40 protein-coding genes (1 of these 40 only partly in view) are annotated in these 43154 nt (G+C 69.7%); 21 read left to right on the top strand and 19 right to left on the bottom strand.

The genetic code is table 11. The features are described from left to right. The first annotated feature begins 33 nt into the window (after positions 1–33). Positions 34–2112, top strand: coding sequence for an ATP-binding cassette domain-containing protein (locus A5681_RS22345; protein WP_197498687.1), 2079 nt, complete (start codon positions 34–36; stop codon positions 2110–2112). Between the two features lies 1 nt (position 2113). Beyond that, positions 2114–4675, top strand: a complete 2562-nt coding sequence (locus tag A5681_RS22340) for an ATP-binding cassette domain-containing protein (protein WP_067280589.1) — start codon at positions 2114–2116, stop codon at positions 4673–4675. A gap of 2 nt (positions 4676–4677) precedes the next feature. Here A5681_RS22340 and A5681_RS22335 read toward each other — a convergent pair whose 3' ends face one another. From A5681_RS22335 to A5681_RS22310, 6 genes are all read right to left on the bottom strand, one after another. Beyond that, a complete protein-coding gene (locus A5681_RS22335) occupies positions 4678–5229 on the bottom strand; it encodes a pentapeptide repeat-containing protein (protein WP_067280586.1) in 552 nt (183 codons plus the stop codon). Next, entirely contained in the window at positions 5226–5819 is a 594-nt protein-coding gene (locus A5681_RS22330) for a GTP-binding protein (protein WP_067280584.1), read from the bottom strand. The genes A5681_RS22335 and A5681_RS22330 overlap by 4 nt, the downstream gene beginning before the upstream one ends. Further along, positions 5800–6186: a DUF742 domain-containing protein gene (locus tag A5681_RS22325; RefSeq protein WP_067280582.1), complete on the bottom strand. Its 387-nt coding sequence runs from the start codon at positions 6184–6186 to the stop codon at positions 5800–5802. Before A5681_RS22325 ends, A5681_RS22330 begins: the two co-directional genes overlap by 20 nt. 6 nt (positions 6187–6192) lie before the next feature. Beyond that, positions 6193–6591, bottom strand: a complete 399-nt coding sequence (locus tag A5681_RS22320) for a serine protease inhibitor (protein WP_067280579.1) — start codon at positions 6589–6591, stop codon at positions 6193–6195. Continuing rightward, entirely contained in the window at positions 6588–9389 is a 2802-nt protein-coding gene (locus A5681_RS22315) for a sensor histidine kinase (protein ID WP_067280628.1), read from the bottom strand. The genes A5681_RS22320 and A5681_RS22315 overlap by 4 nt, the downstream gene beginning before the upstream one ends. A 241-nt stretch (positions 9390–9630) precedes the next feature. Beyond that, a complete protein-coding gene (locus A5681_RS22310) occupies positions 9631–10236 on the bottom strand; it encodes a class I SAM-dependent methyltransferase (RefSeq protein ID WP_067280576.1) in 606 nt (201 codons plus the stop codon). 17 nt (positions 10237–10253) lie between these two features. On the opposite strand from A5681_RS22310, the gene A5681_RS22305 reads away from it, so the two are divergent. Both A5681_RS22305 and A5681_RS22300 read left to right on the top strand, forming a co-directional pair. Continuing rightward, positions 10254–10718 (top strand): tRNA (cytidine(34)-2'-O)-methyltransferase, encoded by a 465-nt coding sequence (locus A5681_RS22305; RefSeq protein ID WP_067280573.1) that lies wholly within the window; start codon positions 10254–10256, stop codon positions 10716–10718. 36 nt (positions 10719–10754) lie between these two features. After that, positions 10755–11081: a YciI family protein gene (locus A5681_RS22300; RefSeq protein ID WP_067280571.1), complete on the top strand. Its 327-nt coding sequence runs from the start codon at positions 10755–10757 to the stop codon at positions 11079–11081. On the opposite strand, the gene A5681_RS22295 is transcribed toward A5681_RS22300, so the two are convergent. Then, entirely contained in the window at positions 11082–11726 is a 645-nt protein-coding gene (locus A5681_RS22295) for a nitroreductase family protein (RefSeq protein ID WP_067280569.1), read from the bottom strand. A gap of 22 nt (positions 11727–11748) precedes the next feature. On the opposite strand from A5681_RS22295, the gene A5681_RS22290 reads away from it, so the two are divergent. After that, complete coding sequence (locus tag A5681_RS22290) at positions 11749–12159, top strand: TIGR03667 family PPOX class F420-dependent oxidoreductase (RefSeq protein WP_067280568.1); 411 nt, start codon at positions 11749–11751, stop codon at positions 12157–12159. 93 nt (positions 12160–12252) lie between these two features. On the opposite strand, the gene A5681_RS26795 is transcribed toward A5681_RS22290, so the two are convergent. Further along, positions 12253–12597, bottom strand: a complete 345-nt coding sequence (locus tag A5681_RS26795) for a hypothetical protein (RefSeq protein ID WP_082968494.1) — start codon at positions 12595–12597, stop codon at positions 12253–12255. 95 nt (positions 12598–12692) lie between these two features. Beyond that, positions 12693–15977 (bottom strand): error-prone DNA polymerase, encoded by a 3285-nt coding sequence (locus A5681_RS22285; RefSeq protein ID WP_067280566.1) that lies wholly within the window; start codon positions 15975–15977, stop codon positions 12693–12695. A 174-nt stretch (positions 15978–16151) separates the two neighbouring features. On the opposite strand from A5681_RS22285, the gene A5681_RS22280 reads away from it, so the two are divergent. Both A5681_RS22280 and otsB read left to right on the top strand, forming a co-directional pair. Then, positions 16152–17498, top strand: a complete 1347-nt coding sequence (locus A5681_RS22280) for a wax ester/triacylglycerol synthase domain-containing protein (protein WP_067280624.1) — start codon at positions 16152–16154, stop codon at positions 17496–17498. 41 nt (positions 17499–17539) lie between these two features. After that, a complete protein-coding gene (gene otsB / locus A5681_RS22275; protein WP_067280563.1) occupies positions 17540–18667 on the top strand; it encodes a trehalose-phosphatase in 1128 nt (375 codons plus the stop codon). Here otsB and A5681_RS22270 read toward each other — a convergent pair. Continuing rightward, positions 18664–19536, bottom strand: a complete 873-nt coding sequence (locus A5681_RS22270; RefSeq protein WP_067280560.1) for a MaoC family dehydratase — start codon at positions 19534–19536, stop codon at positions 18664–18666. The two genes, otsB and A5681_RS22270, sit on opposite strands and share 4 nt — an antisense overlap. A gap of 84 nt (positions 19537–19620) precedes the next feature. Between A5681_RS22270 and A5681_RS22265 the strand changes: the two genes are divergently transcribed. The 3 genes from A5681_RS22265 to A5681_RS22255 all read left to right on the top strand — a co-directional run bounded on the left by A5681_RS22265 (position 19621) and on the right by A5681_RS22255 (position 23275). Beyond that, the gene (locus tag A5681_RS22265; protein WP_067280557.1) at positions 19621–20334 is read left to right on the top strand and encodes a histidine phosphatase family protein; all 714 of its coding nucleotides are present in this window, start codon (positions 19621–19623) and stop codon (positions 20332–20334) included. A 154-nt stretch (positions 20335–20488) separates the two neighbouring features. Then, positions 20489–22489 (top strand): SDR family oxidoreductase, encoded by a 2001-nt coding sequence (locus A5681_RS22260; RefSeq protein WP_067280554.1) that lies wholly within the window; start codon positions 20489–20491, stop codon positions 22487–22489. Positions 22490–22531: 42 nt separating this feature from the next. After that, positions 22532–23275, top strand: coding sequence for a 2OG-Fe dioxygenase family protein (locus A5681_RS22255; RefSeq protein WP_067280551.1), 744 nt, complete (start codon positions 22532–22534; stop codon positions 23273–23275). Positions 23276–23302: 27 nt separating this feature from the next. Here the strand turns inward: A5681_RS22255 and cmaA1 are convergent, their stop codons facing one another. After that, entirely contained in the window at positions 23303–24181 is an 879-nt protein-coding gene (gene cmaA1 / locus A5681_RS22250; RefSeq protein ID WP_067280545.1) for a cyclopropane mycolic acid synthase CmaA1, read from the bottom strand. A gap of 39 nt (positions 24182–24220) precedes the next feature. Here cmaA1 and A5681_RS22245 point away from each other — a divergent pair, with 39 nt between their 5' ends. The 3 genes from A5681_RS22245 to A5681_RS22235 are packed head-to-tail and all read left to right on the top strand — an operon-like array spanning position 24221 to position 26904. Continuing rightward, positions 24221–25249: a nucleoside hydrolase gene (locus tag A5681_RS22245; protein ID WP_067280541.1), complete on the top strand. Its 1029-nt coding sequence runs from the start codon at positions 24221–24223 to the stop codon at positions 25247–25249. Further along, positions 25246–25704, top strand: coding sequence for a hypothetical protein (locus tag A5681_RS22240; RefSeq protein ID WP_067280539.1), 459 nt, complete (start codon positions 25246–25248; stop codon positions 25702–25704). Before A5681_RS22245 ends, A5681_RS22240 begins: the two co-directional genes overlap by 4 nt. Before the next feature lie 45 nt (positions 25705–25749). Beyond that, entirely contained in the window at positions 25750–26904 is a 1155-nt protein-coding gene (locus A5681_RS22235; protein ID WP_067280537.1) for an alpha-hydroxy-acid oxidizing protein, read from the top strand. 5 nt (positions 26905–26909) lie between these two features. Here the strand turns inward: A5681_RS22235 and A5681_RS22230 are convergent, their stop codons facing one another. Both A5681_RS22230 and A5681_RS22225 read right to left on the bottom strand, forming a co-directional pair. Continuing rightward, positions 26910–28439 carry a DNA polymerase Y family protein gene (locus A5681_RS22230; RefSeq protein ID WP_067280621.1) on the bottom strand — a complete coding sequence of 510 codons (1530 nt, stop codon included), beginning with the start codon at positions 28437–28439 and terminating at the stop codon, positions 26910–26912. Between the two features lie 36 nt (positions 28440–28475). Continuing rightward, positions 28476–29147 carry a hypothetical protein gene (locus tag A5681_RS22225; RefSeq protein WP_067280534.1) on the bottom strand — a complete coding sequence of 224 codons (672 nt, stop codon included), beginning with the start codon at positions 29145–29147 and terminating at the stop codon, positions 28476–28478. A gap of 94 nt (positions 29148–29241) precedes the next feature. Here A5681_RS22225 and A5681_RS22220 point away from each other — a divergent pair, with 94 nt between their 5' ends. Further along, complete coding sequence (locus tag A5681_RS22220; RefSeq protein WP_067280531.1) at positions 29242–29853, top strand: hypothetical protein; 612 nt, start codon at positions 29242–29244, stop codon at positions 29851–29853. Positions 29854–29856: 3 nt separating this feature from the next. Here A5681_RS22220 and guaA read toward each other — a convergent pair whose 3' ends face one another. From guaA to A5681_RS22200, 4 genes are read right to left on the bottom strand one after another with little or no spacing between them, the layout of a single operon-like run. Continuing rightward, entirely contained in the window at positions 29857–31440 is a 1584-nt protein-coding gene (gene guaA / locus A5681_RS22215) for a glutamine-hydrolyzing GMP synthase (RefSeq protein WP_082968493.1), read from the bottom strand. A gap of 47 nt (positions 31441–31487) precedes the next feature. After that, positions 31488–31871, bottom strand: a complete 384-nt coding sequence (locus A5681_RS22210) for an SRPBCC family protein (protein ID WP_067280525.1) — start codon at positions 31869–31871, stop codon at positions 31488–31490. Continuing rightward, a complete protein-coding gene (locus A5681_RS22205; protein ID WP_067280523.1) occupies positions 31868–34708 on the bottom strand; it encodes an RND family transporter in 2841 nt (946 codons plus the stop codon). Before A5681_RS22205 ends, A5681_RS22210 begins: the two co-directional genes overlap by 4 nt. Beyond that, the gene (locus tag A5681_RS22200; protein WP_067280520.1) at positions 34705–35133 is read right to left on the bottom strand and encodes an MmpS family transport accessory protein; all 429 of its coding nucleotides are present in this window, start codon (positions 35131–35133) and stop codon (positions 34705–34707) included. Before A5681_RS22200 ends, A5681_RS22205 begins: the two co-directional genes overlap by 4 nt. A gap of 182 nt (positions 35134–35315) precedes the next feature. Between A5681_RS22200 and A5681_RS22195 the strand changes: the two genes are divergently transcribed. Genes A5681_RS22195 through A5681_RS22185 form a run of 3 tightly spaced genes read left to right on the top strand, consistent with a single transcriptional unit; the run spans position 35316 to position 37537 of the window. Continuing rightward, positions 35316–36119 (top strand): SDR family NAD(P)-dependent oxidoreductase, encoded by an 804-nt coding sequence (locus tag A5681_RS22195; RefSeq protein WP_067280515.1) that lies wholly within the window; start codon positions 35316–35318, stop codon positions 36117–36119. A gap of 2 nt (positions 36120–36121) precedes the next feature. Continuing rightward, positions 36122–36958: an SDR family oxidoreductase gene (locus tag A5681_RS22190; protein ID WP_067280513.1), complete on the top strand. Its 837-nt coding sequence runs from the start codon at positions 36122–36124 to the stop codon at positions 36956–36958. A 12-nt stretch (positions 36959–36970) separates the two neighbouring features. Beyond that, positions 36971–37537, top strand: coding sequence for a TetR/AcrR family transcriptional regulator (locus A5681_RS22185; RefSeq protein ID WP_067280510.1), 567 nt, complete (start codon positions 36971–36973; stop codon positions 37535–37537). A gap of 27 nt (positions 37538–37564) precedes the next feature. Here the strand turns inward: A5681_RS22185 and A5681_RS22180 are convergent, their stop codons facing one another. Beyond that, positions 37565–38761: an acyl-CoA dehydrogenase family protein gene (locus A5681_RS22180; protein WP_067280508.1), complete on the bottom strand. Its 1197-nt coding sequence runs from the start codon at positions 38759–38761 to the stop codon at positions 37565–37567. Positions 38762–38822: 61 nt separating this feature from the next. On the opposite strand from A5681_RS22180, the gene A5681_RS22175 reads away from it, so the two are divergent. Then, complete coding sequence (locus A5681_RS22175; protein WP_067280505.1) at positions 38823–39470, top strand: TetR/AcrR family transcriptional regulator; 648 nt, start codon at positions 38823–38825, stop codon at positions 39468–39470. Positions 39471–39473: 3 nt separating this feature from the next. Here the strand turns inward: A5681_RS22175 and A5681_RS22170 are convergent, their stop codons facing one another. Next, positions 39474–40115 carry a winged helix-turn-helix transcriptional regulator gene (locus A5681_RS22170; RefSeq protein WP_067280503.1) on the bottom strand — a complete coding sequence of 214 codons (642 nt, stop codon included), beginning with the start codon at positions 40113–40115 and terminating at the stop codon, positions 39474–39476. Between the two features lie 80 nt (positions 40116–40195). On the opposite strand from A5681_RS22170, the gene A5681_RS22165 reads away from it, so the two are divergent. The 3 genes in view from A5681_RS22165 to A5681_RS22155 are tightly spaced (each overlapping or abutting the next) and all read left to right on the top strand, a layout consistent with a single transcriptional unit that may run on beyond the window. Continuing rightward, positions 40196–41713, top strand: coding sequence for an MFS transporter (locus A5681_RS22165; protein ID WP_067280499.1), 1518 nt, complete (start codon positions 40196–40198; stop codon positions 41711–41713). After that, positions 41710–42783, top strand: a complete 1074-nt coding sequence (locus tag A5681_RS22160; protein ID WP_067280496.1) for an NmrA family NAD(P)-binding protein — start codon at positions 41710–41712, stop codon at positions 42781–42783. Before A5681_RS22165 ends, A5681_RS22160 begins: the two co-directional genes overlap by 4 nt. Continuing rightward, a protein-coding gene (locus A5681_RS22155; protein ID WP_067280493.1) for a class I SAM-dependent methyltransferase crosses the window boundary here: on the top strand, positions 42780–43154 show its 5' end (the start). It continues 444 nt past the right edge of the window; only the first 375 of its 819 coding nucleotides appear in the window; its start codon is at positions 42780–42782; its stop codon lies off the right edge, out of view. The genes A5681_RS22160 and A5681_RS22155 overlap by 4 nt, the downstream gene beginning before the upstream one ends.

Here is a 43154-nt window from a genome sequence, read left to right as displayed (position 1 = left end):
CGCCACGTCGCCGCCTCCTGACGGCGGACCAGGATGCCGCCGGCCAACTTCCAGCCGCACCCCCAGCTGTCCGGGGTGGCGTCGCCGCAGACCGAGATGAGCCGCGCGTCCGCCAAGCCGCCCGAGGTCGCCAACCTCGCGACCAAGATGTTCCAGGCGCTCATGCCGTCGCGCTCGGGGGCGATGCAGAAACCCTCCGGCGCGCTGACGATCGGCCGGGCGACCGACAACGACGTCGTCATTCAGGACGTCCTGGCGTCCCGCCACCACGCGTTTTTGACTCAGACGCCGCTGGGCACCGAGATCCGCGACGCGCACAGCGTCAACGGCACCTTCGTCAACGGCGTGCGGGTCGGGTCCGCCGTGCTGACAGAGGGCGACGTGGTCACCATCGGCAACGTCGACCTGGTGTTCACCCGCGGCGAGCTGCTCCGGCGCACCGAGGCCGCGACCCGCAGCGGCGGCCTGGAGGTCAACTCCGTCTGCTACACCGTCGACCAGAACAAGCAACTGCTCGACCACATCTCGCTGACCGCGCGGCCCGGCACGCTGACGGCCATCATCGGCGGCTCGGGCGCCGGCAAGACCACGCTGTCGCGGGTGATCGTGGGTTACACCAGCCCCACCTCGGGCTCGGTGACCTTCGAGGGCCACGACATCCACGCCGAGTACGCGACCATGCGCAGCCGGATCGGGATGGTCCCGCAGGACGACGTCGTGCACCGCCAGCTGACCGTCAACCAGGCCCTGAACTACGCCGCCGAGCTGCGGCTGCCGCCCGACACCAGCAAGGCCGAGCGGGCGCAAATCGTCGCGCAGGTCCTCGAAGAACTGGACATGACCAAGCACGCCGAGACCCGGGTCGACAAGCTGTCCGGCGGCCAGCGCAAGCGCGCCTCGGTGGCGCTCGAACTGCTCACCCAGCCGTCGCTGCTGCTCCTCGACGAACCGACCTCCGGCCTGGACCCGGCGCTCGACCGTCAGGTCATGCTGATGCTGCGCCAGCTCGCCGACGCCGGCCGCACGGTATTGGTGGTGACCCACTCGGTCTCGTACCTGGACGTCTGCGACCAGATCCTGCTGATCGCGCCGGGCGGCAAGACCGCCTTCTGCGGCCCGCCCGACCAGGTCGAGGCGGCCATGGGCACCCGCAACTGGGCCGACATCTTCGCCAAGGTCGGCGCCGACCCCGACGAGGCCAACCGCCGATTCAAGGAACGCGATCAGCAGTCGTCGCGGCCGCCGACCCCGCAAAGCCCCGCCGACCTGGGTGAGCCGCCGAAGACGGACCTGTGGCGGCAGCTGTCCACGATCGCCCGCCGCCAGGTCCGCCTCGTCGTGTCCGACCGCGGCTACACCATCTTCCTGGCGATCCTGCCGTTCCTGATCGGGGCGTTGTCGCTGACGGTCAAGGGCCCCCATCCGGGCCTCGGCCCGGCCGACCCGCTCGGCCCCGCGCCCACGCAGCCGCAATACATCATGGTGCTGCTGAACATCGGCGCCGTCTTCATGGGCACCGCGCTGACCATCCGCGACCTGATCGGCGAGCGCCCGATCTTCCGACGCGAGCAGGCCGTCGGCCTGTCCACGACCGCCTACCTGCTGGCCAAGATCGCGGTGTTCTGCGTCTTCGCGACGCTGCAGGCGGCGATCGCGACCATCATCGTGCGGCTGGGCAAGGGCGCGCCGACGGCGCATCCGCCCTTCTTCGGCAACTCCACCTTCTCGCTGTTCGTCACCGTCGCCGGGACCTGTGTGGCCTCGGCGATGCTGGGCCTGCTGTTGTCGGCCTGCGCGCAGTCCAACGAACAGATCATGCCGCTACTCGTGGTGTCGATCATGTCGCAGCTGGTGTTCTCCAGCGGCATGATCCCCGTCTATCAGCGATTCGGCCTCGAAGAGCTCGCCTGGCTGACACCGGCACGCTGGGGCTACGCCGCCGGGGCGTCGTCGATCGACTTTCCGTCGCTGGTGAAGGTCAAACAGATCCCGACCAACGACCCGATCTGGCAGCACTCCAAGCACATCTTCGTGTTCGACATGGCGATGCTGGCGTTTCTGTCCATCGCCTACACCGGCTTCGTCCGGTGGCACATCCGCTTGAAACGCTGAGATGCCCCAAGCCGCCGAGCCCGTCCTGACCGTTCGATCGGACCGATCGAAGGGCAGCTTCGCGGCCGGCCGCGACGTGGTCGTCGGCAGCGACCTGCGGGCGGACTTGCGGGTGGCGCATCCGCTGGTCGCCCGCTCGCACCTGCTGCTGCGCTTCGATCGCGGCAAATGGGTGGCGCTGGACAACAATTCGCTGAACGGGGTGTACGTCAACGGCCAGCGGGTGCCGCTGGTCGACATCGAAGACGGCCAGTCCATCAACATCGGCAAGCCCGACGGCCCCCGGATCACCTTCGAGATCGGCCACCACACCGGCAGCGTCGGCATGCTTCCGCCCACCACGGAGTCGATCCCGGTGATCGCGCCGCCCAGCGACGCCCGGCCGGCGCCCGCGCCGTCGACCGGGCCCCGACCGCAGGCCCCGCCGCGGCAACCCGCGGCCCCGCCGCCGCGCCCGCGCCCCTGGGCGGGCCCGCAGCGCACCACCGCGGTCCCCATCGTCCGGCCGGACGCCGCGACCCGATCGGTGCCACAAACCGGCGGGCCCCCCGACGCGAGCCCGGCCACCCAGATCGGCGTCAGCGGCCAGGTGGCGGAGTTCCCCACCACCCGGGTGAAGAACCTGGGCCCGGACGCCGACCGCAGGACCGACCGGCCCGGCCGCCCCGCCTGGATCGGGCGGGCGCTCGACAACGACATCGTCATCCACGACGTGCTGGCGTCGCGCCATCACGCGTTCCTCACCCTCACCCCGGCGGGCCCCGAGATCCGCGACGCCAACAGCAGCAACGGCACCTTCGTCAACGGGGTCAAGGCCGCGTCCGCGGTGCTCTCCGAGGGCGACGTCGTGACGATCGGCAACGTCGACCTGGTGTTCTCCGGCGGCATCCTGGTCCGCCGTCAGGAGGCGGCGACGCGCACGGGCGGCCTGGAGGTGCACGGCGTCGACTTCAATGTCAACGGCAAGAATCTGCTCGAGCGGATCTCGCTCACGGCGCGCCCCGGCACGCTGACCGCCCTCATCGGCGGGTCCGGCGCGGGCAAGACCACGCTGTCGAGGCTGATCGCCGGCTACGCGACGCCGACCTCCGGCGTGGTCACGTTCGAGGGCCACAACATCCACACCGAGTACGCGTCGCTGCGCACCCGGATCGGGATGGTGCCGCAGGACGACGTGGTGCACCGCCAGCTCACGGTCAACCAGGCGCTGGGGTACGCGGCCGAGCTGCGGCTGCCGCCCGACACCAGCAAGGCCGACCGCGAAGAGGTCGTCGCGCAGGTGCTCGACGAGCTGGGGCTGACCCAGCACGCGGAGACCCGGGTCGACAAGCTGTCGGGCGGGCAGCGCAAGCGTGCCTCGGTGGCGCTGGAGCTGCTCACCGGGCCGTCGCTGCTGATCCTCGACGAGCCGACGTCGGGCCTGGACCCGGCGCTGGACCTGCAGGTCATGACGATGCTGCGCCAGCTGGCCGACGCCGGCCGGGTGGTGCTGGTGGTCACCCATTCCCTGACCTACCTCGACGTCTGCGACCAGGTGCTGCTGATGGCGCCCGGGGGTAAGACCGCGTTCCTTGGGCCGCCCGACCAGATCGGCGCGGCCATGGGGACCACCAACTGGGCGCAGATTTTCGCGAAGGTCGGCGCCGACCCGGACGAGGCCAATCGCCGCTTCCTGGCGCAGAACAAACCGCCGCCACCCGCCCAGACCGAGGCGCCCGCCGACCTCGGCGTCCCGCCGCGCACCAGCATGCGCCGCCAGTTCTCCACGATCGCCCGCCGCCAGGTCCGCCTGGTGGTCGCCGACCGCGCCTACTTCGTCTTCCTGGCGCTGCTGCCGTTCGTGATGGGTGCGCTGTCGCTGACCGTTCCCGGCCACACCGGTTTCGGCTACGCCGATCCGACCAGTGAATCGGCCGGTGAGGCCGGGACGATCCTGACCCTGCTCACCATGGCCGCGGCGTTCATGGGTACCGCGCTGACCATCCGCGACCTGATCGGCGAGCGCCCGATCTTCCGGCGCGAGCAGGCGGTCGGGCTGTCGACCAGCGCATACCTGCTGGCCAAGATCGCGGTGTTCTGCACGTTCGCGGTCGTCCAGGCGGCGGTCGCGACCGCGATCGTGGTGGTGGGCAAGGGCCCGCCGAAGCGGCCGGCCGTCCTGCTCGGCAACGCGACGCTCGAGCTGTTCGTCGCCGTCGCGGCGACGTGTGTGGCCGCGGCGATGCTGGGCCTGCTGCTGTCGGCGCTGGCGCGCTCCAACGAGCAGATCATGCCGCTGCTGGTGGTGTCGCTGATGATGCAGATGGTGCTGTCCGGCGGGATGGTGCCGGTCACCAACAGGATCTTCCTCGACCAACTGTCGTGGGCGGTGCCCTCGCGGTGGGGGTACGCCGCGCAGGCGTCGACGGTCGACCTGTGGGCCGTGGCGCCCGGCCCGCAGAGCCCGCGCGACAGCCACTTCCAGCACACGTCGGGAACCTGGCTGTTCGACATGGGCATGCTCGCGCTGCTGTCGGTCACCTACGCCGCCGTGGTGCGCTGGCGCATCCGGCTCAAGCAGTGACGTCAGCCGTCCAGGCGCAAGCCTTGCGCCGCCGCGAAGGCCACCGCCTGGCCGACGTCGACGCGGGCGCCCGTCAGCGAGGCGGTCCGCCACAGCGCGGGATCCACCGTGGCGCCGCGCAGGTCGGCGTCGTCCAGCCGGGCGCCCGTCGCCCGCGCACCGGACAGGTCGGCGCGGCGTAACGCCGCCTTGCGCAGGTCGGCCTCCACCAGGCTGGCCTCCCGCAGCCGGCAGCCGCTCAGGTCGACGCCGCGCAGGTCGTTACCGCCCAGCACCGCCAGCGTGAAGTCGACCTCGTCGAAGGAGATCGGCCGCATCCGGCACTGCACGAACACCGACCCCAGCATGCTGCACTGCGCGAAGGTGCTGTGCCACAACGAGGTTCGCCGGAAGGTGCAATTGCGGAACGCCGACCCGCGGTGCCGGGATTCGGCTAGGTTGGCCCCGCTGAAGTTGCACCCGTCGAACACGGCCCGCTCGGTGTCCAGCCGGGTCAGGTCCTCGTCGGTGAAGTCGTGGCCTTCGAAGTGGCGATCGGCCCACCGCTCGGTCAACTGGCCAGGCTGCTCAGCGCGTATTCACTGACGGCGATCAGCGCGTCGGTCGCCGACCGGCGGTCCCGGGCGTCGACCGTGATCACCGGGATGTGCGCGGGCAGGGTGAGCGCCTCACGGACCTCCGCGACCGGGTAGCGCGGGGCGCCGTCGAACTCGTTGACCGCGATCAGGAACGGCAGGTTGCGGTGCTCGAAGAAGTCGACCGCGGCGAAGCTGTCCTCCAGGCGCCGGCAGTCCACCAGCACGATCGCCCCGATGGCGCCGCGCACCAGGTCGTCCCACATGAACCAGAACCGGCGTTGACCCGGCGTCCCGAACAGGTAGAGCACCAGGTCCTCGTCCAGCGTGATCCGGCCGAAGTCCATCGCGACGGTGGTGGTCCGCTTGTCCGGGGTGGCCTCCAGCGCGTCGACGGCGGTCGAGGCGTCGGTCAGCATCGCCTCGGTGCGCAACGGCATGATCTCCGACACCGCGCCGACGAACGTCGTCTTGCCGGCACCGAATCCGCCGGCGATGACGATCTTCGTCGAGGCGTGGGCCGGATCGGAATACACCTCGGAGTGCGCCTCAGAGTGCCTTAAGGCCACGCAGCGTCCTTCCTATGAGTTCGTGGCGCTCATCTCTGGTCGAACGCTCGGACAACGTCTTATGCACCCGAAGGTAGCCGGACAAAACCAGATCGCCGACCAGGACGCGCGTGACGCCGAGCGGCAGATCCAGCCGGGCCGAGATCTCCGCGACCGACGGGCTGCCGACGCACAGTTGGATGATCTTGCCTTTCGCGTCGTCGGGCGGCCACCGGTGGGCCAGCCCGGCCTGCAACGTCTGGATCGGCGCTTCCACGGGAAGGTCGACGTCGGTGCCGGTCCGTCCGGACGTCAGGGTGTACGGGCGGACCAGGTTCCCTCGACGTGCGGTCGGCTCAGCAAGATGCCGGGGCTCGCGGTCGTCCATCGCGGCTCACGAGACGCCAGACCGGCGGGTGGACTGCACCACGCCCCCGACCCGCTCGACCAGAATGGCCATCTCGTAACCGATTTGACCGATGTCACACGACGTCGCGGCGAGCGTGGCCAAATGCGAGCCGTCGCCGACGCGCATCAGCAGCAGGTAGCCGTTCTGCATCTCCACCACCGACTGCAGCACCTGGCCGCCCTCGAACAGCTGCGCGGCGCCGGTCGCGAGGCTGGCCAGACCGGAGGCCACCGCGGCCAGCTGGTCGGCGCGCTCACGCGGCAGGTGCTCGCTGGCGGCGATGGGCAGCCCGTCCACGGAGACCAGCAGGGCGTGCGCCACGCCGGGCACCTCGCGGGCGAAGCGCGTCACCAGCCAGTCCAGGGAATTCGCGGGTGCGGTCATTCCTGATCGGGCCCCTGGGTGTCGCGGGCGTGCGTGCGGCCGGTGCGCACGCCGCCGAAGTGGCTACTGAACGACGCGCGCACCGCCTCGGGGTCGCGCGCGGCGGCGGCGTGCTGCGGTTCGCGGCCGGAGTGCGAGCCGCCGTTGGGTTCGTGGCCCTCGTCGTCCTCGGCGGGCCGGCCCGTGCCGTTGGCCGCGCCGGGCACCAGCCGCGCACCGGGCGTGCGGACCGGCAGACCGTGCTCGGCGGTGCGCGACTCGACGGGCTTGTCCTCGGCCGCCGCGGCGAGCGTCCAGCCGCGGTCCCACACCGACTGCCAGTCCAGGTCGGGGCTGTTGACGAGGTCGTGCGGATCGCCGAGCATCTCCGACAGCATCCGCCGGTAGATGACGTCGTCGTCGGCCGGGGTCGCGCTCGTCGGAGCGGCTGCGCTCTTCGGCGCGGCCGGGATCGACGGGCCGGGCGCGCTCGGCGCCGGGGTCGGGGTCGGCGGCGTTTCGGCCGGCTTGTCGGCCTCCCGTGCCCGCGCGGCGAAGAACGCCGAGGTGTCCGAGGCGCGGGCGGGTTTCGGCTGCGGTTCCGGCTCCGGGGCGCTCGGTGCGGCCGAGGTCCCGCTCTCCCACCACGGCGTGGGCAGTTCGCGGCGCTGCCGCTGCGGCAGCGGATCGGCGGGTTCGGCGGGCACCTCGGTGATGCCGCTGGAACCGGGATTGCGGCGCGGCAGCAACGTGACCGGCGGCGCCGAGTCCGCGGCGTGGGCCTGCCGGCCCGCCGGCTCGGGCCGGCGGTCCTCCTCGGGCGCGGCGACCGCGGCGGCGAGCTGCGCGCTGGGCGACGAAACCGCCCGGATCCGGGCGACTCGGGGGCCCTGCGGCGCCGAGCCCTCGAGAATCGTTGGCGGCAGGTAGATCTCCGCGGTGGTGCCGGAGCCGGCCTCGTTGGCCGCCGGGCCGCGCAGCCCCACCCGGATGCCGTGCCGGGCCGCGATCCGGCCGACCACGAACAGCCCCATGTGGCGGGCGTTGTCGGGGCTGACCTCGCCGCCGGCCTGCAACCGCATGTTGGCGATGCGCCGATCCGTGTCGTTCATGCCCAGGCCGGAGTCGGCGATCCGCACCACGACTCCCCCTTGCGGGTCGGAGCCGCCGCGGGAAGCCGAGACCCGCACGGTCGTCGCGGGCGGCGAGTAGCGCAGGGCGTTGTCGATCAGCTCGGCGAACAGGTGGATGGCGCCGCCGGCGGCCGCGCCGACCAGCGTGGCGTTCTCGGGCAGCCCGGCGATCTCGACGCGGCGGTAGTCCTCGACCTCGGACACCGCGGCGTTGAGCACCGTCGACAGCGGCACCGGGTCACGCTGGTCGCGGGCCAGCTGCGCACCGGCCAGCACCAGCAGGTTGGCGCTGTTGCGGCGCAGCCGGGCCGCGAGGTGGTCCAGCCGGAACAGGCTGTCCAGGCGATCGGGGTCCTCCTCGTTGCGCTCCAGCCGGTCGATGAGCGACAGCTGCTGGTCGACCAGCGAGCGGCTGCGCCGCGACATGGTTTCGAACATGTCGTTGACCAGCAGCCGCAACCGGGCCTCGTCGCCGGCGAGCAGCAGGGCCTGGGTGTGCAGTTCGTCGACCGCGTGGGCGACCTGGCCGATCTCCTCGGTGGTGTACACCGGCAGCGGCTCGGGCGTCGGCTCGGCGCCGCCGGCCTTCACCCGGGCGATCTCCTCCTCGAGATCGGTGTGGGCCACCTTGAGGGCGCCGTCGCGCAGGACGCGCAGCGGCCGGACCAGCGCGCGCGCCACCAGCAGCACGACGATCAGCGCGACCACGATGGCGGACAGCACCAGGACGGTGTCGAGGATGGCGGCGTTGCGCCGGTCGGCGGCCTGGGCGTGCACGGATTTGGTCACCGACGCGGTGGTGTCCTTGATGATCTGGTCGGCGATGTCGTCGGTGGTCTGTATCGAGCGCAGCAGGTCAGGGTTGTCGACGAGCACGCTGGCCGGGTCGGACATGATCGCCATCCGGTTGACCAGCTGCTGCTGCAGCGTCTTGGCTTCGGGCGAACCGGCGCCCAGGACCTCACTCATTCCGAACAGCGTCGACGGCTCGGTGCCGGCCAGGGTGATCATCGAGGTCCGCAGCTGCGGCTCGGGCAGGTCGGCGCCCCGGGTGACGAGGATCTTCTGCATGGTCATCTGCCCGCGGGCCCCGACCGCCCGGCTCAGACCCTGGGTCTGGGCGCGGATCTTCTCGTCGTCGACGCGGACCGACGCGTTGATGACGTCCTCGGCCGTCAACAGGATCGGCGCGTAGAGGGTCACCCGCTCCCGCAAACCGAGGTTGTTGTCGGCCACCTTGTTCACCAGCATCTGACCGCCGTCGAGCAGGTTGGTCACCCCCGACCGCACCTCGGGGGTCACGTCGGTGTCGCGCAGCCGCGTGTCCAGCTCGTATTTGCGCGCCTCGAAGTTCTTCTTGGCGCCCTCCACGTCGCGCCCGGTGCTGCCCGCCAGCAGGGCGACGTCCAGGGCCGACATGTACTTGGTGATCACGGGAACCAGGTCGGCGCGAGCGGCGGCCAGCCGCAGCCCGCCGGAGTTCGCCATCGCGCCCTGGATGCGCAGCCCCCCGAATACCGTCGCCAGCACCAGCGGGACCAGCACGATCGCCAGGACCTTCCACCGGACCGGCCAGTTGCTCAGCGACCAGGTCGGTGGGCGTTTGGCGGGCGCCGCCTCGGCGGCGCGGGGCTGCGGGGACTCGGACGGGACCGCCTCGGCAGGGGTGGCCGGGCGGGCGAACATGGTCACGTCGGCACGGCCGCGCGACCGGCCGCTGCGCTGATGCTCAGCGCTCGAGAAAACGAGAGGCTCATGAGACTTCCTGCTTTATCCACCCGTGCCACGCCAGATGGGCGCGAGCGCGTCAACGTGGCAATCCGACGAGTATGACAGCCCGCGGCCCAGGTCACCAGAATCCGTACTGAGCAGACAGGCCCCTCCAAGGTGGGCCCGCGCGCGGGCCGGCGATCCTGGCAAACCGCCGTCACGCGCGGCGCAGGACCGCGACGAGGAAATCCGAGTCATCGGCGAACGGGCGCAGGTCCCAGGTGGACAGCAGCAGATCGGGCTCGAGCCCGGCGGCGGCCGCGTCGTCGAGGAACTCGGCGAAGCCGTAGTCGCGGCCCGCGCCGAAGCCGATCGCCGCCCGGCCGTCCTCTTTGAGGTGGGCCCGCAGCCGGCCCAGCACCCGGCGCCGCGTGCTGGGCGCCAGGAACGTCATCACGTTGCCGGCCGACACGATCACGTCGAACGGCTCGGTGAGGCCGCGGGCGGGCAGGTCGAGCTCGGCGAGGTCGCCGACGAGCCAGCGCGGCCCGGGATGATCCTGCTCGGCCGCTTCGATCAGCGCCGGGTCGACGTCGACACCCACGACGCGGTGACCGGCGGCGGCCAGATACCCGCCCAGCCGGCCGGGCCCGCAGCCGGCGTCGAGGATGTGGGCGCCCCGCGGCGCCATCGCGTCCACGAAGCGCGCCTCGCCGGCCAGGTCGTCGCCGGCGCGGGCCATGGCGCGGAACCGCTCTATGTACCAGTGCGAATGTCCGGGATCGGCAGCGACTTTCTGCATCCAGAGGCTCTGCTCGACCATGCGACCATTATCGCGTTGTGTTCAAGCTGATGTTCTTCTCCCCGCGCATCGCCCCCAACACGGGCAACGCCATCCGCACGGCGGCGGCGACCGGGTGCGAATTGCACCTGGTCGAGCCGATGGGCTTCGACCTGTCGGAACCCAAGCTGCGGCGGGCCGGGCTGGACTATCACGACCTGGCGTCGGTCACGGTGCACCCGTCGCTCCCGGCCGCGTGGGAGGCACTGTCGCCGGAGCGGGTGATCGCGTTCACCTCGCACGCGCCCACCTCGTTCGCCGACGTCCGATACCGGCCGGACGACGTGTTGCTGTTCGGTCCCGAACCGACCGGTCTGGACGCGGCGACGCTGGCCGACGAGCACATCACCGAGCAGGTGCGCATTCCGATGCTGGCGGGCCGGCGCTCGCTGAACCTGTCCAACGCCGCCGCCGTCGCCGTCTATGAGGCCTGGCGGCAACACGGCTATCCCGGCGCCGTGTAGCGGTGAGTTTCAGGTTCGCCGAGAGTCAGCATCGGTATGCCTACCTTCATCACGATCGGTTACGGCGACGAGGCCGGCTACCACCGGCTGGCCGACGACCGCAAGCAAGCGGCGCACGCCCGTGACGACGAACTCAGCGCGGCCGGCGCGCTCGTCGGCCGGGCGGGCGACCCCGTCCAGGTGCGCAACCCGGACGGCGCGGGGGTGCGCACCGAGCCGGGCCCGTTCCTTCGGTCGCAGCTGCCGATCGCGGGGTTCGCCGTGTTCGAGGCCGAAGACCTGGACGCGGCGGTCGAGCGGGTGAGTCAGACGCCGTGCGCGGTCGCGCACGGCGTCGTCGAGGTTTGGCCCCTTCAGGCCTGATTACCAGGCGTTCCAGTGGGTGAGCTGCTCGGCGGGCAGCCGCTTGGCCGGACGAAAGTCGGTGCCCTTGGTGTAGGCGATGGGGAACAGCCCGCCCTGGCTGTACTTGTCGTACGGGATGCCCAGCACGTCGGCGACCTGTTTCTCGCCGTCGCCGAGCAGGTGCAGCGTCGTCCAGCACGACCCCAGCCCGCGGGACCGCAGCGCCAGGCAGAAGCTCCACACCGCAGGGAACAGCGACGCCCAGAATGACACGCCGCCCAGCGGCTGCTTCTCCTCGCGGCCAAAGATGCAGGGAATCAACAACACCGGCGCCTCGTGCATGTGCTCGGCGAGGTAGGTCGCGGAATCGCGCACCTTGTCCATCCGCTCCCCGCGGGTGTCCCCCTCGGCGTATTCGGGAGCGGGCGAGCTCAGGTGGGCCCGCGCGTTTTTCAGGTAGACGTCGCCGATCGCCTTCTTCTTGTCCGCGTCCTCGACGAACACCCACTGCCAGCCCTGCGAATTGGATCCGGTGGGCGCCTGCAGCGCCAGGTCGAGGCATTCCATCAGCACGTCGCGGCCGACCGGCTTCTCGAAGTCCAGGCGTTTGCGGACCGAGCGGGTGGTGGTGAGGACTTCGTCGACGGACAGATTGAGGGTCATGCTTGGAGACTACCGTTGCGCTATGAGCGTCGAACTGACACAAGAAGTTTCCGAGCGGCTGAAATCGGACTATTACGGCTGGCTGACCACGGTGGCCAAGGCCGGGCTGCCCGTGCCGCGGCTGATCTGGTTTCACTTTGACGGCGCCGGCCTGACGGTCTATTCCATGCCGCAGGCCGCCAAGGTCGCCCACATCAAGGCGCACCCCGAGGTGAGCCTGAACCTGGATTCCGACGGCAACGGCGGCGGAATCGTCGTCATCGGCGGCATCGCGGCGGTGGACGCGACGGACGTCGACTGTCGTGACGACGGCCCGTACTGGGCCAAGTACGAGGACCTCGCCGCGAAATTCGGCCTCACCGAGGCGATGGCGAGTTACAGCACCCGGCTGAGGATCACGCCGACGAAGGTGTGGACAACGCCGACCGCGTGACCCATCACCGAACGTGTTCTGATGGCGAAAATTCGGCCGATTTTTCGCCACCAGAGCACACTCGGCGCAATGGCCGGGACACCACCCGCCGGATCAGGCTGGGGGCGGGGCCGGCTGGTCGGGCGGAATTGCCCCGCCGCAGCCACCGGGCGGAGGCGGCCCCGGCAGGGGTTCGTCGCCGCCGACGCAGTCGTAATAAAACTGCGGGCCGACTATCCAGGTTTTCATCCACTGGTGCCAAAACGACCCGTCGGGATACTTCTCGCCGTCGCACACCGCCAAATTGCCGTAACCCCATCGACCACCCGGGCAGAAGCCCTTCGTCATATCCGGCTGGTGCGGGTCCGGCGGATCAGCGCTGGCGGTCGATGGTGAAAGAGCAAGCACCGCAACACAACCCAGTATCGCAGCGCCATGGCGAACGGGCCTAAAGTTCATTTCGACTCCCTTGACACTCGATCAAGCGATTTGTTCGAATAGCGTACGACGCGCCACATTTTGCTAGGTATGTTTTTGCGCAAACGCCGAGCGGCTCACCGGAAATCGCGCGACTTCGAGCCGACCGCCAGGGTGATGCGGCCCAGCCGCTCGGCGACGACGGTGACTGCGCCGGTGGCGTTTTGGACCTGGCCGCGCACCAGCATCGCCGGCGCGGAGTTGGCCAGCTTGCGGTGCCGTGCCCACACCGCCGGCGTGCACAACACGTTGACCATCCCGGTCTCGTCCTCGAGGTTGAGGAACGTCACCCCTTGGGCCGTGCCCGGCCGCTGCCGGTGGGTCACCGCGCCGGCGATCAGCACCCGGTCGCCGTCGGGCACGCTGAGCAGCTTGTCGGCGGGCACCACCCCCATCGCGTCCAGGTCCTCGCGCAGGAACTGCGTGGGATAGCTGTCGGGTGATACGCCGGTGGCCCACACGTCGGCGGCGGCCAGTTCCAGCTCGCTCATCCCGGGCAGCGCGGGCACGTGCGACGACGAGCCGACCCCGGGCAGGCGGTCGGGGCGTTGGGTGGCGGCCGCCCCGGCCGCCCACAGCGCCTCGCGCCGCGACATGGAAAAGCAGCCGAGCGCCCCGGCCGTCGCCAGCGCCTCGGTCTGCGGCACCGACAGCTGCAGCCGGGTGGTCAGGTCCAGCAGGGAGGTGAAGGGGCCGTTGGCTTTTCGTTCCTCGACCAGCCGCTCGGCGAGGTCGTCGCCGATGTGGCGCACGGCACCCAGACCGAGCCGGACCTCGGTGCCCGCGTTCTCGAGGGTGGCGTGGGCCAGGCTGGCGTTGACGTCCGGGCCGTGCACCGTCACACCGTGCCGGCGCGCGTCGGCCACCAGCGACTGGGGCGAATAGAAGCCCATCGGCTGCGCGCGCAGCAGCGCCGCGCAGAACGCCGCCGGGTGGTGCAGCTTGAACCACGACGAGTAGAACACCAGCGACGCGAAGGACAGCGCATGGCTTTCCGGGAAGCCGAAATTGGCGAACGCCTCCAGCTTTTCGTAGGCGCGGTCGATGACCTCGTCGGTGGCGCCGTGCAGCGTGCGCATGCCGTCGTAGAACCGGTCCCGCAGCCGCCGCATCCGCTCGGTGGACCGCTTGGAGCCCATCGCGCGGCGCAACTGGTCGGCCTCGGCGGCGGAGAAGCCGGCGCAGTCGACCGCGAGCTGCATCAGCTGTTCCTGAAACAGCGGCACCCCCAGCGTCTTTCGCAGCGCCGGCTCCATGGACGGGTGATCGTAGACGACCGGGTCCAGGCCGTTGCGCCGCCGGATGTAGGGGTGCACCGAGCCGCCCTGAATGGGCCCGGGGCGGATCAACGCGACCTCCACCACCAGGTCGTAGAAGATCCGCGGCTTGAGCCTGGGCAACGTGGCCATCTGGGCCCGCGACTCCACCTGGAACACGCCGACGGAATCGGCGCGCTGCAGCATCTCGTACACCGCGGGCTCGGAAAGGTCGAGCCGGGCCAGGTCCACCTCGATTCCCTTGTGCTCGGCCACCAGGTCGATGGCGTAGTGCAGTGCCGAGAGCATGCCCAGCCCGAGTAGGTCGAACTTCACCAAACCGATTGCCGCGCAGTCGTCCTTGTCCCACTGCAGCACGCTGCGGTTCTCCATGCGCGCCCACTCCACCGGGCACACGTCGGCGATCGGGCGGTCGCAGATCACCATGCCGCCGGAGTGGATGCCCATGTGCCGTGGCAGGTTCCGGATCTGGTTGGCCAGGTCGACCACCTGCTCGGGGATGCCATCTACGTCGGGCGAATCGGCGAGCCCGTTCCAGTGGCTGATCTGCTTGCTCCACGCGTCCTGCTGCCCCTGGGAGAAGCCCAGCGCGCGGGCCATGTCACGCACCGCGATCCGGCCCCGGTAGGTGATGACGTTGGCGACCTGGGCGGCGTAGTCCCGGCCGTATTTGTCGTAGACGTACTGAATGACCTTCTCGCGCTGATCGGACTCGATGTCCATGTCGATGTCGGGCGGCCCATCGCGGGCGGGCGACAAAAAGCGCTCGAACAGCAGCTCGTTGGCCACCGGGTCCACCGCGGTGACACCGAGGGCATAGCAGACCGCGGAGTTGGCCGCCGATCCCCTGCCCTGACACAGGATGTTGTTGCACCGGCAGAACCGGGCGATGTCGTGCACCACCAAGAAGTAGCCCGGAAACCTCAGCTGTTCAATGATTTTCAGCTCGTGCTCGATCTGCGCGTACGCACGCGGCGCGGCGTCGGCCGGCCCGTAGCGGTCGCGCGCCCCCACCATGGTCAGCTGCCGCAGCCAACTGTCCTCGGTATGCCCGGCGGGCACGTCGAAGGGCGGCAGCTGCGGGGCGATCAGCGCCAGCCCGAACGCGCATTGCTCGCCGAGCTCGGCGGCGGCGGTCACCGCGTCGGGCCGCTGCCCGAACAGCCGGGCCATCTCCTCACCGGACCGCAGGTGCGAACCGCCCAACGGGGCGAGCCATCCGGCGGCGGCGTCCAGGGACTGCCGCGCCCGAATGGCTCCCATGGCCATGGCCAACCGGCGCCGTGGTGGTCCCGCGAAATGCGCCCCGGTGGTGGCGACGACGCCGACGCCGAAACGCGGCGCCAACCCGGCCAGCACCGCGTTGCGTTCGTCGTCGAGCGGGTGGCCGTGGTGGGTCAGCTCGATGCTGACCCGGTCCGCACCGAACCGGTCCACCAGGTCGGCCAGCGCGCGCTCCGCGGCCTCCGGGCCTTGCGACAGCGCTTGGCGCACATGGCCTTTGCGGCACCCGGTCAGGATGTGCCAGTGCCCGCCCGCGGCCTCGGTCAGGGCATCGAAGTCATAGCGCGGCTTGCCCTTCTCCCCGCCGGCCAGGTGCGCCGCGGCCAGCTGCCGCGACAGCCGCCGGTAACCTTCCGGGCCGCGGGCCAGCACCAGCAGGTGCGGGCCGGGCGGATCCGGCGTCTCGGTGCGGGCCCCCGGACCCAAGGACAGTTCGGCGCCGAACACGGTGCGCAGTTCGAGCTCGGCGGCCGCCTCGGCAAACCGCACCGCCCCGTACAGGCCGTCGTGATCGGTGAGCGCCAGGGCACGCAGGCCCAGCCGGGAAGCCTCCTCGACCAGCTCCTCTGGCGTGCTGGCCCCGTCGAGGAAGCTGAACGCCGAATGTGCGTGCAGCTCGGCATAGGGAACGGACGAGCGGGCCGCCCGGGCGCCCTCCGGCGGCCGGTACGTTCCGCGCTTGGGCGACAGCGGGGCTTCCCCTTCCGGCCCCGCCACCACGCGGACGCCGGCATGACGCGGCTTGCTGTCGAGCACCCGCTCCATTTCCGCCCAGCTCGGCGGGCCATTAAACCAACTCATACCAGCCCACCACCGCAGTCTATCGAATGTCTGTTCGAATTGCCTCCGGTGCAGGACAACCGTTGTTAAACCGATCTTCAACTCCTAAACACGGTCTTAACGCCGCGGGCCTACCGCGCGCACAGGGATCGGCAGACACTGGTATAGGGCAGAAAAGTGACGGCGGGGGCGAGCATGGCGCAGGTGAGGGCACTGGATACGGCTTTCCTGAAAACTCACGACCCCGACCAGCACATCGGCCTGGCGATCGGTGCGGTGGCCATCGTCGAGGGCGGCGCACCCGACCGTCAGCGCCTCGAAGCCCTTCTAGCGGAACGCATTCGATCGATACCGCACTGCACGCAGTTGCTGCGGGCGCACCCGGCGCACGCGGGCTGGGTCGACTGCCCGCAATTCGACCTCGCCCAGCATGTGCGCCGGGTGGCGATCCCCCGGCCGGGTGAGGACACCGAACTGTCCCGCGCCATCGCCCACGCCCTCGAGCGGCCCCTGAGCCCGGACCGCCCCCCGTGGGAGTGCTGGGTGATCGAGGGTCTCAAGGGCAACCGGTGGGCGATCTTGATGAAGGCCCATCCCCGCCTGCTGGACGGCAACTCGCCCGCACACCTGCTCGCCAGGCTTTGCGACGACGCCGATGACACCGCCTTCGCCAATGCGACTGCGGCCAAACCGTTTTCGCCGCCGCCGGTCCGGCGGCCCGGCTGGGGCGGTGCGCTGTGGCGGGCGTCTTGGACCGCGACCGGCGCCGTCGTCGGCGCGGTCTGGCCCGGGCTGCAGGCAGACGACCGCTCCGCCACGCCGCGACGCTATGCCACCGTGCGGGTCCCGATCGCCGACGTGGACCGGGTCTGCCGCAGGTTCGGGGTCACCGTCAACGACGTCGCGTTGGCCGCCGCCACCGAGGGCTTCCGGACGGTGCTGCTCGGCCGCGGCGAGGAGCCGCGGCCGGACTCGCTGCCCGCGCTGGCGCCGACACCGGTCCGGTCGCCTTACCTGCCGGTCGAGCACGACGACCCGGTCCAGCGCTTGCGGACCGTGCAGACCCGATGGAGCGAAAAGACCACGGGTGCAGCACAATCCGGCGGTATCATCGAGTCGGCGCTCAACTCCTTGCCGACGGTCGTGCGTGACGGCGTCATTGCGCTGCTGTCGCGGCTCCCGCAGCGCGCCATCGTCATGCTGGCCACCAACGTGCCGGGACCGCGCCACCGGCTGCGCCTGATGGGAAAGACGATGGAGCGTTTGCTGCCCATCCCCCCGACCGCGATCCAGTCGAGCACCGGGGTCGCGGTGCTCAGTTACGGGGACGAACTGGTATTCGGCATCACCGCCGAACCCGGTGCCGCGTTCGACGTCAAGCACCTGGCCGCCGGGATCGAATTGGGCGTGGCGCGGCTCGTGGCGCTCAGCCAGGATTCGGTGTTGTTGTTCGGCGATCGCCGCCGCAAGCGGGCGCCGCGCGCCTTCCCCGGCCGCCCGCCGGGTGCCCGACCGCCCGCGCCGGGGCAAGCGCGGTACTGACCCACTCCCCGGCCGGCTGACCCCCGTGAGAAGGTGGGGTCGTGCCAGAGTCGGGATCGGTCGTCATCGACCCGCGCCGCCATGACGCGGTGCTGCTCCACGCGCCCGACCCCGCCCTGGAGGGCAGGCTGCGAGAGGCCGGGGTGCGCACCGCCGTCTACACCGAGGACCCACTGGACGCGGCCGGCCGGCTGCAGGTCCGGCCCGGCCGATGCGCGGTCGTCACCGCCGACGAAGCGGGCGTCGCGGCCGCGCGCGCCGGCGGATTCGCACTTGTCATCGGCCTCGACGCGGGGCGTGGCGACGCCCTGCGGGACGCCGGCGCCGACGCGGTGGTCGCCGACCTGGGCGAGGTCACCGTGCGCACCGGTGACCGCCGGATGTCGCAGCTGCCCGACGCGCTGACGGCCCTCGACGACCTGGCCGCGCGGCGGCCCGCGGTGTTCTTCGACTTCGACGGCACGCTGTCCGACATCGTCAACGATCCGGACGCGGCCGTGCCCGTCGAGGGCGCCACCGAGGCGCTGCGGCAGCTGGCGGCCAGGTGTCCGGTGGCGGTGCTGTCGGGTCGCGACCTGGCTGACGTGTCGAAACGTATTGGGGTAGAAGGAATTTGGTATGCCGGCAGCCACGGATTCGAACTGACCGCGCCGGACGGCGCACACCACCAGAACGAAGACGCCGCCGCGGCCATCCCGGTGTTGGAGGCCGCGGCCGGCGAGCTGCGCGAGCGACTCGGCCCCATCCCGGGGGTGGTGGTGGAGCACAAGCGCTTTGGGGTCGCCGTGCACTACCGCAACGCCGAGCGCGACCGCGTCGGCGAGGTGGCGGCCGCGGTGCGCGCGGCGGGCCGCCGCGACGGCCTGCGGGTGACCACCGGCCGGGAGGTCATCGAGCTGCGCCCGGACCTGGACTGGGACAAGGGCAAAACGCTGCGCTGGGTGCTCGATCACCTGACCGGGGCGGAGTCGGGCCCCCGGACGCCGGTCTATCTCGGCGACGACATCACCGATGAGGACGCGTTCGACGCCGTCCGCGACGGTGGTGTGCCAATCCTGGTGCGGCACAGCGACGACGGCGACCGCGCCACCGCGGCGCAGTTCGCGCTCGACAGCCCCGCACAGGCCAGCGAGTTCACCGCCCGCCTGGCGCGCCGGCTGTCGTCCTAGGCCTGCACGTATTCCACGGCGCCGTCGTCGAGCACCACCCGCGTGCCGGCGCCCTCCGCGCCCGAGGCCTCGGTGCGGAACACCGCCTTGCCCGGCTCGGTGCGCCAGATCAGCGTGGTGAGCGTCTCGCCGGGAAAAACCGGCGAGGTGAACCGCGACGCGATCGACGTGACGTTGGCCGCGACACCGCCGCCCAGCTGGGCGACCAGCGCGCGTCCCGCCACGCCGTAGCTGCACAACCCGTGCAGGATCGGCTTGGGGAACCCGGCGAGCTCGCGGGCGAACCACGGATCGCTGTGCAGTGGGTTGCGGTCACCGGAGAGCCGGTAGATCAGCGCCTGGTCCTCCCGGGTGGGCAGGGCGACCCGCGCGTCGGGCTCGCGGTCGGGGATCTCCGGGGCCACCGGGCGCTGGCCCGGCACGCCGCCGAAGCCGCCCTCGCCGCGGATCACCAGGGTGGTGAGCGTCTCGGCGATCAGCTTCTCCGAATCCGGGTCGGTGCCCCGGCCGCGCAACACCAGGATCGCGTTTTTGCCCTCGCCCTTGTCCTGGATGTCGGCGACCTCGGTCACCACCGACAGCTTTCCCGCGGGAGGCAGCGGCGCGTGCAGCCTAATTTCCTGCGAACCGTGTAACAGCATGGCCCAGTTGAACGTTCCGACCTTGCCGGCCGCCCCGAAGGCCGGGCAGCAGATCACCGCGTAGGTGGGCAGCACCTGCTGCTCGATGCCGTGGCTGTTCTCGGTGGTGAACGACAGGTCCTCGAGGCCGGCGCCGACGCCGAGCGCGTAGAGCAGCGTGTCGCGGTCGGTCCACTCGAACAGCATCGGTTCGGTCACCGCGCCGACGGCACTCGGGTCAATCGCCATCTGAGTCTCCTTCGGAAGTATTTTCTCCACTTAACCATCGCAAACCCTTCCCACCGACGCCGTCGGCAGGGCAGGCTATCTTTCATGCCGAAGCGCAGCTTGGTCTCCACCGTCTCGAAGGCAGTCGCGGCGCTCACCGCGGCCGTAATCGTGGGTGCCTGCGGCGGATCGCCGCAGGCGCGCAGCATCACGGTGACGTTCATCCGGCACGCCCAGTCGGAATCCAACGCCAGCGGGGTCATCGACACCTCGGTGCCGGGCCCCGGACTGACCCCCGAGGGCCAAGGGCAGGCGCAACAGGTCGCGCATCAAGCGGGCCACAAGGACTACGACGGCATCTACGCCTCCACCATGGTCAGGACCCAGCAGACCGCCGCACCGCTGGCCTCGGAGCTGGGTAAGCAAGTTCAGGTGCTGCAGGGCATTCAGGAGATCAACGCGGGCTGGTTCGAGGGCAAGCCGATCGCCGAGGAGGCCTCGACATTCCTACTGGCGCCGTCGGATTGGCTCAGGGGCGACGTGCAGAACAAAATTCCCGGGTCGATCAGCGGCAAGGAGTTCAACGAACAATTCACCGCCGCCATCGGAAAGGTCTACAACAGCGGCCAGCACAACCCGGTGGTGTTCTCGCACAAATTCGCCATCGAGTACTGGACGCTGATGAACGCGAAGAACGCGAAGGACTCGCTGCTGAGCAGCCACCCGTTGCCCAACGTCGGGCGCGTGGTGATCACCGGCAACCCGATAAACGGCTGGACCCTGGTCGACTGGGACGGCATTCGCGACTTCCACAACTGAGCTGGCTTGACGCGTGGCGACCCGCCGCGCCCGGCTAACGCCGCGCTTGCGATCGCCACTGGGTTGACGCGGGCGACCCGCCGCGCCCGGCTAACGCCGCGCTTGCGATCGCCACTGGGTTGACGCGGGCGGTCACGACCGCCACGATGGCTGCATGCGGTATGTCGTTACCGGCGGTACCGGGTTTATTGGTCGCCGCGTCGTCGCTCGGCTGCTGGGCACCCAGCCCGATGCGCAGGTGTGGGTCCTGGTCCGGCGGGAGTCGCTGGGCCGTTTCGAACGGCTTGCGGCCGAGTGGGGTGAGCGAGCCAAACCGCTGGTCGGCGCGCTGCCGGAGCTGGAACTGACCGACGAGACCATCGCCGAGCTGGGCAGCATCGACCACCTCGTGCACTGCGCGGCGATCTACGACATCACCGCGGGCGAAGCCGAGCAGCGGGCCACCAACGTCGAAGGGACCCGCGCCGTCATCGAACTGGCCCAGCGGCTCGGCGCGACGCTGCACCACGTGTCCTCGATCGCCGTCGCCGGCGACTTCCCCGGCGAATACACCGAGGACGACTTCGACGTCGGCCAGCCGCTGCCGACGCCGTACCACCGGACCAAGTTCGAGGCCGAGCTGCTGGTGCGGTCGGCGCCCGGACTGCGCTATCGGATCTACCGTCCGGCGGTGGTGGTCGGCGACTCGCGCACCGGCGAGATGGACAAGGTCGACGGGCCGTATTACTTCTTCGGCGTGCTGGCCAAGCTGGCGGTGCTGCCCAGGGTGACGCCGATCCTGCTGCCCGACACCGGGCGCACCAACATCGTGCCGGTCGACTACGTCGTCGACGCGCTGGTCGCGCTCATGCACGCCGACGGTCTCGACGGCCGCACATTCCACCTCACCGCCCCGAAAACCGTTGGCCTGCGCGGCATCTACCGCGGCGTCGCCAAGGCGGCCGGGCTCCCGCCGGCACGCGGGTCGCTGCCCGGCTCGGTCGCCGCCCCGGTGCTGAAGGTGCGCGGGCGGGCCAGGGTGCTGCGCAACATGGCCGCCACGCAACTCGGTATCCCGGCCGATGTCTTCGACCTGGTCGACCTCAAGCCCACCTTCATCAGCGACCAAACGCGAAAAGCCTTGCACGGCACGGGCATCGAAGTGCCGGAGTTCTCCCGATACGCGCCCAGGCTGTGGCGGTACTGGGCCGAGCACCTCGACCCGGACCGGGCGCGCCGCGACGACCCGCAGGGACCGCTGCGCGGCCGGCACGTGATCATCACCGGCGCGTCCAGCGGCATCGGCCGGGCGGCGGCCATCGCGGTGGCCGAGCGCGGGGCGACGGTGTTCGCCCTGGCCCGCAACGCCGACGCGCTGGATCAACTGGTCGCCGAGATCCGCGCGGCCGGCGGTGACGCCCACGCCTTCACGTGCGACGTCACCGATTCCACCTCGGTCGAGCACACCATCAAAGATATCCTGGGCCGCTTCGACCACGTCGACTACCTGGTGAACAACGCCGGCCGGTCGATCCGCCGCTCGGTGGTCAACTCGACCGACCGGCTGCACGACTACGAGCGGGTGATGGCGGTCAATTACTTCGGCGCGGTGCGGATGGTGCTGGCGCTGCTGCCGCACTGGCGCGAGCGCCGATTCGGTCATGTGGTCAACGTCTCCAGCGCCGGGGTGCAGGCCCGCAACCCGAAATACAGCTCGTACCTGCCCACCAAGGCGGCGCTGGACGCGTTCGCCGACGTGGTCGGCTCGGAGACGCTGTCCGATCACATCACCTTTACCAATATCCATATGCCATTGGTCCGCACGCCGATGATCGCGCCGTCGCACCGGCTCAACCCGGTGCCGGCGATCAGCCCGGAGCGCGCGGCCGCCATGGTGGTGCGCGGGCTGGTCGAGAAGCCGGCGCGCATCGACACCCCGCTGGGAACGCTGGCCGAAGTCGGCAACTATTTCGCGCCGCGGACGTCCCGGCGGATCCTGCACCAGCTCTACCTGGGTTACCCCGACTCGGCCGCCGCCCGCGGGCTGCCCACCGAGCCGGCGGCGGCTCCCCCGCCGCGGCGACCAAGGCGCCCGGCGCGAGGCGTCGCGCGGGGCCTCCGGACACCGCGACCGGTCAAGCGCTTGGTGCGACTGGTCCCCGGGGTGCACTGGTAGACCCGGCGTTTCAGCCGCGCCCGATTGCGGTATTCCGGCGCGATGACCCGGACGCTTTCCGAGAAACGGGCGGACGCCGACCCGGTGGCCGCCGCGGCCCGCCTGGTCGCCACGAAAGGCGCCGCGGTGATGTCCTCACTCGATGTGACGCGAAGCCTGGGCGCCGGCCGCGAGGAGTGGACCCGATTCGCCCGGCACTGGCAGCGGTTGGGCCCCGACCCGTACGCCGCGGAGCTGGGGGTGCAGCGGCTGCGCCGGTACGGCCAGTACTCCTTTCGCGACGGCGTCCTGCGCCCGGTGCCCAGGAGCACGTTCGCGCAGCCCGAGGACTCCAACCCCCTCTACATCGGCAGGGACCGCGACTTCGAGCCGCTGACCGACGCGTTCGCCCGGGACCCGTTGCTGCACAAGATGATCGCCCTGCTGTCCCGGGTGGCGGCGGCGCTGGACGACGTGGCGGACTGGAACGTCAAGGTGCATCCGTTCCGGGTCCGCTCGTTGTCCGACGATGGCGGCCATCCGACACCCGAGGGCGTACACCGCGACGGCGTCACCCTGGTCAGCTCGCTGCTGGTCGGCCGGCGCAACGCCATCGGCGGCGAGAGCACCGTGTGTGACCTGGACGGCAAGCAGCTGCTCGCGGCGACGCTGGCCGAACCCGGCACGCTGATGCTGGGCGATGACCGCCGCACCCTGCACGGCGTGTCCCCGATCCGGCCGATCGACGGCTCGGGCCCCGCCCAGCGCGACGTCTTGGTGATCACCTTCGCCTCGGCCTGGCCCTGAGCGCCGGCACCGCCCGGGCACGCTGGATCATTTCAACAGGGTGAACTGGTTGACATCGACGTACCCGATGCGGAACATCTCCGCGCAACCGGTCAGGTATTTCATGTATCGCTCGTAGACCTCCTCGGACTGCACCGCGATCGCCTCGTCTTTGTGGGCTTGCAACGCCGCGGCCCAGATGTCGAGCGTTTTCGCATAGTGCGGTTGCAGCGATTGAACGCGACCCACCGTGAAGCCGTTCGCGGTGGCGCGCTCTTGCACCATCGGTATCGACGGCAACCGCCCACCCGGAAAGATCTCGGTGACAATGAATTTGACGAAGCGGGCAAACAGAAACGATAGCGGCATGCCGCGTTCGACCATCTCCGTCGGGTGCAGCCCGGTGATGGTGTGCAGCAGCATCACCCCGTCGTCGGGCAGCAGGCCATGGGTCAGGGTGAAGAACTTGTCGTAGCGCTCGTGCCCGAAGTGCTCGAAGGCCCCGATGCTGACGATCCGGTCGACAGGCTCATCGAACTGTTCCCAGCCTTGCAGCAGGATGCGCATCGAGCGGGGGCTTTCCGACCGGGCGATCAGCTGCTCGACATGCTTGGCCTGGTTGCGGCTCAGGGTGAGGCCCACGACGTCGACGTCGTACTTTTCCACCGCGCGCATCATGGTCGCGCCCCACCCGCAGCCGATGTCGAGCAATGTCATGCCGGGCTGCAGCCCGAGTTTGCCGAGGGCCAGGTCGATCTTGGCGATCTGCGCTTCCTCCAGCGTCATGTCGTCGCGCTCGAAGTAGGCGCAGCTGTACGTCTGCGTCGGGTCGAGGAACAGCCGGAAGAAGTCGTCGGACAAGTCGTAGTGGGCCTGCACGTCGTCGAAGTGCGGCGTTAAATCGGGGGGCTCCGACGTCGGTGGCATCGTGACAGCCTAGCCGTCCCTCTGAGTATCTTGGACACAATGAAGTCGCCCGTATTCGTCGACGTCGACACCGGCGTCGACGATGCGCTGGCACTGATGTACCTGTTCGCCAGCCCGGACGCGGACGTGGTCGGCATCGCCTCCACCGGGGGAAACGTTGCGGTGCAGCAGGTTTGCGAGAACAACCTGGGCCTGCTGGAGCTGTGCGGTTTCACCGGCGTGCCGGTGTCCAAGGGCTCCGAGGAAACCCTCAGCGGGCCGATGAGCCTGCCGTCGAAGGTCCACGGCCCCCGCGGATTGGGCTACGCCGACCTGCCGCACACCGATCGCCGGCTCACCGACCACGACTCGGCGACCGCCTGGGTACGCGCCGCACAGGCGCATCCCGGTGAGCTCATCGGCGTGGCGACCGGCCCGCTGACCAATCTGGCGCTGGCCCTGCGCGCCGAGCCGGCGCTGCCCACGCTGCTGCGCCGGCTGGTCGTGATGGGCGGTTCCTACGATCACCGGGGCAACACCACCGCGGTGGCCGAATGGAACATCAGCGTGGACCCCGAGGCCGCATCCGAGGTCCTAACGGCCTGGGCGACCGTTGAGCCGCAACGGCTTCCGATCCTGTGCGGCCTGGACCTCACCCGCAAGGTGGCGATGACGCCCGATCACCTGGCCCGGCTGGCGGCCGCGGCCGGGTCGACGACGACGCCGATGAGCGCGGACGACGAGCCCGGCACGCGGTCGACCGCGCCCAACGCGTTGATCCGGGTGATCGAGGACGCGATGCGGTTCTACCTGGAGGCCTACCACGACATTGGCCACGGTTTTCAGGCCCACCTGCACGATCCGCTTGCCGCCGCCGCGGCGCTGGACCCGGGGCTGGTCACCACCCGGGCCGCGACGGTGGACATCGAGCTGACGGGGACGCTGACCCGCGCCATGACGGTGACCGACTGGTCGGGGCGCCGAGAACCCAACGCGCTGATCGGGATCGACGTGGACGCGGCCGCGTTCTTCGACCGGTTCATCGAACGGGTTGGGGCCTTCGCGCGCCGGTTATCCAACACCCCATGAAGATTCGTCTCATCGAAGTCCTGCGCGGCGGGTGGGGCGCGGTGCTGCTGACCGCCCCGTCCGACGTGCTGGGCCACATCCACGGTGTGCAGGTCGACCGCAAGGCGCTCGTCGTCACCCGGATCTTGGGCGGGCGCCACCTGGTGCAGGCGCTGCTGTCGGGCGTCAATCCCGGCCCGGAGGTGCTGGCGGCCGGCGTGTGGGTTGACACGGTGCACTCCGTGACGGCGCTCGGCCTGGCCGCGGCCGACCGGCGCCGCGCCCGCGGCGGGGTGATCGACGCCGCCGTCGCGGCGTCGTGGGCGGGCCTGGGCTGGCGCCACTTGCGCGACGGTAAGGCCAGGACCGACGGCGTCCGGGGCCGCGACCGGCTGGCCCGCGCGGTGGTGGGCGCGCTGCCCGGCGGCGCCGGTCTGATGGCGCGGGCGCAGGCGGTCCGCGCCGGGCAACCCTGAGCCGCGGGTCGTTTGGTCCTCCGGGCGCCGGGTACTGCCACGGGCATGGCCTTCGCCGATTACCAAACCGAGCTGTACGACCAATCGCTGCACGGCAATCAGCCGCAGTACCCGATCAGATTCGACGAGCTGGAGAAGAAGGCGTCGGCGGCGATGCCGCCGAAAGTGCTGGGATACGTCGCGGGCGGTGCCGGTGACGAACACACCCAGCGCGCCAACTGCGAGGCCTTCCGGCGGTGGGGCTTGTATCCCCGCATGGGGATCGCCCCCGAGGAGCGCGACATGTCGATCGAGTTGTTCGGGATGAGGTTTCCGTCGCCGATTTTCATGGCACCGATCGGCGTCATCGGGGTGTGCGACCCGGACGGCCACGGGGACGTGGCCTGCGCCCGAGCCTCGGTCCGCACGGGCGTTCCGTTCTTCGTGGGCACGTTGACGGCCGACCCGATGGAAGACCTCGCGGCCGAATTGGGCGACACCCCGGCGTTTTTCCAGCTGTACACGCCGCCGAACCGAAAGATGGCCGCCAGCCTGGTGCACCGCGCCGAGGCGGCCGGCTTCAAGGGCATCGCCGTCACACTCGACACCTGGGTCACCGGCTGGCGTCCTCGCGACCTCAGTGGGGGCAACTACCCCCAGGTGCCCAGCGGATGCCTGGCCAACTACACCAGCGATCCGGTTTTTCGCGCCACCCTGAGCCGCGGCGAGGACGCCACCGAGGCGGCGGTGCGCAAGCTGCCGATCTTCGGTGGCCCGTTCCGGTGGGACGACCTGGAGTGGCTGCGATCGGAGACCAGCCTGCCGCTGATGGTCAAGGGCGTCTGTCACCCCGACGATGTTCGGCGCGCCAAAGACATTGGCGTCGACGGCATTTACTGCTCCAATCACGGTGGCCGGCAGGCCAACGGCGGGTTGCCGACGCTGGATTGCCTGCCCGGGGTGCTCGAGGCCGCCGACGGCCTGCCGGTGCTGTTCGACTCGGGCGTGCGCGGCGGCGCCGACATCATCAAGGCCCTGGCGATGGGGGCGACCGCGGTGGGCATCGGCCGCCCCTACGCCTACGGCCTGGCGCTCGGCGGCGTCGACGGCGTCGTGCACGTGCTGCGCTCGCTGCTGGCCGAGGCGGACCTGATCATGGCCGTCGACGGGTATCCGTCGCTGAAGGACCTGACGCCGGACGCGTTGCGGCCCACCGGATAGGCGCGTCACTCGTAGCTGCCCTCGAGGTACCAGCGCCGCTGGCGGTAGCACAGCAGAAACGCCCGCTCGCCCTCCAGCAGAACCTGCGCGCGGGCGGTGCGGCCTTTGGCGTCGGTATCCCACCACCGCTCGTCGACCGGCCATGGCCCGGCCCACCAGTCCAGCCGCTCGTCCCGGCCGTGCGTCCTCAGCCGCGCCGGGTCTGCGGAGAACAACCCCCGGCCGGTCACCCGTACCGGATTCCCTTGGCCATCAAGCAATTCCACCGGGTCGTCCAGCAACACCGCCGGTGACGGCTCGGGCAGCCGCCCGGGCCACGGCTGACCCGGGTCGGCCCGCGGCACCGGTTCGTCGCCCAGCGTTGTCAACGTGATGCGTTCGGCCGGCCCGCGGCCGCCCGACAGCACCGGCACCCGCACCGCCTCCGGGCCGAGCAAGCCCTGCAACCGCACCAGGGCGCGCCGGGCCCGCAGCCGGTCCTCCTCGCCGAGGCCACCCCACAGCGGCAGCTGCAGCGCCTCGGCCGACACCACCTCGACCGCCTGCAGCCGCAGCAGCGTCACCGGCGCCGTCGGGCGGGGATTGCGCGCGGTCCGGCTGCTCAACCAGCCGTCCAGTTGCCAGCGCACCCGGTCGGCGGTGGCGTCCTCGGTCAACGGTTCGGCGCACCGCCACACCCGGTGCAATTCTTCGCCGTTGGCTGTGATGGCGTGAATGGCCAGCCGGGTGCAGCCCACCCCGGCTCCCATCAGCGTCCGATGCAGCGCGGCGGCCAGCGAGCGCCCGGCGAAGGCCGCCGCGTCGACCCGGTCGATCGGCGGGTCGCAGTCCAGCACGGCCTCCAGCTCCTCCGGCGGCTCGCGCCCGGACGGCCCCCGCTCGGGTTCACCGCGGGCCAACCGGTGCGCGGCCATCCCGTCGGCGCCGAACCGGGATGCCACGTCGGTCGCCGACAACGCGGCAAACTGACCGATGGTTCGAATACCCATGCGCCACAACAGGTCCGTCAGCTCTTCCCGCCCCGGACCGCACAGGCTGGGTTCGGTGGCGAGTTGGCGGATCGACAGCACCGACAGGAACTTCGCGTCACCGCCCGCCGGGACGATCCGGCCCGCGCGCGCGGCGAAGACCGCGGTGGACAACCGGTCGGCGACCCCGACCTGGCACTCGGCGCCGGCCGCAGCCACCGCGTCGATCAGCCGCTCGGCGGCGTCGGCCTCGGAACCGAAATATCGGGCCGCTCCGCGCACCGGCAGCACCAAGAGCCCGGGCCGCAGCACCTCGGCGCGCGGCACCAAGTCATCCACCGCCGCGATGACCGACTCGAAGAAGCGGGCGTCGCGGTCCGCGTCGGCGGTGGTGACGTGCAACTGCGGGCAGCGGGCCGCCGCCTCCCGGCGTCGCAGACCCCGCCGCACCCCCGCCGCGCGGGCGGCCGCCGAGCAGGCGATCACCCGATTGGCCAACGTGACCGCCACCGGGGCGGTCGCGGGCACGCCCGCGGCCACGGCCGCCGCGACCGCCGGCCAGTCCATGCACCAGATGGCCAGCACCCGGGATGCCACTCGAATTCACCCGGCCCGCGCCCGGGCGGTCACCCGCCGGCCCGCACACACCCCGCTGACCTGCAGCCGCACCCGGCTGATCCGCCCGAATCCGGGGCGGCCTCCCGAAGTGAGCTCGTAGCCGCAGACCCGGGCCTCCAGCCGGGTGGGCGCCCCCTGCCAGTCGCCGTCGGTGACCAGCACGGTGCACCCCTTGCTGCGGGCGCGCGCCACCACCGCGCGCGCCCGGGTCTGCGGCACCCGGCGGCCGCCCAGGCCGAGGACCACCAGATCCATGCCGTCGACGAGCACCGCGGCCACCTCCACCGGATCGGTGCCGGGATCCGGTATCACCGCGACCCGGCCCAGATCCGCCCCCATCTCCGCGGCGGCCAGCAACCCGATGTCCGGCTGGCCGACGATTGCCACGTTGCCGCCCGCCGCCGTCACCGCGGCGACCATGGCCAGCAACAGCGACCGGGCGCCCGAGAGGACCGCCACCGTTCCGCGCGGCAGGGGCGCCGGCAGCGCCTCCGCCAGCCAGCCCGGCAGCGCCAGCTGGGCTTCCGATTCCGGCAGCAGGTCGTCGGCACGGGTGGACGCGGGCCCCGGCGCCTTCCCGCTGATCACGGCCATCCGCCGGCGAAGCGCTTCCAGCTGCTCAGTGCGATCCTGGCGGGAGGCGGCAGCCACCGACATATAAGCCTCCTACCAGCGATGACGCAGTATGTTCGAATGTATGTTCGATATTGTTTTCGAGTAAACACCCACCCTCCGACAACCGTCAAGAAACGTGAGAGGCTGCTTTATGCGCTCGGTGCTGGTGGGGCTACTGGTGCTTTTTTGTTGCGGAATCGCGACGGCGCCGGCCGAAGCCGAGTGCCAACCGGCGGAGTTCTTCGTCGCCGACAACGCCGATCCCCTGTTCGAACCGAAGGCCGACGCGACGATCGCCCAGACAGGCATGGCGGTGACGGGATCGACACCGCTCGACGGCGTGTACTGGTCCCCCGCGCAGCAGCGACTCACCTTCGAGCGATCTCGCGAATTTCATCTGTGCGGCCCCGACGAGCCGGCCTTGCGCGTCGCCGCCGAGGCCCTGCGCCATCAGTTCGGCCAGGAATCCGTGCTGCTATTCGCCTATTTGCCGCAGTGGTATCCCGAAGACAACGCGATTCTCATCACCGTGCCGGATGTCGACATCGCGCGCCTCGGCGACGCGCTGTCGGCCGACCCTTCGGCCCGCACCCGGTTGCGCGGCGGATCAGTGACCACCATCGACCACACCCTGGTCCTGGTCGCCGGGTCAGACGATCGTGACGTCGCCCGCCGCTTGGTCAGCACGGCCGGCGGCAACTGGGATGACGCCACAATCGCTTATGGCAGAGGCGAGTTCGTGGAGTAGCAGCTACTCCCACTCGATGGTGCCGGGGGGTTTGCTGGTGATGTCCAGCACCACGCGGTTGACCTCGCGGACCTCGTTGGTGATGCGGGTCGAGATGCGCTCCAGCACCTCGTAGGGCACCCGGGTCCAGTCGGCGGTCATGGCGTCCTCGCTGGACACCGGCCGCAGCACGATCGGGTGCCCGTAGGTCCGGCCGTCACCCTGCACACCGACCGAGCGGACCTCGGCCAGCAGCACCACCGGGCACTGCCAGATCAGGTTGTCCAGGCCGGCGGCAGTGAGTTCCTCGCGCGCGATCGAGTCGGCGCGCCGCAGCGTGTCCAACCGCGCCGCGGTGACCTCACCGACGATCCGAATGCCCAGACCGGGACCCGGAAAGGGTTGCCGCGCAACGATTTCCTCCGGCAGGCCCAGCTCGCGCCCCACGGCGCGCACCTCGTCTTTGAACAGCAGCCGCAGCGGCTCGACGAGCCTGAACTTCAGATCGTCGGGCAGGCCGCCGACGTTGTGGTGACTCTTGATATTGGCGGTCCCGCTGCCCCCACCGGATTCCACCACGTCCGGATACAGCGTGCCCTGCACCAGGAACTCGACCTCAGACCCGGTGTCGCTCAGGATATCCCGCACCGCGCCCTCGAAGGCCCGGATGAACTGGCGACCGATGATCTTGCGCTTGCCCTCGGGGTTGGTCACGCCCGACAGCGCCCGCAGGAAGGTATCCGCGGCATCGACGGTGACCAGGTTGGCTCCGGTGGCGGCCACGAAGTCGCGCTGAACCTGCGCGCGCTCGCCGGCGCGAAGCAGCCCGTGGTCGACGAAGACACAGGTCAACCGGTCACCGATGGCGCGCTGCACCAGTGCGGCGGCCACCGCCGAGTCCACGCCGCCGGACAGCCCGCAGATCGCGTGCCCGTCGCCGATCTGTTCACGCACCTGCTCGACCAGCGCGCTGGCGATGTTGGCCGGCGTCCACTCCGCGCCCAGCCCGGCGAAGTCGTGCAGGAACCGGCTGAGCACCTGCTGTCCGTGTGGGGTGTGCATGACCTCGGGGTGATACTGCACCCCGGCCAGCCGGCGGCTCCGGTTCTCGAAGGCCGCCACCGTCGCGCCCGCGCTGCTGGCGACCACGTCGAATCCCTCCGGCGCGGCCGTGACCGCGTCACCGTGGCTCATCCAGACCGGCTGGACGTTGGGCAGTCCCGAATGCAGTTCGCCGCCAACCACATTCAACTCGGTGCGGCCGAACTCGCTGGTGCCGGTGTGCGCGACCGTCCCACCCAGGGCCTGCGCCATGGCTTGGAATCCGTAGCAGATGCCGAACACCGGCACACCGAGGTCGAACACCGCCGGATCGAGCTGCGGGGCGCCCTGTTCGTAGACGCTGGACGGCCCCCCGGACAGCACCAACGCCGACGGCTGTCGTGCCTTGATCTCGTCGATCGACGCGGTGTGCGGGATGACCTCGGAGAAGACCCGCGCCTCCCGGACGCGCCGGGCGATCAGCTGCGCATACTGGGCGCCGAAATCGACGACCAACACGGGTCGCGGCGGCGCCACAGGCCCATCGACGTCAGCAGATTCGCTCACGGCAGTGAGTGTAGTAGTACTGTGCATCAGCCCTTGCGCCGAGCACGTCACGGAGCGATGGGCTCGATCCAGGTCCGGGTGTGGCTCAGCAGCGTGCCGGCGGGCCCGTTGGTATCGGGCATCAGAAGGAAATCCACCGACATGGTGGGCCGGTGCGGGGCATACTGCACCCACGTCAGCCGCCGGGGCGGTTCCAGCGAGGTCACTCGGCACAGTGCGATGTGTTCCCGACCGCCATCGTGGCGAATTAGCCGGAACGACGTACCCACCTCGAGTCGGTCGTCTTCTGCGGCGTGGTCAACGGCGTCCCAGGTGTCATACCACTCCGCGATGCTCGTGACCCTGGTGATCAGCCCCCACACTTCGTCGGGCGGTGCTGCGATCCGTATCGAGTCGGACAGTTCTTGGGTTTTGGCATGATGGAAAATCATATTCGCGGGCTTTCGACGGTGGTCGCCATTGGAAGGAGTTCGGAGACAGCGGATCCGGGCATACGCGGTCGAGCGCCAACTCGTTGCGGCCACCAGAACCAGCGTCCGAGCAGGGCGGCGATCGAGGGTGTCATCAGCGACCGCACCACCAGCGTGTCGAAGAGCAGCCCGATGCCGACGGTCGTGCCGAACTGACCGATGATCCGCAGATCGCTGAACACGAAGGACGACATGGTGAACGCGAACACCAGCCCCGCCGAGGTCACCACCGCGCCGGTCCCACCCATGGCGCGGATGATGCCGGCCTTGATCCCGGCCCCGATCTCCTCCTTGAACCGCGAAACCAGCAACAGGTTGTAGTCCGATCCCACGGCCAACAGGATGATGACGGCCATCGCTATCACCAACCAGTGCAACGGAATTCCGAGGATGTCTTGCCACACCAGCACCGACAACCCGAACGAGGCGCCCAGCGACAGCACCACGGTGCCGATGATGACCAGGGCCGCGATGACACTTCCGGTGATGACCAGCATGATGATGAAGATCAGGCAGGCAGCGGCGATTGCCGCGATCAGCAGATCGTATTTGGCCGCCTCGCTCATGTCCTTGAACGTCGCCGCCGTGCCGCCCAGATAAATCTTGGCGTCTTCCAAGGGAGTGCCCTTGACGGCATGGCGCGCGGCTTTCTCGATCGCGTCGACGTGTGAGACGCCTTCGGGCGTCGCGGGATCCTCGTCGTGGGTGACGATGAAACGGGCGGCCTTGCCGTCGTGCGAAAGGAACATCGCCAGGCCGCGTTTGAAGTCGGGGTTGTCGAAGACCTCCGGCGGCAGGTAAAAGGAATCGTCGTTTTTGGCCGCGTCGAAGGCTTGTCCCATCGCCGACGCGTTCTGCTGTGCGGCATCCAGCTGGTCCAGCAGGCCAGCGAAGGTGCTGTACATCGTCATCGTCATCGTGCGCATCGTCGTCGTGGCATCGATGATCGGCGGCAGCAGCGAGATCAGTTGCGGCATCAGGACCTCCAGCCGGTCGGTGTCGTTGACGAGACCGCCCAGGTCGTCGGTGACCTGGTCGACGCCGTCGAGCGCGTCGAATGCCGATCGCAGCGCCCAACAGACTCCGATGTCGAAGCAGTGCCGCTCCCAGTAAAGGTAGCCGCGCAGCGGCCGGAAGAAGTCGTCGAAGTCGGCGATGCGGTCGCGGACTTCGGTCGTGTCCGCGACGATCCGCTTCGTCTGGCCCGCGACATCGTGTGTGGTGGCGGCGAGCTGACGCAGCAGGGCGAGCATGCGTTGCATGGTGTCGATGACGCCCGTCATTTGATCGGCGATGGCCCGCATGTCGGCCATGCGGTCGTGCAGGTACTTCATGTTCTCGGTCAGCGTGGTGGCCTGCATGCCGATCTGAAAGGGAATGGAGGTGTGCGTGATTGGGGCGCCCAGCGGCCTGGTGATCGACTGGACCCGCGCGACGCCGTCGGCGCCGAAGACGCCCTTGGCGACCCGGTCCAGGACGAGCATGTCGGCGGGATTGCGCATGTCGTGGTCGGTCTGGACCAACAACAGGTCGGGATTGAGCCGCGCGGGCGAAAAGTGCCGGTCGGCCGCGGCGTATCCGATGTTGGACGGTGTGGTCCCGGGCAGGTAGTTACGGTCGTTGTAGCTCGTGGTGAACGACGGCAGCGCCAGCAGCCCGACGAGCGCGGCCGCCGATGTCGCGGCGAGTATCGGCGCGGGCCATCGGACGACGGCCGTTCCCACCCGCCGCCACCCCCGCGTCCTGATTTTCCTCTTCGGGTCGAAAAGACCGAAGCGACTGCCCAATGTGATGGTGGCCGGACCCAACGTGAGCGCGCTTGCCACCAGCGTGAACATGCCGATCGCGCACGGCGCCCCCAGGGTTTGGAAATAGGGCAGCCTGGTGAAACTGAGGCAGAACATCGCGCCGGCGATGGTCAGGCCCGAGCCCAGGACCACATGGGCACTGCCGCGAAACATGGTGTGATACGCGGCTTCCGCGTCCTGACCCGCCTGGCGGGCCTCCTGATAGCGGCCCACGATGAAGATCGCGTAATCCGTGCCCGCGGCGATCGCGAGTATCGGAAGTATTTGCACCGCGAAAGTGGACAGCTCGAGAACGCCGCGGCTACCGAGGAATGCGATGACGCCCTGCACCGCGGGCAATTCGACGAAGACCATCAGCAGCGTCAACAGGACGGTGACCAAGGAACGGTAGACGATCAGCAGCATCAGCACGATGACCGCGACGGTCACACCCATCACCTTGCGGGCGCTCTTGTTGCCGAACTCGAGCTGGTCGGTGGTCACCGCCGCGGGGCCGGCGACATAAGCCTTGATCCCATTGGGCGCCTGCGTGTTCGACACGATGCGCCGCACGGCGTCGACGGACTCGTTGGCCAGCGTCTCGCCCTGGCGGCCGGCGAGGAAAACCTGAACGTAGGCGGCCTTGCCGTCGGCGCTCTGCGAACCGGCCGCGGTGAGCGGGTCGCCCCAGAAGTCTTGGATGTGCTCGACGTGTTTATGGTCCTGCGCGAGCTTGCGGATCAGGTCGCCGTAAAACCCGTGCGCCGCATCACCCAGCGGGGACTGAGCCTCCAGCACGACCATGACCGCGCTGTCGGAGTCGAATTCTCCGAAGACCTGGCCGACGCGCTTCATGGCCTGTATCGCCGGGGCATCGTCGGGGCTCATCGATACCGCGTGCGCCTCCCCGACCGCTTCCAATTGCGGCACAGCGATATTGGTGACCGCTGCGAGCCCCAGCCAGAACAGCAGGATGGGCACCGAAAGCCGGCGAACCCTTCGCGCGATCACGCGGACTTCACCAGGCAAAAGGTCTGGGGATGAATTCCCGCCACGGTGCGCTCGGCCTTGATGTCGCCGTTCACGGTGATCCGGCAGTCGATGTCGTCAACGTCGCCCTGCGCCACGACGTTGACACTGACGGCGGGGGCGGTCGTGGTCACGCTGTACGTCCACGGCAGCCGGGTGCAATCGACTCGCTGTGGCACGGCGTCGACGTCGAGGTAGTTGATGTCGGCGACGCTGCCGTCGCGGCCGAAGACCTCGATCGACACGCGCTTGGGGTTGAAGGGCTTGATGTCATCGGCGTGGGCGCCGGCGCCCGACGCGGGGTCCCGAGCCCCGAAGACGCCGTGCAGCCGGTAGACGGTGAACCCCGCGAGGGCTACCAGGACCAGCACCACCAGCGGGATCCATGCGCGTTTGACGAAAGCCATCCTCGCCCTCGGTTCACTCGGCGTACTAAGTCAGTTGACCAACACAGTAAGTCTTCATCGTGACCGCCGCAATCGGAAATTTAACAGTGTATTCGCCTCGCTCCAGGCCTTGCCATGCTCGCGCGAAAGGAGAATAGTAAGTTGTCCAACTAAGTTGCTGTCGCACGAGAGGCCAAAACGCCATGGGTATCAACGCAGATCGATTCGGCCCCTGGGCCGTCGTGACGGGGGCGTCGTCGGGGATTGGACGCGCGTTCGCTCAGCAGCTGGCCGAAGCGGGCATCGACGTGGTCCTGGTCGCTCGGCGCCTGCCCGTACTACAGGAGCTCGGCGCAGCTTTAACCCGGGATCACGGGGTCGACTATCGCGCCGTCGGCGTCGACCTGTCCGATCCGGGCATGCTGGCCCCAATCAGCGAGGCCACCAACGACATCGACGTCGGCCTGCTGGTGTCGAACGCGGGCGCCGCGCTGCCCGGGCCTTTCCTGGACTCGGACCTGCAGGCGCAGCGGGCGATCCTGCGGCTCAACACCGCCGCACATTTGGGCCTCACGCATCACTTCGGTGCGCGGCTGGCGCGGCGGGGTCGCGGCGGCATACTGCTGGTCTCCGCCCTGGGGGCGAAACATGGGGTGCCCTACCTGGCGCACACGGCGGCGACCAAGGCGTATATCGCCAGCCTCGGCGCCGGCCTGCACGGCGAGCTGGCCCGGCGCGGGGTGCACGTTACCGTGCTACACCCGGGACCCACCCGCACACCGGCGATCGCCGAACTGGGCCTGGATCCCGACAGATTGCCGATGCCGCCCATGGTCCCGGACGATTGCGCGCGCGAGGCGCTGCGAGCATTGGCGCGCAATCGAACCCATTGCATACCGGGTCGGCTCAACCGGGTGACCACCGCGCTGGTGCCCGCGGCGATCACCCGCTCGATGATGTCGCGCATGTTGGCGCGACCCAGCCAGCTCAAGACCGCCTCCCAGTGAAAATGGACAAGCCGATCTGCCTGATCACCGGTGCCACCGACGGGATCGGCAAAGTCACCGCGGCCGCGCTGGCCCGCAAGGGCTACACCGTCGTGCTCGCCGCGCGCAGCGAGGCCAAGGCGGCAACCGTCACCTCCCAAATCGTGACGGCCACCGGCAACCGCGACGTCGATTACCTCATCGCCGATCTCCGGTCGCTCGCCCAGCTGCAGCGGCTGGCCGGCAACTTCATGGCGCGCTACCCGCGCGTGGACGTTCTGGTCAACAACGCCGGCGTCGTAATGCCGCAACGGGTGTTGACCGAGGACGGCTACGAGACGACGTTTCAGGTCAACTACCTCGCGCAGTTCTATCTCACCCACCTGCTGCTCGACGCACTGCAAGCCAGCTCCCAGGGCAGGGTGATCAACCTGAGCTCCAGCGTGTATCGCGGCGGCAAGTTCGACCCGGACAACCTCCAAGGCGAGCGCCGGTTCTCCACCATCGGCGCATATGCCGCGTCCAAACTGCACGTCCTGCTTTTCACCATCGAGCTGGCGCAGCGCCTGGCTCCGACACGCGTCACCGCGAATGCCGTGCATCCCGGGATCGTCAGGACACCGATGATGCGCGGGGCGGAAGGGATCTTCCGGGCGATCTCCTATGCGGCCCTGCCATTTTCACGATCGGCGGACAAGGGGGCCGCCACGTCGGTGTTCCTCGCCACTTCTGCAGGCGCGTCGCAGGCCTCCGGGGAATACTTCGCGAATGCCAGGCCGAGGAAGGTCAGGACCGCGCACAACACGCCGGAGAACCGGGACCTGCTGTGGAACCTGAGCATGGACGCTTGCCGTCTATAGTCCGTGAGTGATATGGCTGACTCAACCGGCAAGCGAGAGCGACTGATCGCGGCCGCATGCGACCTGTTTTACCGCCAGGGCATCGCGGGCACCACGCTCGCGCACATCGCCCAGGCCGCCGAGGTCCCCCTGGGCAACGTGTACTACTACTTCAAGACCAAGGACGACATCGTGGCCGCCGTCGTCGAGGCGCGCACCGAGGAAGTCCGCTCCGCGACCGCGGCTTTGCAGCGCCGGCACGGCAGCCCCAAGGCCCGGCTCAAAGCGCTCGTGGGGATGTTGTCCGAGTCGCGCGACACGATCGCCGAACACGGCTGTCCGCTGGGAAGCCTGTGCACCGAACTCGGCAACCAGCCGGGCCAATCGCCCGCCCTGACCGCCCCCATCATGCAGACCCTGCTGGAGTGGACCGAGCAGCAATTCCAGGCCATGGGTCGTCGCGACGCCCGCGATTTGGCGCTCGAACTCGTCATCGCCTATGAGGGCAGCGCGGTTCTCACCAACGCGCTGGCCCAGCCGGAAGTCATGGCCCACCAGGCCCGCCGGCTCGAAAAGTGGATCAACGCAATGCAAGGCTGACGCGGCGCTCGAGCCTCAGCGCCCGCATCACATCAGGTGCGTCGGCTGTGGGATGCCCAATCGGGTGTCGGCGTAGCGCTTGAGGGCCGCCGGGCTGAAGTACACGTGCTGGCCCGCGGTGTGCAGATCGCGGAAGCACCGCTGCAAAGGGTGGCCCGCATGCACGGCGCCCGCCCCGGTGAGGCCGAACGCCGTATCGACCGCCTGCCGTGCCGCGCGCATCGCCTGTTGGGCGGCGAGCTGGAAGCCGGCGCGCTGCTGCAGGGAGGGCGGGTCACCGGCGCGGGCGGTTTCCCACAGTCCACCGGCCTCGTCGAGGACGAACGCGCGTGCCGACCTCAAACCGGCTTCGGCGCGGGCGAACTCGACTTGGGCGGCGGGGTCCTGCGCGAGCGGCTCGAACGTGCCGGCGCGCGTCTTCGTCACCGCCAGCTCACGGAATTCGTCGAGTGCGCGCCGCGCGATCCCCAGCGGGACACCGACCAGGCCTACTCCGACGAGCGTGAAGAACGGTAGCCGCCACAACGTGCCGTCCTGGCGGGCCGGCCGGAAGAAGGGGCTGATGGTGTGTTCTTCGGCGACGTGCAACCCTCGGGCGACCACGTCGTTGCTGCCGGTGGCGCGCAGACCCAGCACGTCCCAGTTGTCGACGATTTCGGCTTCGGCGCGGGGAAAGAACGCGAGGCGCCAGTCCGGGCCCTGCTCGGCGATGATGCGCGGGGCGTCACCGTCGAAGACGAACATCCCGCCCACGATCCATTCGGCGTGGCGACAACCGCTGGCGAACGGCCACCGGCCGTCGATGCCGAACCCTCCGTCGCCGTCCGGGACGGCACGCCCGGTGGGGGCGAACACCGTCGCCGCGAGGAAGTCGGCGTTCGGGCCGAACAGCGCTGTGGCGACTGCGGGTTCGAGCCACGCGGTGAACGCGGGGGCGCCCGCCCCGATGGCCGCGACCCAGCCCACCGAACCGTCGGCGCGCGCCAGTTCCTCGATCATCTCGATGAAGTCGACTGGAGCCACCTCGAATCCACCGAGCGAACGCGGTTGCACGGCGCGGAAGATGCCGGCGGCGCGCATCCGCTCGACCAGATCGATCGGCAAGGTGCCGAGCGCCTCCGCCTCCGCGGCGCGCCGCGTGATCTCGGGCGCCAGGGCGCGCGCCACGTCAGTGGGGCGGCCGCCGTCGGAAAGGCCGACGGCGTGGCAGGTTGCGGTTGTCATGGCGCGCTCCCAACTTCTGATACAGTCTACTGTAATAGATATAGGAGAATGTATTCAAATAATGGGATCTGTCAAGGACCAGCCTCCGCGCCGCTACGACTCGACCCGTCGTCGCGAACAGGCGCAGCACAACCGCCGCGCGGTGCTCGCGGCCGCCCGGCGGCGCTTCCTGGCTCAGGGCTACGCGACGACGACGATCGCGGAGATCGCCCGCGACGCGGGCGTGTCAGTCGAGACGGTGTACAAGGCCTTCTCGACGAAAGCGGGCGTGCTCAAAGCACTTTTCGATGTGTCCGTGGCCGGCGACGACGAACCGATCCCGATGGTCGAGCGAGACGTCATCCAGAATGTGGCCAACGCTACCGACGCCGCCGAAAAGCTGGAGCTCTATGCCAAACACCTGGCCGCCAGCATGCCGCGCAGCGCACCGGTCCAGCTGCTCGCCCGCGACGGCGCCGCGGTCTCGCCGGATGCCGCGGAAGTGTGGAAGCAGATCAGGGACGAAACCCTGACCGGTATGACGATGTTCGCCTCCGATCTGGCCCGCACCGGACAGCTCCGCGTCAGCGCCAGACAGGCGCGCGACATTTTATGGACGTATCACGCCCCCGAGCTCTACGAGCTGCTCGTCCTCGAACGCGGCTGGTCGGTCACCCGCTACGGCAAGTTCGTCGCGCAAGCGTGGGTCGACGCCCTGCTCGAACGGTGAGTTCTACAACGCAAAGGCCTGACGCACCGCGCTGACCGTCTGCGGGTCGCCCTGGAATTCGATGCGCCGCAGCGCCGCCTTGCGCTTGGCTTCGGTCGGACCCAGGCGGGCGTTCACCAGGTCCGCCGCGCCGGCGGTCAGAGTCACCGAAGGCTCGCCCCGCGCACCGGCCAGGCGCCCCTGCGTGATCGCGAACTCGAATCGACGGCCGTCGATCTCGGCGCGGCATGTCACCTCCAAACCGGCCGCGCGCGCCGAATTGAAACCCAGCAGGATCCCGGCCAGGAAGCCGTTCAACGGCGTCGCCGGGCCATCGCCAATCGGGTCGAGCCGGTCCAGCCCGAACCACGCGACGCTCTGCAGGATCGGCAGCACTCGCTGCCACCCCATATCGCTGAGGGTGTAGACCGTGCGCCCGATCGGCGCGGGCAGGTCGGCGCGGTCGACAAGCCCGGCTTCCTGTAATTCCTTGAGTCGCTCGGCCAGCAGATTGGTTGCGATGCCCGGCAGCTCGTCGCGCAGGTCCCCGTAGCGCCGCGGGCCGCCGACCAGCTCGCGCAGGATCAGCAGCGTCCACCGCTCGCCCACGACGTCGAGCCCGCGCGCGATCGGACAGTTCTGGTTGTAGTTCCTGCGGGAGGCCACCTCGCCAGATTACCGAACCGCAGACATCTTTTTCAACTTTGTACTTGATTTATTTGTCTATCAGCTTTAGCGTCTTGTCCATGCGAACCGAACCCCTCCTCCGGAACCGACCGATTGCCGCGCTGGCCGTCATCTGCCTCGGCGTCTTCGTCATCAGCGTCGACGCCACGATCGTCAACGTCGCGCTGCCCACGTTGTCGCGCGAACTCGGCGCCGACACCGCTCAGCTGCAGTGGATCGTCGACGCCTACACCCTGGTGATGTCCGGCCTCCTACTCTCGGCGGGCAGCCTGTCGGACCGTTACGGCAGGCGGGGATGGCTCAACTCCGGGCTCGCCCTCTTCGCGATCACGTCCACGGTTGCGGCGCAGGTGAATTCGGCCGACGCGCTGATCGCGGCCCGCGCCGCCATGGGGGTGGGCGCGGCGGTGATCTTTCCGACCACCCTCGGGCTGATCACCAACATCTTCACCGAGGCGGCCGCACGCGCCAAGGCGATCGGGCTGTGGGCGGCGATGGTGGGCGTCGGGGTGGCGGTGGGACCGATCAGCGGCGGCTGGCTGCTCGAACACTTCTGGTGGGGCTCGATCTTCATGGTCAACATTCCCGTTGCCGCAGTGGCCATCCTCGGCGGATTTCTCTTCGTACCGACCTCACGCGACCCGGCCGCCCCGCGTGTCGACGTCCCCGGCCTGATCCTGTCCGCGGCCGGGATCACCACCCTCGTCTACACGGTCATCCAAGCACCCACCTGGGGGTGGACCAACGGCCGGACCGCGACCGGATTCGCACTCGCGGCAGCGCTCCTCACCGGGTTCGCGCTGTGGGAGCGGCGCACCACTCACCCGATGCTCGACGTCTCGGTGTTCGTCAACCGCCGGTTCTCCGGCGGCAGCCTTGCGGTCACCGCCGGCTTCCTCACACTGTTCGGCTTCATCTTCGTCATCACCCAGTACTTCCAATTCATCAAGGACTACACGGCGTTTCAGAGCGGCGTACGGCTGCTTCCAGTCGCCGCCTCGATCGCGCTGGCCAGCATCCTCGGGCCCCGGCTGGTGGACCGGATCGGCACCACGGCCATCGTCGCCGCGGGTCTGACCCTGTTCGCGGCCGGCCTGGCGTGGGCGTCGACGGCGGACGCCGCCACGCCCTACGACCAGATCGCCATGCAGATGCTCCTGCTCGGCGGTGGTCTCGGCCTGACCGTTTCGCCGGCCACCGAGGCGATCATGGGCTCGCTGTCGGTCGACAAGGCCGGCGTCGGCTCGGCCGTCAACGACACGACGCGCGAACTCGGCGGCACCCTCGGAGTGGCCATCGCGGGCAGCATCTTCGCGTCGGTGTACTCCGGACATCTCGGGGCGAATGCGTTGACCGGGCTGCCCGCCGAGCCGATGCGGCACTCGATGGCATTGGCGCACAGGGTGATCCAGCAGCTGCCGGCGCCACAAGCGGGCTACGTCCGCGGCGTCGTCGACCACGCGTTCCTCGACGGCCTGCGGGTGAGCTCGCTGGTATGCGCGGGCATCGCGCTGGGCGCCGCGATCGTCGTCGGCTGGTTATTGCCGGCGCGGCAAACCGAAAGGGAAATGTCATGAACAACCGCGTGTTGGTAACCGGCTCGACGGGCAGGATCGGCGGTGCGGTTGCCGCCCAACTGTTGGAGAAGGGCGTCACCACCAGGGCCATGGTGCACCGTGAGGACGCGCGCAGCGCACGGCTGCGGGAGCTGGGCGCCGAAGTCATCGTCGCCGATATGTTTGACATCCAACAGGTTACGGCCGCGCTGGACGGGGTCGACCGGTTGTACTTCAACCCGCCCTACCACCCCCACGCGCTCGACAGTGCGGTGGCCTTCGCCGTCGGCGCGCGGCGGGCCGGCGTCCAAGCGGTGGTGGCGCTCGGACAGTGGACGGCCAGCCCGGAGCATCCCTCGCTGATGACCCGGCAGGCCTGGCTGACCGACAAGCTGTTCGAGCTGCTGCCTGACACCGCCCACGTGGCGGTCGACCCCGGGTACTTCGCCGACAACTACCTGCAGCTGGCCGGAATGGCGGCGCAGCTCGGCGTGCTGCCGACGCCGACCGGGGCGCGCCGAAATGCGCCCCCCTCCAACGAGGACATCGCCCGCGTGGCGGTCGGCGCGCTGCTTGACCCGCACCGTCACGACGGTCGCGCCTACCGCCCGACGGGGCCGGCGCTGCTATCGGGGCCCGACATCGCCGACGCGATGGGCGAGGCGCTGGGCCGGCGCGTGCGCCACATCGACATTCCCCCATGGATGTTCATGCGCGCCGTGCGGGTCAGCGCCAAACGGCTTGGCGCCGACCTGTTCTTCCAGTCCAGCCTGCGGCACTACCTGCCCGAATACGCCCTGGGCACCTGGGAGGTCAGCGCCCCCACCACGCACGTTCGTGACGTCGCGGGGGTCGAACCCGAAGACTTCCTCACGATCGCCCGCCGCTATGTCGGCCCCGAAACACAGCGCACCCCAGGCAACTTCCTGCGTCAACTCGGCACCTTCCTGTTGACCGGACTCGTGCCCATGCACCGCCTGGACAAGTTCGACCGGCTCCAACAACATCCGCAACCCGCACACCCCCGGCTCTCCGGTGAGTCCCTGCTGTGGCGGACCGAACACACCACAGAAAGGATCGAATCCTCATGAACACCAGCACGTATGTCCTCGGCCACGCCGACGCGGAGGTGCGGCGACTCCTGCTGCAGGGCCGGCTCTACAACGACTACACCGAGCACGCGCTGCGGCTCGCCGGCCTGCGGCCGGGGATGCGGGTGCTCGACATCGGCAGCGGGCCCGGCGATGTGTCCTTCGTCGCCGCCCGGCTGGTCGGTCCGACCGGGAGCGTGCTCGGGGTGGACGCCGCGCCGGAGATGGTCGAGCTCGCCCGAGCCCGCGCGGCCGAACAGGGTTTCGGCACAGTCGATTTCACGCAGGCCGCCATCGACGCGATCACGCTGGACGAGCCCGTGGACGCGGTGATCGGCCGACTGATCCTGATGCACCTGCCGGACCCGGCC

This window comes from Mycobacterium scrofulaceum, from assembly GCF_001667885.1.
GTDB lineage: Bacteria > Actinomycetota > Actinomycetes > Mycobacteriales > Mycobacteriaceae > Mycobacterium > Mycobacterium scrofulaceum_C.
The sequence above is the reverse complement of the archived record's forward strand: the minus strand, read 5'-3'. Positions and strand labels throughout refer to the sequence as shown.

Bases quoted from the DNA above. Each gene is read 5' to 3' on its own strand.
- A5681_RS22345 (WP_197498687.1), top strand. From the start codon at position 34: ATGCCGCCGGCCAACTTCCAGCCGCACCCCCAGCTGTCCGGGGTGGCG.
- A5681_RS22340 (WP_067280589.1), top strand. From the start codon at position 2,114: ATGCCCCAAGCCGCCGAGCCCGTCCTGACCGTTCGATCGGACCGATCG.
- A5681_RS22325 (WP_067280582.1), bottom strand. From the start codon at position 6,186: ATGGACGACCGCGAGCCCCGGCATCTTGCTGAGCCGACCGCACGTCGA.
- A5681_RS22320 (WP_067280579.1), bottom strand. From the start codon at position 6,591: ATGACCGCACCCGCGAATTCCCTGGACTGGCTGGTGACGCGCTTCGCC.
- A5681_RS22315 (WP_067280628.1), bottom strand. From the start codon at position 9,389: ATGTTCGCCCGCCCGGCCACCCCTGCCGAGGCGGTCCCGTCCGAGTCC.
- A5681_RS22310 (WP_067280576.1), bottom strand. From the start codon at position 10,236: ATGGTCGAGCAGAGCCTCTGGATGCAGAAAGTCGCTGCCGATCCCGGA.
- A5681_RS22300 (WP_067280571.1), top strand. From the start codon at position 10,755: ATGCCTACCTTCATCACGATCGGTTACGGCGACGAGGCCGGCTACCAC.
- A5681_RS22295 (WP_067280569.1), bottom strand. From the start codon at position 11,726: ATGACCCTCAATCTGTCCGTCGACGAAGTCCTCACCACCACCCGCTCG.
- A5681_RS22290 (WP_067280568.1), top strand. From the start codon at position 11,749: ATGAGCGTCGAACTGACACAAGAAGTTTCCGAGCGGCTGAAATCGGAC.
- A5681_RS26795 (WP_082968494.1), bottom strand. From the start codon at position 12,597: ATGAACTTTAGGCCCGTTCGCCATGGCGCTGCGATACTGGGTTGTGTT.
- A5681_RS22285 (WP_067280566.1), bottom strand. From the start codon at position 15,977: ATGAGTTGGTTTAATGGCCCGCCGAGCTGGGCGGAAATGGAGCGGGTG.
- A5681_RS22280 (WP_067280624.1), top strand. From the start codon at position 16,152: ATGGCGCAGGTGAGGGCACTGGATACGGCTTTCCTGAAAACTCACGAC.
- A5681_RS22270 (WP_067280560.1), bottom strand. From the start codon at position 19,536: ATGGCGATTGACCCGAGTGCCGTCGGCGCGGTGACCGAACCGATGCTG.
- A5681_RS22265 (WP_067280557.1), top strand. From the start codon at position 19,621: ATGCCGAAGCGCAGCTTGGTCTCCACCGTCTCGAAGGCAGTCGCGGCG.
- A5681_RS22260 (WP_067280554.1), top strand. From the start codon at position 20,489: ATGCGGTATGTCGTTACCGGCGGTACCGGGTTTATTGGTCGCCGCGTC.
- A5681_RS22255 (WP_067280551.1), top strand. From the start codon at position 22,532: ATGACCCGGACGCTTTCCGAGAAACGGGCGGACGCCGACCCGGTGGCC.
- cmaA1 (WP_067280545.1), bottom strand. From the start codon at position 24,181: ATGCCACCGACGTCGGAGCCCCCCGATTTAACGCCGCACTTCGACGAC.
- A5681_RS22245 (WP_067280541.1), top strand. From the start codon at position 24,221: ATGAAGTCGCCCGTATTCGTCGACGTCGACACCGGCGTCGACGATGCG.
- A5681_RS22240 (WP_067280539.1), top strand. From the start codon at position 25,246: ATGAAGATTCGTCTCATCGAAGTCCTGCGCGGCGGGTGGGGCGCGGTG.
- A5681_RS22235 (WP_067280537.1), top strand. From the start codon at position 25,750: ATGGCCTTCGCCGATTACCAAACCGAGCTGTACGACCAATCGCTGCAC.
- A5681_RS22230 (WP_067280621.1), bottom strand. From the start codon at position 28,439: ATGGACTGGCCGGCGGTCGCGGCGGCCGTGGCCGCGGGCGTGCCCGCG.
- A5681_RS22225 (WP_067280534.1), bottom strand. From the start codon at position 29,147: ATGTCGGTGGCTGCCGCCTCCCGCCAGGATCGCACTGAGCAGCTGGAA.
- A5681_RS22210 (WP_067280525.1), bottom strand. From the start codon at position 31,871: ATGATTTTCCATCATGCCAAAACCCAAGAACTGTCCGACTCGATACGG.
- A5681_RS22200 (WP_067280520.1), bottom strand. From the start codon at position 35,133: ATGGCTTTCGTCAAACGCGCATGGATCCCGCTGGTGGTGCTGGTCCTG.
- A5681_RS22195 (WP_067280515.1), top strand. From the start codon at position 35,316: ATGGGTATCAACGCAGATCGATTCGGCCCCTGGGCCGTCGTGACGGGG.
- A5681_RS22190 (WP_067280513.1), top strand. From the start codon at position 36,122: ATGGACAAGCCGATCTGCCTGATCACCGGTGCCACCGACGGGATCGGC.
- A5681_RS22185 (WP_067280510.1), top strand. From the start codon at position 36,971: ATGGCTGACTCAACCGGCAAGCGAGAGCGACTGATCGCGGCCGCATGC.
- A5681_RS22180 (WP_067280508.1), bottom strand. From the start codon at position 38,761: ATGACAACCGCAACCTGCCACGCCGTCGGCCTTTCCGACGGCGGCCGC.
- A5681_RS22175 (WP_067280505.1), top strand. From the start codon at position 38,823: ATGGGATCTGTCAAGGACCAGCCTCCGCGCCGCTACGACTCGACCCGT.
- A5681_RS22165 (WP_067280499.1), top strand. From the start codon at position 40,196: ATGCGAACCGAACCCCTCCTCCGGAACCGACCGATTGCCGCGCTGGCC.
- A5681_RS22160 (WP_067280496.1), top strand. From the start codon at position 41,710: ATGAACAACCGCGTGTTGGTAACCGGCTCGACGGGCAGGATCGGCGGT.